The following is a 46031-nucleotide window of genomic DNA, read 5'->3' on the forward strand; positions in this document are numbered from 1 at the left end:
GCCCCACCCCGCCCCCCCAACCCCCCCCGCCCCCCCCGCGGCGGGGGCGGCCCCCCCCCCCCCCCCCCCCCCCGGCTCCTGCCGTTTGGCACCTGTTGGAGTGCGGGCCCAACCCTGCGATCATTGAAACGTAAAGCTTTAAACGAGAGGAATCCCGGGATGACTGAGAGCGCCCCCCGCTGGCTGAACGCCCAGGAGCGGCAGGCCTGGCTGGCGCTGTACGCCGTATCGGGCCTCCTCCCGGCCGCGCTCGACGCCGATCTGTTCCGCCGCGCGCGGATCACCCTCTTCGATTACCACGTCCTGGCCATGGTCTCCGAGGCCGAAGGCAGGGCCCTGCCGATGAGTGAGCTGGCGGCGCGCTCCAACGCATCGCTCTCCCGGCTCTCCCACGTGGTCAAGAAACTCGAGCAGCGCGGCTGGATGACTCGGACCCCCTCGCCTGCGGATGCCCGGGTGACGACGGCGGCCCTCACGGACGAAGGCATGGCCGCCCTTGAGGGACTCGCACCGGAACATGTGGAATCCGTCCGGAAGGCGGTTTTTGACGGCCTCTCCGACGAAGATGTTGCCGATCTGGAACGCGTTGGGAAGAAAATACTCGCCCGGCTGGACCCCGGCAATGGCATTCTCGGGCCCAGCCAGGCACCGTAGCGCCAAAGTCAACTTGTTGCCCGAGTGCCTGTCCTTGTTAGCGTGGTTAACACCGAGCTAACGCACGATATCCACGGCACGATGAGAGGCACCACAGCATGCGCGTACCCCGAATCCTGACCGTAATCCTCGCCGGCGGTGCCGGCGGACGGTTGGGCAGCTTGACGGACCACCGAGCGAAACCGGCCATTCCGGTGGCCGGGTCCTACAACCTCATCGACATCTCCCTTTCCAACCTGCATAACAGCGGCTTCGGCGATGTCTGGATTGTGGAGCAGTACAAGCCCCAGTCCCTCAATGACCAGCTGGTCAGCGGACGGCCCTGGGACCTTGACCGCACCCAGGGCGGGCTGCGGGTGCTTCCGCCCTTCCAAGGCGGCGACGGCGAAGGCTTCGCCCAGGGCAACGCGGACGCCCTGTACCGCCAGGTGGATTACATCCGCGAATTTGATCCGGACCTCGTGCTGGTGCTCAGCGCGGACCATCTCTACCGCCTGGACTACCGCGACGTTGTCGAGGCCCATCAGGAGAACGGGGCCGCCCTCACCCTGGTCACCACGAAAATCAACAACAACCCGGGTGACCACGGGGTGGTCGAGGTCACCAACGGGCTGGTGACCGGATTCGAGTACAAGCCCCGGAACCCGAAGACGGACCTGGTGGCGGCGGAGATCTTCCTCTACGACACAGATGTGCTCCTGAATGCACTGGAAACCCTGGTGCAGCGTGACGGCCAGCTCGAGGACTACGGGGACCAACTGATTCCCTACCTGGTGGAGCAGGAAAAAGTAGTGGAATACCGCCTGCCGGGATACTGGCGGGACATGGGCACCCCGCGCAGCTACCACCAGGCGCACCTGGACCTGATCGAAGGCAACGGCCTGGACTTCGATGATCCGCAGTGGCCCATCCTCTCCGCCAGCCCGCGGCGGCTGCCGGCCTATGTCGGGCCGAACGGTGTGGCCACGGACAGCCTGCTGTCTCCCGGCGCCCGGGTTGAAGGCAGCGTACGCCGCAGCGTTCTCAGCGCCGGTGCAGTGGTGGAGGCCGGTGCCGAAGTGGATTCCTGCGTGCTGCTGGACGGCGTGGTGGTCCGGTCCGGAGCGCGGATCGCAAACCTGATCGTGGACTCCACAACGGTGATCGGCGGTGGGCGGAAACTGGACGGCGCGGAGCTGGATCCCGAAAACGGCGTGGCAGTGGTGGGGCGCGATTCAAAGGCGGACGCGCCGTCGTCGTGATACCCGGCACGCAGGTACCTCCGAGTTTGAACGAAACGCCCGTTGGCCCTAGGATAGAGAGGCGTTAAGTCGTGTGTGTGTTAACCTGTTCCGCTTCGCGCGGGCAGGGGAGTATTTGCACGGCCACCCGTATAAACCTAGAATTGAAGGCTGTCGAGCCGGGTTCCCCGTTCGGCTGCCTGAACTTCACCGTCTTCCCCGCGGCGAGGCACTTCGGCTGGATCTCACCCCGCCAGGTTAACCTCCGGAAAGTCGCAGTAATAACGGTGTCAAAACTGGTGGCGGGACGCTCTTTATGGCAGGTGCTTAGGCGCTTCCGCCTTGTGTCTGTTTTTTGAGGACCGTCATATTTACTACAACTGGAGGAGAGATCATGGCAGCTTACTGCCAGGTAACCGGAGCCATCCCCGGCTTTGGTCACAGCATTTCGCACTCGCACCGCCGCAACAAGCGTCGGTTCGACCCGAATATTCAGAAGAAGCGCTACTGGGTTCCGTCCCTGCGTCGCAACGTGACGCTGCAGGTTTCTGCACGCGGCATCAAGACGATTGACATCCGCGGCATCGACGCTGTTGTTACCGACCTGATCGCGAAGGGTGTGAAGCTGTAGTGGCTAAGGACAAGGACGTACGTCCGATCATCAAGCTGAAGTCCACTGCGGGCACCGGCTACACCTACGTAACTCGCAAGAACCGTCGCAACGATCCGGATCGTATGGTTCTCAAGAAGTACGATCCCAAGATCCGCCAGCACGTCGATTTCCGTGAGGAGCGCTAAGAATGGCAAAGAAGTCCAAGATTGCCCGCAACGAGCAGCGCAAGGTTATTGTTGAGCGCTACGCTGCCAAGCGCCTCGAACTGAAGAAGACTCTGGTCGACGCTAACGCTACCGACGAAGCCCGCGAAGCTGCACGCCTCGGCCTGCAGAAGCTTCCGCGCAACGCTTCCCCGGTCCGCCTTCGCAACCGTGACCAGATTGACGGTCGCCCCCGCGGTACCCTCCAGAAGTTCGGTATCTCGCGTGTGCGTTTCCGCAACATGGCCCACGCAGGCGAACTGCCGGGTATCAAGAAGTCCAGCTGGTAAGCACTGCCTACCGCTTCAAGAAGGACGGTCCCTTGTGGGGCCGTCCTTCTTGCTGTTTGCGGCCTGGCCTGGCTTGCCTTGTCGGCGATGAAGCGGCTGCGGCTGCGGTCCGGTCTTTGGCCGGGGGCGAAGGGAAGGGCTCATGCGGAGTCAGCGCCTACTGCACAGCTCATGCGCTCCATGCCCCGCTCAGGCGGCATCTACTGCACTGTGAACATTTAGTGCAGCAAGGACCCCGAATCCGTCGCTGGAGGGACGTGCCGAGCAGGGACTCCACCGCTGGTGCTGCTGTTCCGGGAGCGATCACGTCCACGGTCCGGCCCCACCGGCCGGGATTCCGTGCCGAGATTCCGTGCTGAGGTACCTCTCAATCCCGTCCGAGCATGGGTGCGACTCGATCGAGTGTGCAGATAACGGGGTTATGGGCGCCGGTTAGGCCCGTTATCTGTACATCGGGTGCGGGGTCGGACCGGATAGGCCCGTTATCTGTACAACGCCGGTGCTCGGACACTGGTAGTACAGATAAAGGGGTTATGGGCGCCGGTTAGGCCCGTTATCTGTACTACGCCGGTGCTCGGCCACTGGTAGTGCAGATAAAGGGGTTATGGGTGCTGGTTAGGCCCGTTATCTGTACATCCGGGAAGGGGTGGGCGCCGGTTAGGCCCGTTATCTGTACAGCCGGTGCTCGGCCACGGGTAGTACAGATAAAGGGGTTACGGGCGCCGGATAAGCCCGTTATCTGTACAACGGATGCGGGGCCGGACCGGATAAGCCCGTTATCTGTACAACGCCGGTGCTCGGACACTGGTAGTACAGATAAAGGGGTTACGGGCGCCGGTTAGGCCCGTTATCTGTACATCCGGTGAGGGGTGGGACCGGATAGGCCCGTTATGTGTACATCGGCGGCCTGCTGACATCCCCACCAAGCCTTGCTAGCTGTGCCGCGCGGCCTGGTCCGGCGTCGACGGCGCCGGGAGCATCCGGGTTCAGAGGCCGCACAACAGACGCCCATTACGCCCAGGACATCCGGTGCCGTCCTCTGGCCTGCGGCGGGGGTCCGGGGCAGCAGCGGCGGAGAACCAAGACCAGCGGCGAGGCCCGTAGGAGGGCCAGCGGGTGACCATCCCCGCCGGGTGATTGAACCGGCGCCACGCGCCAGCAGATCGACTCCCGCCCCGGATTCAGGGGGTGCCGGGACCCAGTCCAACGTGCCAAAGGCAACCGCGTATCACGAGACCAGCTTCCAAGCGAGTTGACTGGTCTTTGAGGGCAAAAAGCCACTTTTCGGCCCGATTATCGGGAAAAATCCGCTAAATGCAGGGGTTTTTGCCGGAGTTGGGGGTCCAAGCTGGTAAGTTTTCGAACAGCGGCGGTTTCGCATCCGCGATCCGCTCGAGTTACCCACAGTCCAGGAGGACATAAATTGGCTATGAACCGCAGTGAACTTGTTGCCGCAGTTGCAGAAAAGTCCGGCAACAGCCAGACCGCAGTCAACGGCGTGCTGGATGCCGTCTTCGACATCTTCGTAGATTCCGTTGCCAAGGGCGAGAAGATCACCATCCCGGGTTGGCTGGCAGTTGAGCGCACCGACCGCGCTGCACGTACGGGCCGCAACCCGCAGACCGGCGAAACCATTCAGATCCCGGCAGGCCACAGCGTCAAGCTGACCGCCGGCTCCAAGCTGAAGGCTGCCGTTTCCACCAAGAAGTAGCAGAACGTAGCGGCCACCTGCCGCAGCATTTGAGAGGGCCGGCATCGCGGAGATGCCGGCCCTCCCGTGTTTTTAAGCGCAGACCCGGGAGCGCAGCCGAATATTGCTGCGGCACACCGGCTGTAAACCCGTGATAGCGGCAACAATGATTGGCCCTATTTTTACAGCGGGTAGAGAATGGGTACTGTGCCAAAATCCGTCAAAACCCAGACCGACCGCCCCACCGGCAGTTCGCGGCTTCCGCAGCACGGCAACGGGGGCGACCCTAGCTCAGCAGGGCAGAACGGCAGTGCTGTTCCCGCCGTGCGCACCGGCTGGCTTGCAGCTGCAGGCGCCCTCGTCTTCATCGCCCTGGCAGCGGCCATGCTTTTCACCGGTGCCGCCGGAGCGTCGCAGCTGGGAGACCCCGGATCGCTGACCCGCTGGGCACTCCCCGCAGCGAAGGCCGTGCAGAATATTTCCATGGCTGCCGTCATCGGCTCGCTGGTTTTTGCCGTGACGATCCTGCCCAAGAGCCTCAACTTTCGACGCGTACGAAAAAACGCGTCCGGCCGGCCGGCACCGGCTGAACCCGAGCATCCGGCGTTCACCCGTGCACTGACTCTGACCTCGGTCGCCGCGGTCGCGTGGACCCTCTCCGCACTGGCCGTCATGGTGTTCACCTACTCCGATGTATCCGGGCTGCCGCTCAGCGCAGACTCCACCTACACGGCGGGCCTGGCGTCCTTCCTGACCGACTTTTCCACCGGACGGGCCTGGCTGGCAGTGAGCATCATCGCCGCCGTCGTCACCGCGCTGTCCTTCGGGGTGCGGTCCCTCGGCATGCTGGCCTTCACGTTGGTCCTCGCCGTCGGCGCTCTGCTCCCCACTGCCCTGATCGGGCATTCCGCCGGCGGAGACGATCATGCCGCGGCGGTGAACTCGATTGGACTGCATCTGCTGGGCGTATGCCTGTGGATCGGCGGAATCATCGTCCTGGCCGTGGTATCCCGGCAGCTCGGCTCCATCACCGGCGTAGTACTGGCGCGGTTCTCCGCCCTCGCGGGCTTCGCCTTCGCGCTGGTGTTCCTCTCCGGCGTCGTCAATGCGTCCCTGCGGATCAATTCGCTGGACCAGCTGGGGACGCCGTGGGGCGGCCTCGTGCTCACCAAAGCCGGGCTCACGCTGCTTCTGGGCATCCTGGGGTTGATGCACCGCAACTGGATCATTCCGCGTCTCGCCGGTTCCCGCCCGTCCCGCACCCCGGTTCCGGCCGGAACCGCAGCCCCCAACGGCGGGCTGTCCGCCCAACGGGTGCTCTGGCAGCTCATTGCCGTGGAACTGGCCGTCATGGGCGCCGTGTCCGGCGTGGCTGTGGCCCTGGGCCGCACCGCGCCGCCGCGCTCCGAAGAGCTACCCCAGGATGCATCACCGGCCCGTATCCTCACCGGCTATGACCTGCCGCCGGAGCTGACCCCGGAACGCTACCTCACCGAGTGGCGGCCGGACTGGCTCTGGGTGGCTGTCATCCTGACCCTGGCCACGTCCTATCTCATCGGCGCGGTACGGCTCCGCCAGCGTGGAGACAAATGGCCGGTCCGGCGTACGGCCTGCTGGCTGGTTGGCCTGCTGGCCCTCGGCTACATCACCTGTGGCGCACCGCAGGTTTACGGCATGGTCCTGTTCAGCACGCACATGCTGGCGCACATGGCCCTGACCATGGTGGTGCCGCTGTTCCTCGTGCTCGGTGCACCCGTCACCCTTGCACTCAAGGCACTGACGCCCCGCACCGACGGTACCCGCGGGATCCGGGAATGGATCCTCATCGGGGTGCATTCACGCTTCTCGAAGATCATCACCAACCCGGTTGTGGCCGCTGTGAACTTTGCCGGCTCCATCGTGGTCTTCTACTATTCGGACCTCTTCGGCCTGGCCCTGCGGGAGCACGTGGGGCACGAGCTGATGGTGGTGCACTTCCTGCTGACCGGCTACATCTTCATCCTGACGATGATCGGGATTGATCCGCTGCCCGGCCGTGCGCCGTACCCGCTGCGCCTGGTGATCCTGCTCGCCACCATGGCCTTCCACGCCTTCTTCGGAGTGGCGGTGATGGGCGGTACGGCACTGATCCAGGCTTCCTACTTCGGGAACATGGGCCGGGAATGGGGACTGTCTGCCCTGGCGGACCAGCAGCTGGGCGGGTCATTGATGTGGGGCATCGGTGAAATCCCGACCCTGTTCGTGGCCATCGGGGTGGCTTATCAGTGGTCCAAGAGCGATGCCAGGGAAACCAAGCGGCTGGACCGCGCAGCAGAGCGGAATAATGACGCCGATTTGACTGCTTACAACAACATGTTTGCAAACCTGGCACAGCGTGATGCCGGGACCCCGGATCAAGGAGATCGTTAATGACTGAAACCGTGCGCGCCGGATACCGGGTGCGGGCCTCGGAGCTCGAGGGCCGCAACTGGCTGAACACCGGCGGCCGGCAGCTGAACCTGGAGGATCTCCGCGGCAAGATCGTGTTGCTGGATTTCTGGACTTTCTGCTGCATCAACTGCCTGCACGTGCTGGACGAGCTTCGGCCCCTCGAGGAAAAGTTCTCCGACGTGCTGGTCACGGTGGGAGTCCATTCCCCGAAGTTCGAGCACGAAGCGGACCCGGTGGCCCTGGCCGCAGCGGTGGAGCGCTACGAAATCCACCACCCCGTGCTGGATGACCCGGAGCTGCTCACCTGGCAGGCCTACACTGCCCGCGCCTGGCCCACCCTGGTGGTCCTGGACCCCGACGGGTACATCGTGGCGCACCTGTCCGGTGAAGGACACGCAGCGGGCTTGGAATCGCTTGTGGCGGAGCTCGTGGAGGAACACGAGGCCAAGGGGACGCTGCACCGCGGCGACGGCCCCTACGTCCCGGCAGAACCCACCGCCGGAGACCTGCGGTTCCCGGGAAAGGTGACCGCCCTGCCCGGCGGGACCTTCCTGGTCGCCGATACGGGCCACCACCGCCTCGTGGAGCTGGATGCGGACCTGGCGGGCGTCCGCCGGACCATCGGCGACGGCACCAAGGGCTGGCAGGACGGCGATGCCGGGACCGCCCGCTTCAACGAACCCCAGGGTGTGGCCCTGCTGCCTGCCGACGTGGCGGAAAAGGCAGGGTACGACGTCGTTGTGGCGGACACGGTCAACCACCGCCTGCGCTCGGTGAACCTCGCTACGGGTGCCGTTCAGACCATCGCCGGCAACGGAGTGCAGCGGCTGCTGGACGCCGGGAACCAGACGAAGGCGGGTGCCGCATCCGCCGGGTCCGGTGAAGCCGCCGGGGACAGCGCCCCCTCCGATTCCTCCGATCTGCTGGGCGCCGACCCGCTCAACATTTCGCTGTCCTCGCCGTGGGACCTGGTCTGGTCCTCGAAGCTGCAGCGGCTGGTCATCGCGATGGCCGGCACCCACCAGATCTTCAGTTTCGATCCGGTGACCGGGGCCGTAGCCGTCCTGGCCGGCACGGGACTGGAAGGCCTGCTCGACGGCGGAGCCTCCGCTGCCTGGTTTGCCCAGTCCTCCGGCCTTGCCGAAGACGGCGACGGCAACCTCTGGGTCGCCGATTCCGAAACATCCGCGCTGCGCAGGCTGAACCTGGACGGCACCGGCGGAAGCGTCCAAGTGGAAACCGCCGTCGGCACCGGCCTGTTCGACTTTGGCTTCCGCGACGGTGACGCCTCTGTGGCCCGGCTGCAGCACCCGCTGGGTGTAGCGGTGCTGCCGGATGGTTCCGTGGCGGTTGCGGACACCTACAACGGCGCGGTGCGGCGCTACGATCCGGTGACGGGCACCGTCTCCACCCTTGCCCGCGGACTCTCCGAGCCTTCGGACGTGCTGGTGGACAACAGTGCCGCCGAACCGCTGTTGATTGTGGTCGAGTCCAACCGGCACCAGCTGGTCCGCCTGCCCATTCCGAAGGAAGCCCAGTCCGTGGATGAAGGCGCCCGGCAGACGCAGCGCCCGAAGACCGCCGTGGAAGCCGGCCCAATGTCGCTGACGGTGCGCTTCGCCGCGCCCAAGGGCCAGAAGCTGGATGACCGCTGGGGTGATCCCACGCAGCTGAAGATCTCCGCCTCCCCGGAGGGGCTGCTTGTTTCCGGCGGCGGCACGGCTACGGGCCTGACCCGTGAACTCGTGCTTTCAGACACAGTGACGGAGGGAGTACTCCACATCACCGCCCGTGCTGCGGCCTGCGACGGCGAGCCGGGCGGGGAGATCCCTGACCACGCGGCCTGCCACATGTACCAGCAGGACTGGGGCATTCCGGTAGTGCTGCAGGCCGGAGGTGAGTCCGAGCTGGTCCTGGACCTGCGCGGACTGGACTGAGCACCGGTCTTCACGGACCGGGCTGCCCGGACTGGATCTGCTTAACGACGCAGGCGGCGGCATGGATTTCCATGCCGCCGCCTGCGCTTTGTTCAGGAGCTGCTAGTCGACCTGCGGGCTCAGCGTCACGTTTTCCCCGTCCACCCGGAGGGAGGCATTGAACGTGAAGGGCTCGTCGGCCACCAGCGGGCTCTTGTCGCCGCTGAAGAGATCCACCTGGGTGGCCGTGACCTGCGCTGTGCCGCTCAACGGGCTGAGCACCCAGGCGCCCTCAGCCTGCGTGAGTTCAACGTCCGGGTAGTCGGTGATGCTCCACCTGATCGGCTGGTCCACCCGGTTGTTGGTGAGATGGTAGAACGGGCAGCCCGGAGGCGCCAGACGGTCAGCGGCCGTGCAGCCGTCGAGGAACTCGCGGATACCGGCATCAATCTTGGAAACCAGTTCCTTGGTTGCCTCCGGCACGAGGGTGAGCTGCGGCTCGCCGTCGTCGGACACCAGGATCTCCCGCTCCGCTGCGGCCAGGTACTGGCTCTCATAGGAGGCCGCCACCCGCGAGGCAGGGAAGGCAGCGAACGTATTGGCACCGTCCGGGAGTGTTACCCGGACACCGTTGAGGGTCGCTTCCCGCAGTGCCGGGGCGGTGACCTGCACGGTCGGCAGCGTGGCCGGCACGAAGTCCCAGGTGTCAAAGAAGAGCCAGCGTTTGCCGGTGTTCTCCAGCACGAACCTGGTGGTTCCCTCGGCCTCGCCGTAGGCGTAGTCCACCGCAACCTCGACGCGGTTCCCGCCGATCTCCTCGGCGTCACCGATTTCGCGCACCTGCTGCCCCTTCACGGAGGCACGGAGCGCATCGCCGTCCAGCAGTGCGGCGTTTGCCTCGGGGACCTGCGCGTTGAGCATCCCCAGCGCCTGTTCGCCCTCGCCGTCGGCCAGCTTCTGCAGATAGCTATCGACTTGCTTCTCGGGGCCGTACGCCTTGGTGTTAACGAAGTAGATCACGACGACGGCGGCCGCGATGGTGAGCATGAGGGCAAGCAGCCAGGCGGCTACTGCCTTGATTACCGGTGATGTTCCCTGCACTGCTCTTACGTTACCTGCCCGGACGGACGAAGGCCGGATCGGTTTCCCGCTCCGGCCTTCGTGTCAGGTGCCCCGGCCGGGCACCTGTGTCCCTGACAGGGCGGCTAGGAAGCGGCCGCTGGGACCGACTCGTGGGCAGCGGCGATCTCCTCGGCACGGTGGGCGTTGGCTTCCTCCGTCAGCTCCGCACCGGCAGCCGCATCGCGGGTCAGGTTCTCGCCGGTCTCGGGGTCGAAGAGGTGCACCTTGCGGGTGTCCAGCCACAGTTCGGCGTCGCGGCCGCCGCGGATCCGGCTGGCGGCGTCGAGCGTAACCACCACCTGCGGGCGCAGTTCGTCGGCATCCATGTCCCGCGCGAGGTTGTTCAGCAGCTCACGGACCTCGGGAGTGGGATCGAAGTGGATGTAGCCGTACTGTTCGTTGCCCAGCCACTCCGTGTGCGTGATCGGTGCCGTGAACGTGGAGCCGTGCTGCAGCTTGTGTTCCTCCACCAGGGAAGCATCCTCGAAGAACTCGGGACGGATGCCCACCAGGACAACCTGCCTGCCGGCGGCCTTCGCTGCCTTTTCCTCGGGAATGCGGAGGTCGCCGACGGCGGTCTTCAGCACTCCGTTCTCCAGCGTTGCCGGCAGGAAGTTCATGGACGGGGAACCGATGAAGCCGGCCACGAAAAGGTTGATGGGCTGTTCGTAGAGCTCGCGCGGGGAAGCGACCTGCTGCAGGATGCCCTTCTTCAGCACTGCTACCCGGTCTCCCAGCGTCATGGCCTCGGTCTGGTCGTGGGTGACGTAAACGCTGGTGGTGCCTAGACGGCGCTGCATCTGCGCAATCTCGGCACGCATCTGGCCGCGCAGTTTGGCGTCCAGGTTGGAGAGCGGCTCATCAAAGAGGAAGGCATCGGCTTGCCGGACGATGGCACGGCCCATGGCCACCCGCTGCCGCTGGCCGCCGGAGAGGTTGGCCGGTTTCCGGTCCAGGTGGTCCGTCAGTTCAAGCGTGGTTGCTGCGTCGGTCACGAGCTTGCGGACCTGCTCGTCGTTGTACTTGCCCTTGTTCAGCCGCAGCGGGAACGCGATGTTCTCGTAGACCGTGAGGTGCGGGTAGAGCGCGTAGTTCTGGAACACCATGGCCAGGTTGCGGTCGCGGGGTGCCTTGTCATTGACGCGCTCTCCGTTGATCAGCAGATCACCGGAGGTAATGTCCTCGAGGCCCACGATCATGCGCAGCAGTGTCGACTTGCCGCAGCCGGAGGGGCCCACCAGGATGATGAACTCTCCGTCGGCAATATCCAGGCTGACATCGTTGACGGCCGGGAAACCGTCGCCGTATTTCTTGACGAGGTGGTTAAGGGTAATAGATGCCATGGTTAGGGATCCTTTTCTTCAGTCCGGGTGCCGAGGGGAACTAGCCCTTGACGGCGCCCTGGGTTAGGCCGGAGACGATTTGGCGCTGGAACGCGAGCACCAGGACAACTACGGGAATGGTGACGATGATCGCCGCGGCGGAAATGGCGCCGGTGGGCTCCTCGAACTGTGAAGCGCCGGTGAAGAACGCCAGGGCTGCCGGAACCGGCCGCGCCGCCTCGGTGGAGGTCAGCGAAATGCCGTACACGAAGTCATTCCAGGCGATGAAGAACGCAATGATCGCGGTCGTGAAGACGCCCGGTGCAGCGAGCGGAACAATGGCCTTGCGGAACGCCTGCCACGTGGTGGCCCCGTCCACCTGGGCTGCCTGCTCCAACTCCCACGGGATCTGCCGGAAGAAGGCTGCCAGGGTCCAGATGGAGATCGGCAGCGTCAGGGACAGGTAGGGGATGATGAGGCCGGGCCAGGTGTCATAAAGACCGATGTTGCGCCACAGGTTGAACAGCGGGGTCACGATGGAGATCACCGGGAAGATCGAGACACCCAGAGCCGTGGTCAGCACCAGTTTCTTGCCCGGGAAGTCCAGGCGGGCGATGGCATAGGCGCAGAGGGTGGCCAGGATGACCGCGATGAACGTGGCGATCAGGCAGATGCCGATGGAGTTGCGCAGGCTGCTCAGGAACAGGCCCTGCGCGTCGCCGACCAGGATCTGCTCGTAGTTGCTCCAAGACCAGTTGGTCGGGAGGAAGGTCCCGGACGTCAGGTCGCTGGGCAGCTTGAACGAAGTCGCCAGGATCGACGCCACCGGGAACAGTGCGTAGAGGACGACCAGTATCGAAACAATGGTCCAAACGGTCCGCCGTTTGGCAGGTGAGGACTTCACTTATTTACCCCCTCGAGCACCGGAAAGGTCCACTTTGAACAGCTTGATGGCAATGAAGCAGATGATGATGACGCAGATGAACAGCAGGACCGAAACGGCCGAGCCCATGCCGATTTCCAGGCGGGTAATCGAGGTTCGGTAGGCCAGCAGCGACAGCACCTCGGTGCCGTACGCGCCGTTGGTCATGATGTACACGTTGTCGAAGATGCGGAAGGCGTCCAGTGCCCGGAACAGGACGGCGACCATGATGGCGGCCTTCATGTTGGGGATGATCACCTTGGACATCCGCTGCCACCAGGAAGCGCCGTCCACCTCTGCCGCTTCCGTCAGCTCCCCGGGAACCTGGGCCAGGCCCGCGAGCAGCAGCAGGGAGATGAACGGGGTGGTCTTCCAGATTTCCGAGGCCATGATGACGGAGAGAGCCGTCCAGGTGTCGGCAAACCAGTTCAGGTCCGAATCGATCCCGGGCACCCAGTTGAACCAGCTGTTGATGTACCCGGAGTTGATGTCGAAGGCATAGAACCAGGCGAAGGCGGAAACCACGGTGATGATGCCGTACGGCACGAGGATCGCGGTGCGCAGCCACCCGCGGACGGCCTTCAGTGCGCTGTTCATCACCAGGGCCAGGGCAAAGCCGAGGATCAGCTCAATGACGACGGTGATGACCGTGATCAGCACCGTGACACCCAGGTCCCGCCAGAACAGTCCGTCCGAAAGGATGGTGGCGTAATTGCCCAGTCCCACGAACTCCCGGTCCGCCGGAGCGGTCAAACGGTACTTGAACAGCGATTCCCAGAGCGCCAGAAGGATCGGATAGGCGGTGACCGCCAGCATGATGATGAAGGCGGGCCCGGCGAGCCAGAAACCGAGCCGCCGCTCCGCTTTGGCGCGGTCACTGAGGGGTTGTTTGGACGGGGCGGGCTTGGCCGGGGCTTCCCGGACCGCTTCGACGGAAGTGCTCACAGCAGTTTCTCCCCTCTAAGGACTTCCAGAATGAATTCCTGGCTCTCGGCCGGGGTGGTGTCGGGGTTGACCTCGCTCGGCGGAGTCCAGGTCTGCTGGATGCCCGTGGAGATCTCGTTGTAGTACGGGGTCTGCGGCCGCGGCACGGCCAGTTCCAGCGAGTCCCGGATGACCGGGGCCATCGGGAATGTCTCTTCGATCCCCGGTGCGTTGTAGGCCTCTTCGTTCGACGGCGGGTTGCCGTTGGTGGTGAAGTACTGCGCCTGGTTCTCGGGCGAGACGATGCATTCGATGGCCTGGAACGCCAGATCAGGGTGCTGGCTGTTGGAGCCCACTCCGAGGTTGATGCCGCCCAGCGGGGGAGCAGTATCCTCGCCCTCGTTCATGGCCGGGTAAAGAGCCCAGCCGATGTCCTCGATGAGGGACTCAGGCAGGGCGCCTTCCTCGACCGACGCGTTGGTGGCCGGCCAGACGAAGGGATAGTTGACCATGAACGATCCCTGGTCACCCTGGAACTGGATCATGGAGGTGTTTTCCGTCTGTGTGGGCAGTCCGGGACCGCCCAGGCCTTCCTTGCCGATCGTGGAGACAACGTCCGCCGCCTGCTTTCCGGCGTCGGAGTCGAGTCCTAGCTTGAGTTCATCCGCCGATGCGTCAGGGTTCTGCACAATTTCACCGCCGGCCGACGCCACCAGTGCGTTCACCCACACCGTCATGGACTCGGCCCGGGCGCCCTGGACGCCGATGTATTTGTCCTGGCTCTCGGCCGCGGCAATTATGTCGTCCCAGGTTACCGGCTGGGTCATGTCAAGACCTGCGGCCTGCGCAACGGATTTGCGGTACCAGAGGATCTGCGTGTTGGCCCAGAAGGGAACGGCCACCACTTCGTCTTTCCACTTTGCTCCAGCGAGGGCGCCTTCCAGCACACCCTCGGTGGTCCGCTCCGCTACGTCGTCCGGTACAGGTGCCAGGTATCCCGGTTCCGCGTACTCGGGGACGTTGGGTGGATCCAGGCTCATGATGTCCATGCTTTTGTCCCCGGCCGCGAGGCGCCGGGCCAGCTGTTCGCGCTGGGAGGCGGCATCGTTTGGCAGCAGGGAGGTCTCGATGGTGTAGGCACCCCCCGAGGCGTCGCTGCACTGCTTCGCGAGTTCTGCCTGCCCGCCCGCATCCGGGTTGATGTACCAGGTCAATGTGGGTGCTGCGCCCTCATCGGTTCCGCAGCCGGTCAGGAGAGTCGCACCCAGGGCGAGAGCAACGCCGGCAGCAGCCCGTGCCCCTTTCCGGGTATGCCCCCAGTATCTTGCGTCCTTTGGCATCGGTACTGTGCCTCCACCTCGTCGTAAGCGTCCCCTGCGGCGTTGCATGGGACGTACCGCACACTAAGCGGCCTTCGCTTTGACCATATGCCTTGAACGTAATTTATGCCACATCCATACCGGCCAAACCGGGTGTTGCCTCAGGTCAGCAGGGCAGCGGCCAGGACCAGCACGGGAAGCGAGGCAATGGTGGTGAGCAGCACGGTGTCCTTGGCTACCAGCACACCTTCTTCGTAGCGGGCAGCGGCAACGAAAACATTCTGTGCAGTGGGAAGGGCCGCGGTGACCACGACGGCGAAAAGCAGGTGACCTTCCATCCCAAGGACGAAGCGGGCCAGTACGAAAGCCAGCAGCGGCTGGACCAGGAGCTTGAAGGCAGAGGCGAGGACGACGTCGGCCCGTCTGCCGCCGTCGGCGGTCAGGGGCCGCGACCCCACCAGTGAAAGCCCGAAGGCAAGGAGCATGGCGGGAACCGCTGCACCGCCGATCAGGGACACCGGTTCATGGATGATTTCGGGCAGCTGCGTGCCGGTGGCGGCCAGCAGCAGGCCGATCAGGGAGCCGACGATTATCGGATTGCGGACCACCTGCCCGGCAAAAACCCGAACCGAGGTACGCCGGCCGCTGGTGGCCGAATCCATCATCATCAGGAAGAACGGGGTGAAGAAAGCGAGCTGGAAAATCAGCACGGGTGCAATATAGGCAGCATCCCCGAGGACGTATACGCAGATGGGCAGCCCAAGATTGGCGGCATTTACCAAGGATGAGGACATGGCGGAAATAAGCATTTCCGGCAACGGGCGGCGCAGCCACCAGCGGGTAACGAGCACGTAGAGGAGCGCCGTGGCCAAGGCGCTGGCGGCGGCCACCAGCAGCGGAAACGAGAAGACCGTGGGCAGATCGGCATCACTGAGCGTAATGAGCAGCAGCGCCGGCGAAGCAACGAAGAACGCCAGGCGGCTCAGTACGGTCTGTGCGTTTTCCCCCAGTACGCCGAGCCTGCCGATGGCATACCCGGTGAGGATGATGATCCAGACAACGGCGAATCCGGTGAGTACCCCCAGCACCGGATGCTGCTATCTGGCTTCGGCTGCGGCGCCCGGGTTGCCGGCCATGACCTGGGTGTTGTCCAGGGCCAGCGGAGGACGCTCGGTGCCTTCCGTCACGGCCTCGGCCGGGTCGGTGCCCAGCTCCAGGATCCGGTTGGCGGAATCAACATGGACTACCGTCGGCACAAAGGAGCGGGCCTCTTCGGTGGTCATATCTGCGTAAGTGATGAGGATGACCGTGTCGCCCACGTGCACCAGGTGGGCCGCTGCACCGTTGATGCCCAGCACCCCCGAGCCGCGCTCGCCGGCGATGGTGTACGTCTCCAGCCGGGCGCCGTTGTCGACGTCGACGATCGAGACGAGCTCGCCGGGCAGGATGTCCGCGGCTTCGAGGAGGTCAAGGTCAACCGTCACGGACCCCACGTAGTGCAGGTCGGCATGGGTCACCGTGGCGCGGTGGATTTTGGACTTAAACATTTTCCGGTTCATCGCGGACAAGTCTACGCCGATTACCCCGGACTTTGAGCCGGGGGTTGACACGCTGACAGCGAAAGTGCATGCCGTGCGGTCCAGGGGGAGGGGGTGGAGCCTTGCTCCGAAATGGAGCGGGCGACGGGAATCGAACCCGCGTATCAAGCTTGGGAAGCTAGCGCTCTACCATTGAGCTACGCCCGCAGTGTCCGGAAGGAATCCGGCACAGCTCCTAACTTTACATGGAACCTGCCGGTTGCCTAATTCGTTTGCGGGTGCTGCCGAAGTGTTTCCGGACTGGTCGGCTAAACACCGCCGGACTAGTCTCCGGAGGAGCCCTCGCCGGGTTCAGAATCGGCGCCGGCCCGGGCCCGCTCCACGAGTTCGCGCCACCTGCCCTTGACTTGCCGTTCCGGGATGGTGACGGCGGTGGGGCCCACCGAAATCTCGTACATGAACCGGTCCGGTTCGCTGTCCGGGGCTTCGGGCGGATCGCTGAGGAGCGGCAGCCACCGCTCCTGTGCTTCTTCGGAGCTGACCTGCGTGCTCCAGGTGCGCTGCATGCCCGCAAAGCCGCCGCTGCGCACTACAACCAGTTTCATACCAAGACGTTAACCTCTTTCCACGCTGCCTGCACAGCAGTACTTTCCTCCGTCCCCGCTCCGTACCTTTTTTCCGCTGCGGTGAGCGTGGCGGCGGCAAAGACGGCGAAGGTGGCGTCGGCGGGGAAATTGCGTTCGGTGATGGTGTCGTACCAGACCTGGCCGGCGCGTTCCCAGGCATACCCGCCCAGGGCTTCAGCCACCAGGTAGAAAGCGCGGTTGGGGATTCCGGAGTTGATGTGCACACCGCCGTTGTCCGCCGCGGTCTTCACAAAGTCCGCCATGGACCCCGGCTGCGGATCCTTGCCAAGCACGTCGTCGTCGTACGCAGTGCCCGGCGCCTTCAAGGACCGCAGAGCCCGCCCCTGCACCAGATCCGTGAACAGGCCCTCACCAACCAGCCAGCTCGCCTGGTCCGCTGTTTGTCCCAGCAGTTTCTGCTCGACCAGTACGCCGAAAACATCGGCTATTGATTCGTTGAGCGCCCCGGCCTGGTCGCGGTAATCCAGCTGCGCGGTGTACTGGATGATGCCGTGGGTCAGCTCGTGGCCGATCACGGTGAGGGACTTGCTGAAGCGTTCAAACACCTCGCCGTCGCCGTCGCCGAGCACCATCCGGGAGCCGTCCCAGAAAGCGTTGTCATAGGCACGTCCATAGTGGACGGTGGCCTCCAACCCCCGCCCCGCGCCGTCGAGCGAGGAACGTCCGTAGGCATCGCTGAAGAGGCGGTAAGTGGCGCCGAGCCCGTCATAGGTTTCGTCCACGGCTGGGTCGCCCGTGTCCGGCTGGCCTTCGGACCGCACTACCGTGCCCGGCAGTTCCTCCAGGCCCAGGGCATCGGAGATCGTGCGGCGCAGGGACGGGGTGAACGCCGTGCCTGATCCGCGGGACGGCGCAGAGTGCGGCGCCGAGCGCGCGGATTCCACGCCGTCGATCCCGGTCAAGGCACGACGGGCCGACTTCGCCGCTGTTGCCTTTGCAGGGTCTTCGGCGGCGGCCAGGCGGGCAAGCAGATACGGCGGAACGATGGAACAGATCGAAGAAGCAACGCTTGAGTTTGTCACGGTACAGCCCTCCCTCTGTTGTGAGGTTCCCCAGCGTAGGCCCCGGCACTGACACTGCAAGCGCTAGGCCTGCAAAAACGGCATCAAATGGCCATAACGCAACCTAATCGGCTGTTTTCGACCCTTTCGCGGTCGGATCAGCCCTGTTCGGGAGCGGTCGGATCAGCCCTGTTCGGGAGCGGCCGGGTCCTGTGCCTGCGCTGCGGTCTTTTCGTACGCCTCGACAAGTGAAGCCACGACGTCCGGGCCGATCTCCAGCCCTACTTCGTGTCCCGGGTTCACGGACATGCCGTATCCCGGGGCGATGCTGCGGATCGTGGCTTCGCCGCTGGCCCTGACGACCACCGGTGCTGCTTCGCGCAGCTGCGCGGGGATGCGGTCCGGGGAGGTGAAGGTGGCGGCCACGGAGTAGTCGGCGTCCGGGGCTTTCAGGACCACTGCCTGGAAGGTGGAGGGATCGTCTTCCTTCGTCAGGCGCCCCACGCTGAGCAGTTCCGATGTCCAGATGACGGACATGACCTCGCGGTTGGTGATCCGGCCCTCGCGGCCTGCGGTGATGGCCTCTTCAAGCGCCGCGCCGGGTGCTTCGACGTCGTCGTTGGCCAGCGGCATTGTCGGGATCTCGGGGGTGTTGTCCGGTTCCATGGGGACTCCTTCTCAGGGCTCGGTGCCAAAACCCCAAGTCTGGCATATTGAGCGGATACCGTGGTGGGCATGAGTCCGAACGAGAACACCCGCAGCCTCGAAGCAGGCATTGAGCGGGACTTCAGCGACAAGATGAGCTACGGGTCCTACCTTGCCCTGGATGAACTGCTCTCCGCGCAGCATCCGGTGAGCAGCCCGGAGCACCACGACGAGATGCTCTTCATCATCCAGCACCAGACCTCGGAGCTGTGGTTGAAGCTCGTCCTGCACGAGCTGCTCGCCGTGCGGGCGCGGCTGGCGGCGGATGACCTGCGTTCGGCCATGAAGGGAATTGCCCGGATCAAGCACATCCAGCGCTCGCTGACCGAACAGTGGTCCGTGCTGGCGACACTGACCCCGTCCGAGTATTCCGAATTCCGCGATGACCTGGGCGCTTCGAGCGGCTTCCAGTCCTACCAGTACCGTGCCGTGGAGTTCCTGCTGGGCAACAAGAACGAGGCAATGATTGCCGTGTTCGCAGCAGACCCGGCCGCTCAGGAACTGTTGTCCGGACTGCTGTCCCGGACCAGCATCTACGACGAGTTCATCCGCTATCTTGCCCGGCGCGGCTACGCGGTGGCGCCGGAACTCCTGGACCGGGACGTGACGCAGGCACATGTGTATGACGAGTCACTGCTTGCGGTCTACAAGTACGTCTACGAAAACCCCGCCGGGAACTGGGACGTCTACGAGGCCTGCGAAGAACTGGTGGACCTCGAGGACAATTTCCAGCTGTGGCGTTTCCGACACCTGAAAACCGTGGAACGCACCATCGGAATGAAGCGGGGTACTGGCGGTTCCAGCGGCGCAGGCTTCCTGCGGCGTGCCCTCGAACTGACGTTTTTCCCCGAGCTCTATGCGGTGCGGACGGAAATCGGCCGCTAGGGGCATGCGCTATTTTTGAAGAGTGCTGATTTCTGACCGCGACATCCGAGCCGAGATTGCCGACAACCGGATTGCCCTGGACCCCTATGACCCCGCAATGGTCCAGCCTTCCAGCGTCGATGTGCGCATCGACCGCTTCTTCCGGCTATTCGACAACCACAAGTACGCCCACATCGATCCCTCGCAGGACCAACCCGAACTGACCCGCCTGGTGGAAGTGGCTCCGGACGAGCCGTTCATCCTCCACCCCGGAGAGTTCGTCCTGGGTTCCACCTACGAGCAGGTCACCCTGCCGGACGATATTGCCGCGCGGCTGGAGGGCAAGTCTTCGCTGGGCCGGCTTGGGCTGCTGACGCACTCCACGGCAGGCTTCATTGACCCCGGTTTCTCCGGCCACGTCACGCTCGAGCTTTCCAACATGGCAACGCTGCCCATCAAGCTGTGGCCCGGCTCCAAGATCGGCCAGCTGTGCTTCTTCCGGCTCAGCTCCCCGGCGGAGCACGCCTACGGCTCCGGCAGCTACGGCAACCGGTACCAGGGCCAGCGAGGCCCGACGGCGTCGCGCAGCCACCTGAACTTCCACCGCACGGATGTCACTGCTGCCTCGAATGACGAGGACACGGCGGGCGTCAGCGCCTCCTAGGGCCTGGCGGAGGCGGCGAGACCGTCGTGACCGTCCGGCCGGAGGGCCTGGCGGAGGCGGCTTTAATATTCCGAGCGAGCTCTGCGAGCGAAGGAATTTCGTTGCCGCCGGAGCCAGGCCCGCAGGCCGGACCCGTAGCCACGCCTGCGAGCCGAAACCCCTGCGCTTACTCCTTATCCGCGGCCGGAACGGTCCGTGCTGCGGGGGAGCGGACCGGGAGCAGGACCAGCAGGCCCGCCAGCAGCACGGCCATAATGCCGATAATGCCGTACCGCTGGCTGCCGAAGATCGCGATGCAGGCCGAGAACAGGGCGGGGGCCAGGAAGCTGACCGCCCGCCCGGTGGTGGCATACAGGCCGAACAGCTCGCCTTCCTTGCCCTCCGGGGCCAGCCTGGCCAGGAACGCCCGGGATGCGGACTGGGCCGGGCCAACGAACAGGCACAGCAGCAGGCCGAAGATCCAGAACGTGGTGTCGCCGGTCCACTGCAGCCCAAACAGGTCCTGGTCGCCCGGACCCAGCACCACGATGGCCGTGCCGGCAAGGATCAGTCCGATCAGCGATCCGACGATCACGGCCTTGGGGCCGGAACGGTCATCGAGGAAGCCGCCGACCACGGACCCGGCGGCGGCCACCACGTTGCCGAAGATGGCGAACATAATCACCTCTGACAGTTCCCAGTCGAACGTGCCGGCCGCGATAACGCCGCCGAAGGTGAATACTGCCGCCAGACCGTCCCGGAAGACGGCGCTGGCGAGAAGGAAGTAAATGGTGTGCGGGTCGGTCCGGAAGAGGGCCTTGATGCGCTGGAACAGGAGCTTGTAGGAGTCAAGGATCCCCAGCCGTGCCACTGCGTCCTGCCGGGGAACCTCGGGCACGGTGAACATCAGCGGCAGGGCGAACAGCAGGAACCAGACGGCGGAAAACAGCGCAACGGCCCGGATGTTCAGTCCGTCTTCGGAGGTGACGCCGAACCAGCCGACATCGGGCTGCACAAAGCCCACGAGCACCAGCGCCAGGGCGGCGATTCCGCCTATATAGCCCATCGCCCAGCCCAGGCCGCTGATTTTTCCGACCGAGGCCGGTGTGGAAATCTGGCTAAGCATGGCGTTGTAGTTCACGCCCGCGAACTCGAAGAACAGGTTCGCCACGGCGATCAGGGCCACGCCCAGGATCAGGAACTCGGGGGCGGGGAAAACAAACCAGCACGCCGCGACCAGGGCGCAGGTCAGCAGGGTGTTGACGGTGAGCCATGTGCGGCGGCGCCCACCCGCGTCCGACCGTTGGCCGGTGACCGGCGCGAGGACGGCCACTGCAACACCGGCAATGGCGAGGCCGGCGCCAAGGACGGCGGAGTTCTCGTCTTTGTCCCCGAACTGCTCCGAGGTCAAGTAGACAGTGAACACAAAGGTGGTCATCACCGCATTGAAGGAAGCGGACCCCCAGTCCCAGGCAGCCCAGGCCGCCACCTGCTTCCAGCGTGCAGGTGCGGCGGCGCCCGGCGCCGGGACACCCGGAGACGATTTTTGTGTGCTGAGACTCATGCCGCTGAGCCTAGCGGCTGCCGCGGCCGGTGACGGTATTCAACGCCCAAAACGCCGGTGGCCGGTTCCTTTGCCGAACGGCCCGAATAGGAGGGCGTACGTATGCCATGGGTAGAATGTACATACGACCTTGACCACCCCCCTTGATAACTGCAGCCAAAATCAGGCTGAAACATCGACAAAAGAGCCCGGGAGATCATAGTGCTGTTTGTGCTCACCGTTTTATTTGCGGTGGCATTGGTTGCGCCCTTGGTGTTCCGCAGGATCGGTCGGTCCGCGTTCTACATCCTCGCCGCCTTCCCGGCCGCTGCGTTCGTTTGGCTGATGGCCACCTTCCCCCGGTACACCGGCGCGGACCAGACGCTGGCCTCCGGCGCACCGAACGCGCCGCCGTCGGTCACCATTGCCTGGATTCCCGAGCTCCGGGTGGAACTGGCCTTCCGGATGGACACCCTTGCGGCTGTGCTTTCCATCCTGATCCTGGGCGTGGGTGCCCTGGTCCTCTTCTACTGCGCCCGGTACTTCCGGCCGAATGACCCGAAGATGGGCAGCTTCGGCGCCCAGCTGCTGGCGTTCGCCGCCGCCATGTTCGGTTTGGTTACGGCAGATGACCTCATCCTGCTGTTCATCTTCTGGGAACTGACCACCATCCTTTCCTACCTGCTGATCGGGTACTCGGCGCACCGGCTCTCGGCCCGCCGTGCGGCGCTGCAGGCATTGATCGTCACTACCTTCGGCGGCCTGGCGATGCTGGTCGGCATGATCATCCTCGGCACCGCCGCCGGGACGTACCGGATCTCGGAGATCCTGGCGCAGGCGCCGGAACTGGTGAACGCCGGGACGCTGGTCAACGTTGCCATCGCCCTGCTGCTGGTCGGTGCCGTCTCGAAATCCGCGCTCGTGCCCTTCCACTTCTGGCTGCCCGCCGCCATGGCCGCTCCCACCCCGGTCAGTGCCTACCTGCATGCCGCCGCCATGGTGAAGGCCGGCATCTACCTCATCGCCCGGCTGGCCCCCGGCTTCTCCGAGACGCTGCTGTGGCACCCCATCGTGCTGGTCCTGGGCCTGGCCACCATGCTGCTGGGCGGCTGGCGCGCACTGCGCCAGTACGACATCAAACTGATCCTCGCCTACGGCACGGTCAGCCAGCTCGGCTTCCTTACCCTGGTGGTGGGCCTGGGCAGCCGGGAGGCTGCAGTCGCCGGGATGGGCCTGCTCCTGGCGCACGGCTTCTTCAAGGCGACCCTGTTCCTGGTGGTCGGGATCATCGACCACCAGGCCGGTACCCGGGATATCCGCAAACTCTCGGGAATCTTCCGTGCCGCACCGAAACTGGCCGTCGTCGCGGTCATCGGTGCAGCCTCCATGGCTGGTGTGCCGCCGCTGCTGGGCTTCGTGGCCAAGGAATCGGTCTACGAGACCTTTGTGCATTACGGCGAGCAGCAGGGAACCATCGCCGCCTGGCTCCTGCTTGCCGGCGTGGTGACCGGTTCCATCCTCACCTTTGCCTACAGCGCCCGCTTCATCTGGGGCGCCTTCGCAGCCAAGGAAGGCTACACACCCACCCCGTTCAAGGCGGTGTCCTGGTCCTTCCTTGCAGCTCCGGCGATCCTGGCCGGTGTCACCGTAGTATTCGGGCTCTGGCCGGCACCGATTGATTCTGCGATTGCGTCCTACGCGGACCTCTTCCCGGCCGAAGGCAAGCCCACCCACCTGGCCCTCTGGCACGGCCTGACCCCGGCGCTGGGCCTGACCGTGCTCACCCTCGGCATCGGCGTCGTCCTGTTCCTGCTGGCCCGGCAGGTCGAGGACCTCCAGCGGGAAGTCGCCTTCCCGGTCGACGCCGAGCGGTCCTACCGCGGCGGCATCGGGGTACTCGACGACGTCGCCGTGTGGGTCACCGGCCGCACGCAGCGCGGTTCGCTGCTGTTCTACCTGTTCGTCATCCTGACCATGGCGATCCTGACGCCGCTGATGGCTCTGATCCTGCGGTCCGCGCCCCTGCCGCAGGACTTCCGCTGGTTCGATACCCCGCTGCAGGCCGTAATCGGCGCGGCGGTGGTCCTGGGCGCCGTTGCAGCGGCCCGCGCCACCAAGCGTTTCCTGGCCGTGCTGATGGTTTCCGTCAGCGGTTACGGCATTGCCCTGATCTTTGCGCTGCAGGGCGCCCCGGACCTCGCCCTGACCCAGATGCTCGTCGAAACCATAGTCCTGGTGGCGTTCGTGCTGGCCCTGCGGTCCCTGCCGGCCAGGTTGTGGAAGCGCGAACCCAAGCGCCACCGCTTCCTGCGCGCCATGCTGGGCATCGCCTTCGGCGCCAGCATGATGGTGTTCGCCATGACTGCCATGGCGTCCCGGGTCGCCACCCCGGTATCCCTCGATTTCCCGGAGCTGGCCTACAACGGCGGCGGCGGATCCAACATCGTCAACGTGACGCTGGTCGACATCCGCGCCTGGGACACGTTCGGCGAAATCACGGTGCTGGCCATCGCGGCCACCGGCCTTGCCTCCCTGATCTTCGTCCGCGGACGCGGCGACAAGCGGCGCCGGGCGGAGGGAGTGGCCAGCGGTTCAGTGGACCGGGGCCGCGAGCAGTTTGCTCCCACCGGGCGCCGTCAGGCTACCCTCGCGCTTGCCCGCAAATTCTCCAGCGTTGGCCGTGACGCCTGGCTGGTGGCAGGCCGGACGCTTGCGCCCGAGCGTCGGTCCATCATCTTCGAGGTCGTTACCCGGCTGCTTTTCCATTCCGTCATCCTGTTCTCGGTCTACCTGCTGATCGCCGGACACAACCTGCCCGGCGGCGGGTTCGCCGGCGGTCTGATGGCCGGACTCGCGCTGACCATCCGTTACCTTGCCGGCGGCCGCTTTGAGTTGGCCGAAGCCAGTCCGGTCAGCGCCGGCACCCTGCTGGGCGGCGGCTTGGGCGTGATTGCCCTGTCCGCAGCGGCACCGCTGTTCTTCGGCGGGCAGATCCTGCAGAGCGCAATTCTCAAATTCACCTGGCCGGTCTTCGGGGAGGTCAAGTTCGTCACCTCCACGATCTTCGACATCGGCGTCTACCTGGTGGTTGTGGGGCTGGTGCTGGATGTCCTGCGCAGCCTGGGCTCGGAGATCGACGAGCGCAGCGAGGCCGACGCCGATGATGACGACGACGAAAGCATTGTGGAGGAACCGGAAATCATTGACGTTGCCATCCGTTCCGACGCCGACGCCGATGCCGACGCCGGCTCCCGCCCCGAAGAGGAAGAGGTGGCACGGTGACTGTGAACCTCACCCTCCTGCTGGTGATGGGGTGCCTGTACGCGGCCGGCATCTACCTGCTGCTTGAGCGGAGCCTGACCCGGGTGGTGCTTGGCCTGGCCATGCTCAGCAATGCCACCAATATCCTGCTGCTCGCCACCGGCGGAGCCGCGGGGCTCGCCCCGATCTTCAACAAGGACATCGCGGCGGATGCGTATAACGATCCGCTGCCGCAGGCCTTCATCCTGACCTCGATCGTGATTTCCTTCTCGGTCACCGCCTTTATGCTCGGCATCATTTACCGGTCCTGGGTACTGGGCCGGCAGGACGAGGTCCAGGACGACATTGAGGACCGGCGCGTGGCCAGCCAGAGCAGCTTCGATGCCGAAGATGACGCAGACGTCCCGGAGGACACCACGGAATTCACTCCGCCGGAGGAAGCCGAAGAGGCTCCCGGCTCCCAGCGCGGCAACACACAAAACGAACCGGAGGTGAACCGATGAACACAGCCAGCCTTGCACCGCTGGCGGTGGTGCTCCCGGTTTTCGGTGCCGCCCTCGCGTTCATCCTGATCCGCCACCAGCGCTCCCAGCGCGTGGTGAGCATCAGCATCCTCAGCTTCACCCTGCTCCTTGAGGTCGTCCTGCTGTCCTCGGTGTGGGAAAACGGTGCGCAGGCGGTAAACCTGGGCGCCTGGCTTCCGCCGTTCGGCATCACCATGGTGGTGGACCAGTTCTCCGCGCTGATGCTGGTGGTCTCTTCGGCCATCAGCCTCTCCGTGCTGATCTATGCCGCCGGCCAGGGCATGGCCGACGGCGACGAAGACGGACCCATTTCGATCTTCCACCCGACCTACCTGATCCTGGTGGCAGGCGTTTCCAACGCCTTCCTCGCCGGGGACCTGTTCAACCTGTACGTCGGCTTCGAGATCCTGCTGACCGCCAGCTATGTCCTGATGACCCTCGGCGGGACTACGCCGCGCATCCGCGCCGGCGTGACCTACGTGGTGGTGAGCGTGGTGTCCTCGCTGCTGTTCCTGATTGCGATTGCCATGATCTACGCCGCCACCGGCACGGTGAACATGGCAGACCTGGCGCTGAAGCTCGGCGAGCTGGATCCCGCGACGCAGTTGATGCTGCACCTGATGCTGCTGGTGGCGTTCGGCATCAAGGCAGCCATCTTCCCGCTGTCCTTCTGGCTGCCTGACTCGTACCCCACCGCCCCGGCCCCGGTCACCGCCGTGTTCGCCGGCCTGCTGACCAAGGTGGGTGTTTACGCCATGGTCCGCACCGAGACCCTGCTTTTCCCCGGGGACCGGATCAACACGCTGCTGATGGTGGTGGCGGGGCTGACCATGCTGGTGGGCATCCTGGGTGCCCTGGCGCAGACCGACATTAAACGTATGCTCTCGTTCACCCTGGTCAGCCACATCGGCTACATGGTGTTCGGCCTGGCGATTGCCTCCGTGGTGGGCATCGGCTCCACCGTGTTCTACGTGGTGCACCACATTACGGTGCAGACTTCCCTGTTCCTGGTGACGGGCCTGATTGAACGCCGCGGCGGAACCGCTAACATGGACCGGCTCGGCGGGCTGGCGCGGCTGTCGCCGCTGCTGGCCGTGCTGTACTTCATTCCGGCCATCAACCTGGCCGGCATCCCGCCGTTCTCCGGTTTCCTGGGCAAGCTCGGCCTGATGCAGGCCGGTGTGGAACTGGGCACCCCGCTGGCGTATGTCCTGGTGGGTGCGGGCGCCGCCACCAGCCTGCTGACCCTGCTGGTGATGGCACGGGTATGGAACCGTGCCTTCTGGCGTACCCCCGAGGACGCCGTGCATCCGGACCCGATCCTGCTGGCCACCAGCACCGACGGGTCCAGCCTGCGCAGCTCCGAGCATGTCATCGAGCATGCCACGGGGCGGTTCTCCGGCAAGGAATCCGTCGATCTGCTGCCCCGGACCATGGTTTACCCGACGGTGGGCCTGGTCGCACTCGGCGTCGCCCTGACCGTGGCCGCCGGGCCGCTGTTTTCACTCAGTGATGGCGCCGCACGGGACCTGTTGGACCGCACGCCGTACATTGAAGCGGTTCTGGGCGAGGGAGCAGCCGAATGACCAAGGAAGCACGCATGCGCAGCCGGTCCCGGGTTCCGCTGCTGCAGGAACTGCCCCTGCTGATCTGGCTGGTGTTCCTTTGGGGGGCCCTGTGGCAGGACTTCAGCGCCGGGAACCTGATCTTCGGAACGGTGATCGCCTTCTTCGTGGCGAACATCTTCTACCTCCCGCCCGTGGAACTCAGCGGCAGGTTCAACCCGCTCTACGCGCTGCTCTTCGCCGGGCGCTTCCTCTACAAGCTGGTGCAGGCCAGCTTCCACGTGTTCTGGCTGGCGGTTGTCCGTGGACCGCGGATCCGCAACGGGGTGATCGGGGTGAAACTGCGCAGCCGCTCGGACCTGCTGGTCACGGCCACCGGCCACGTGCTTTCCCTGATCCCCGGCTCGTTGATTGTCGACGTCGACCGTTCCACCTCGACTCTGTACCTGCATGCGCTGAACGTGTCCACGGCGGAACAGGCCGAGAGAGTGCGGGCAGATGCCCTGGACGCCGAGGCCTGGCTGATCCGCACCCTGGGAACGAAAGAGGAGCTGGCCGCCCTGCGCGCCGAAACCGCTGAAACACGGAAACGAAAGATTGGAGGCCGGGCATGATGAGCGCAGCTGTGGTGGCCGTGTCCGTCATGCTGGCGGTGGCCGGCGCCGGTGCCATTTACCGGATTGCCCGCGGTCCCTCGATCCTGGACCGGGTACTGGCCTCGGACGTGCTGCTGGCCATCGTCGGCGCGGCCCTGATCACGGACATGATCGTTTACCGCAACCTGGACTACCTGGCCCTGGTGGTTGCTATCTCCCTGATCGGTTTCATCGGGTCCGTGACGGTTGCCCGCTTCGTAACGGACAGGCGGTAGCACCATGGAAGAGACCGTCTATGACGTGATCACGGCCGTGCTGATGCTCGGCGGCGCCCTGATGTCCCTGGCCGCCGCCATCGGCCTGATCCGTTTCCCCGACCTGCTCAGCCGCATGCACGCAGCCACCAAACCCCAGGTGCTTGGGCTGCTGCTGTTCCTGCTGGCGATGGCCGTGGAGTTCCGCAGCTGGAAACTGCTTCCTATCCTGTTCGTGGCCTGGATCTTCATGCTCCTGACCGCACCGGTCTCGGCGCACATGGTCGGCCGGGCCGGTTACCGGACCAAGCACCTGCGGCCCGAGCTGCTGGTCATCGACGAACTGGACGACGTCGTCGAACGCGCGCAGCGCCTGCTCCGGGAGGCGGAAGAGGACGCGCTCGAAGACGAGGAGGATGATCCGCGCGTGGATGACGACCCGGGGGAGAGCTACACCGGGGAGCTCGACGACGATGAGATGCTGCGCGCCCGCGGAACCGGAGCGGGGGAAGCGTTAAACAGCGACGCCCAGCGCCCGGGGAAAAACCCCGAGGGCTGAGCGCCCCTGCCTCCACCAACGGCGGAGTATTCAAAGGCTTAGACGATTTCCGGCGTCTTCTGATAGCGCTGGATGGCCCGCTGCGTGCCGCGGTTGGTCAGCACGCGGATGACCTGGCTGACGGCACCCGAGACCACGGCGAACGCCACGGCGGAGCGGAGGCTGTTTTCCAGGCTGCCTTCGGCATCCTTGGGCGGCTCGTTGCCGGTGGCCTTGGTCCAGGCGAAGTCCAGCACCTTGGCGGCGACGATTCCGGAGAGGATGCTCGCTCCGGTTCCGAGCAGTTTGAGGATCAGGTTCATGAATACTCCTAGCTTCGGGCGTTTTTCCTAACCCTACGGTACCCGTTTGCCCGTCGCCGGATCGGGAGCGCGTGTGTAGAGTGGAACCGCAAACATACGACAGGGGAGCGCCGTCCCGCAGCAGGTCTTCGGACCGCGAAGGAAAAGGCGCTGAGAGTGCGGATAGCCGCAGACCCTCGAACCTGATCCGGTTAGTACCGGCGAAGGGAGTCGAGAGCTCAGGGAAATTCCCCGTTGGCCGGCAACGGCCCGCGGGGAAGTGCGCCGGTTTACCGGCGCAGCATCACCCTCCCCTCCTGACTTCAGGAGGATATTCATGAAAGACCAATCCGCAGTACCCGACCGCACCCGATCTGCAGCCTCAGGGCGTTCCTGGCGGGTGGTGGACATTGTTGTTGCCTCCGTCCTCGCGGTGGCGGTGGGTGTGATCTTCTGGGCCTGGTCCCTGGGCTACGCCGGGATCAGCGCACTCACAGCGGCGTTTCCGCCGCTCGCCGGGCTCTACACCGGCGGCTGGCTGATTGCCGGAGTGCTGGGCGGGCTCATCATCCGCAAACCCGGCGCGGCGATCTACTGCGAAATGCTGGCCGCCGCTGTGTCGGGCGTACTGGGTACGCAGTTCGGTCTCTCCGTACTGCTTTCGGGCTTCCTGCAGGGCCTGGGTGCCGAACTGGTGTTGCTGCTGTTCCTGTACCGCCGGTTCTCCCTTCCCGTGGCGCTGCTGGCCGGGCTGGGATCCGGACTGTTCCTCGGCCTGAGCGAAAACGTCCTGTACAACGTGGAATGGGCAGCGCAGTGGCAGCTGCTGTACGTCCTGCTCACCTGTGTATCGGGAGCGGTTATCGCCGGCGGGCTGTCCTGGCTGGCGGTCCGCGCGCTGGCACGGACGGGTGCCCTTGCGCCGTTCGCGTCGGGTCGGACCGGAACGGCGTAGCGGTGCTCTTCGGTAAGAAGGGCGGCGGAAACCGTCCGCCCGCTGCAGCGCCTTCCATCCCACGCCCCGAAGCCGCCCCCGGCTCCCGACGCCGGCCCCGCCCGGCTGCCGTCGCTGCCCGTGGCTGGGGCTGGCAGCACGGCGGACGGGCCGGTTTGGCCGTTTCCGGTCTGGACCTGGCGATTTCCCCGGGTGAACGGGTGTTGCTGCTGGGTGCTTCCGGTGCCGGCAAATCCACGTTCCTGCATGCCCTTGCCGGTGTCCTCGGCCCGGACACCGGCGGAGAGGAACAGGGGGTCCTGACGCTCGACGGCGTCCATCCCGCGAACGCCCGCGGGCGGACCGGGTTGGTCCTGCAGGACCCCGACTCCCAGACAGTCCTGTCCCGGGTAGGGGACGAAGTGGCCTTCGGTGCAGAGAACCTGGCCGTTCCGGCGGCTGAAATCTGGCCGCGGGTGCGCTCGGCGCTGGCCGACGTCGGACTGGAAGTTCCGCTGGACCGCTCCACCTCCGCGCTCTCGGGCGGACAGAAGCAACGCCTGGCCCTCGCATCCGTGATGGCTATGGAACCGGGCCTGCTGCTGCTCGATGAACCCACAGCCAACCTGGACCCGGACGGGGTGGTGGAAATCCGCGACGCCGTGACGCGGGTGCTGGACCGCACGGGTGCCACGCTCATCGTGGTGGAGCACCGGGTCGATGTCTGGGCCGGTGTTGTGGACCGTGTAGTGGTCTTGGCCGCCGGCGGCGGCGTGCTGGCGGATGGTTCCCCGGAACAGGTACTGGGCAATCCCGCGCACCGCAGCACCCTGGCGGAGTCCGGTGTCTGGCTTCCCGGCATCAGGCCGGAAATTCCGGGCGGTCCCTGGATACCGGCTGCGGCCGGTCCCCGGCTGCTGGAGGCCCGTGGGCTGGCCGTTGCGCGTTCGCTCCGCGGCCCCGCCGTGCTGACCGGAGCGGACCTGAGCCTGGACGCCGGCACCGCCGTCGGTATCACCGGACCCAACGGTGCGGGTAAATCCACGCTTGCCCTGACTCTCGGCGGTCTGCTCCGGCCACGGGGAGGAACCCTCACCGCGGCCCCTGCCCTTGCCGGCACGGCCCGCCCGGAACCCGGCCGCTGGACCTCCGCGCAGCTGGTGGACCGCATAGGCACCGTCTTCCAGGAACCCGAACACCAGTTCCTGGCCAACACCGTGCTGGATGAACTGGCCTTCGGGCCGCGGCGGCTGGGCCGGGAGACGGACGGACAGGTGTTGGCCCGGGTGCATCAGCTGGCGGAACGGCTCCGGCTGGACGGGCTGCTTGAGGCCAACCCGTTCACGCTTTCAGGCGGGGAGAAACGCCGGCTGTCCGTGGCGACCATGCTTGCCACGGAGCCGTCCATCCTGCTGCTGGATGAACCGACCTTCGGACAGGACGCCCGCACCTGGGCGGAACTGGTGGCCCTGCTCCGCGGCCAGTTGTCGGAAGGACGCTGCGTGGTTTCCGTAACGCACGATGCCGAATTCATCGAGGCGCTCGCCTCCCGGAACCTCCGGGTGGCGGACGGGGTCCTCACCCCTGCAGCTGCCGCGCCCGGCGTTCCAGCCGGCGGCGCCGCAACAGGCGGCGCCGCAACGGCCGGCGATGTCGGAACGGCCCGGGACGTCCAGGTGCGGCGATGAGCGCTGTAGTTGCCGGGGCGCCGGCCCGGCCCGCCGGCACGTTCCTGGCCCGCGCCAACCCGCTCTCCAAGCTTGCCGCGGCAGTGCTGCTGACCCTGGCAGTACTGGTGACGGTGGACTGGGTGAGTGCCGCCGTCGTCCTCACCGCCGAACTGGCCCTGCTGCCGCTGCTGCACATCCGGATCGGAACATTGGTGCGGCGGATCTGGCCGCTGCTCGCCGCGGCGCTGATCGGCGCGTGGGGCACGGCGCTGCTGGCGGAAAAGACCGGGACGGTGCTGCTCGAGGCCGGGCCGCTGGTGTTCACCTCCGGTTCCGTTGCCGCGGGCATCGCCATCGGGCTGCGCGGCCTGGCCATAGCCCTGCCGGGAATCTATCTGCTGGCCACGACCGATCCCACCGACCTGGCCGATGCCCTGGCCCAGAAACTGAGGCTGCCGCACCGCTTTGTCCTGGGCGCGCTGGCGGCCATGCGGCTGGTGGGGCTGCTGGTGGAGGAATGGCGCACCATCGGACTGGCCCGGCATGCCCGCGGCGCGGGACCGGACGCCGGGGGAGCAGCCCGGATCCGAGGTTTCGCCGGGCAGTCCCTGGCGCTGCTGGTGCAGGCGATCCGCCGGGCCACCCGCCTGGCGACGGCAATGGAAGCGCGCGGCTTCGGCGCAGCGGAACGGACCTGGGCTCGAACGTCGACTTTCAGCGGGGTGGACGCGGTGGTGTTCGGGGTGGGGGTAGCCCTGTCCGTTGCTGCGGTGGCAGCTGCGGTGGCGGCCGGAACGTTCAACTTCATCCTGACCTGAGGCTTCCCGGCCCGGCCGGCTTAGAGGGCGGCGTCCGCCAGCTTGGTGAGTTCGGTGTTCAGCGCCTCGGAGAAGGGCAGTTCCCTGCCGTCGATGGAACGCACCGGCACCAACAGCCGGATGCTGGACGCCAGCCAGACACCGTCGGCCGCGAACAGGTCCTCGGGCACCAGCGGCCCGTACCCCAGCTCCCAGCCGGCAGCTTCAGCCGCCCTGAAAAGGGCATCCTGCGTGGTCCCGGCCAGGATGCCGCTCTTGCGCTCGGGGGTGAGCAGGGTACGCACGCCGTTGCGTTCGCGGGCCAGCACCACGGTGGACGTTGGCCCTTCGAGGACCTTGCCGTCGGAGGACGTGAAGATTGCATCATCGGCGCCGTTCGCGCGGACGTAGCGCAGGGCGGCCATGTTCACGGCATAGGAGAGCGTCTTGGCGCCGAGCAGCAGCCACGGAGCTCGGGCAGCCGCCAGGCTGTCATAACCGCGGTCCAGGAGCAGGACCTTGATGCCCTCGGTGCGCTGCCGTGAGGCATCGGGGGCAGCGGTCACCTGCACCCATGCCGTGGGTGTGCCGGCGCCCTCGACGCCGCGGGTCACCACGAGTTTCACCGCCGCCCGGGCGGCGGAACCGGTTCCGGCGGCGGAGGCCTCCGTGTGCAGGGCGAGCGCGGTGGCAATGGCCCGTTCCCAGGCATCGCGCGGCGGCAGCGCCAGGTCCAGCAGCTGCGCCGAGGATGCCATCCGGTCCAAATGGGCGCCCGGTTTACGGGGCACCCCGTCCACGGCCAGGAGCGATTCGAAGATCCCGTCCCCGCGGGTCACACCCAGATCATTGATCATCAGCTGGGGGACCCCGGCGTCCGCCGGACGGCCGTCGGGGAAAGCTGAATCCAGGAAAACCAGAACAGTCATGTCATCAGCGTAGCGGCGCAGGCCCGGATAGGTCCTTCCGGCCGATAGGCTGTCTAAAAGGCGGCTCGGGAGGAGCATAAGTGTGTGGTGGTCTCTGACCGGTATTGACCTGGCTGGGTGGACTACCGGCGTGTTGACGGCGGTGGATTACGCGATCCGGATCATTGCCCTGGGCATTGTGCCGGGCAACCGCCGGCCCACCACAGCAATGGCCTGGCTGTTGTGCATCTTCTTCCTGCCGATCCCGGGGATCATTCTCTTTTCACTCTTCGGCAACCACCGGCTCTCCGAACACCGGGTCAAACGGCAGGCTGAAATCAGCCGACTGGTCCGTGAAAACACCAAGGAACTGGAAACCGAGGGCACCAACTACGGCGGCCCCGAGTGGGTACTGAATGCCGCAGAACTCAACCGCCGGCTGGGCTCCTTTCCCACCCTGGACGGCAACAAGGTGGACGTGCAGCGCGACTACCTCGAGTCCATTGCGGACATGACCCGCGAAGTGGAATTGGCCAAGCGGTACGTCCATGTGGAGTTCTACATCATGGGCTATGACGCCGTGACCCGGGACTTCTTCCAGGCCCTGAAGGACGCTGCAGGGCGCGGAGTCACCGTCCGGCTGCTTTTCGACCACATCGGCACCCTGCGCATCCCCGGCTACCGGAAGCTGCTGCGGGAACTGCGCAGCAGCGGCGTCCAATGGCGGCGGATGCTTCCGGTGGAGCCGCTCCGCGGGCGCTGGCGCCGCCCCGACCTGCGCAACCACCGCAAAATCCTGGTGGTGGACGGGGCAGTGGGCTTCACCGGCTCCCAGAACATGGTGGAGCCGGCCTACAACAAACGCCGAAACCGCCGGTCCGGCCGCAAATGGGTAGAGCTGATGGCCCGAATGGAAGGGCCGGTGGTGGACGAACTCAACGTTGTCTTCGCCACCGACTGGAACGCCGAAACGGACGAAAACCTGGAACGCGAACTGGACCTGTACGAATCCTCGTTCAATCCCGGAGACGTCACCTGCCAGGTAGTACCCAGCGGCCCCGGGTTCAGCACCGAGAACAACCTGCGCCTTTTCGCGTCCCTTATTTACTCGGCCAGCGACCGCATTTCCATCACCAGCCCGTACTTCGTCCCCGATGACACGCTGCTTTACGCAGTGACGACGGCGGCGCAGCGCGGCGTGGACGTGGAATTGTTCGTCTCCGAAAAAGGCGACCAGTTCCTGGTGGACCACGCCCAGCGCTCCTACTATGAGGCGCTGCTGCGCGCCGGTGTCCGGATTTACCAGTACCCCAAACCGCTGGTGCTGCACGCAAAGCACTTCACCATCGACGAGGACGTGGCGGTGCTGGGGTCCAGCAACATGGACATGCGCTCTTTTTCGCTGAACCTCGAGGTGTCGGTGATGATGTTTGACGGCACCATTGTGAAGCAGATCCGCCGCATCGAGGACACCTACCGGGCCCTGTCCAAGGAGCTCATCCTGGAGAACTGGGTGGGCCGGCCGGTCTGGCAGCGGTACATCGACAACGTGGCCCGGCTGACCGCGACCTTGCAGTAATCCCTAGCCGGGAATGTGCTGCGGTTCAGGCTGCAGCCGGGACAGGACGGTCGCCAGCGCTGCCCCGGCGTTCCCCCGCGGACCCACCAGACGCACGGTGAGATCCGCGGCGGAGGCGGCGTCGTCGTCGGCAGCCCAGCGGCGTTCCTGTGCCGCCCAGCGTTCCCAGTGCGGAGCGTAGGTGCCGCCGTCGCGTTCCAGTGCGCAGCGGCGGCGGACCGTTTCCTCACCCGCCACCCAGACCGTGGTGTCCAGCAGGGCGCGGGCCTCGCGGTGCCCGGAGCCCACGCCTTCGAAGACCACGACGTCGGCCGGTTCGGTGGTCTGCCAGTCTTCGTAGCGGCCGGCATCCCAGTCCCAGGCCTGCCAGCGGGCGGAGCGTCCTTCGGCGAGCGGGCGCAGGATCTGCTCGCGGTAGTAGGTCATTCCCGATTCCAGGCCGTCCCAGCCCGGGTAGACATCCTCCAGATGGAACAGCCGCACGGAGCCGAATCGGGTCATGGCGGCGGCAATTTCGGTGGCCAGCGTCGTTTTGCCGGCACCGGAGAAGCCGTCCACGGCAATGAGCAGGGGCGCGCCGGGTTTAGCGGGCATCGGGGGTGTTGCCCGTGCACACGGTCAGGATTCGGAACATTCCTTAACCCTAGCCAGAAAAGGTCAGGCCCGAAGAAGCAGCTCCCCGCACGGGATGAGGAACCAGCCGTCCGGGGCATCGGCCCACTCCCGCCAGCCGGCGGCAAGCTGTTCCAGCTGGTGACGGTCCGCCAGTCCGCGTTCCCGGGCCTGCTCGGCGAAGGCGGAGTGCAGTACGCGTTCGGACCAGGATTCCGCGTGCCTGCGCCGCTCTTCCGGTGTCGCGTAGAGCCAGTTGGAGGATGAGGGCGTGATCTCGGTGAAGCCGGCCTCCAGTGCCCATGCCAGCAGGTGCCTGCCGGCATCGGGCTCAGCGGAGTTGCCGCGGGCAATCTCCCGGTAGATCCGCATCCACTGCGCCAGTTCCGGTGTGGGCGGATGCCAGACCATGCCGGCGAAATCGGCGTCGCGCACCGCCACCAGCCCGCCGGGCTTGGCGACCCGGCGCATTTCCCGCAGTGCGGCCACCGGGTCCATCAGGTGCTGGAGCACCTGATGGGCGTGGACAACGTCGAAGGTTTCATCCGGGAAATCGAGGTCATAGACGTTCCCGGCAACAAAGGAGGCATTAGCGAGCCCGCGCCCGGCTGCCCGTGCACGGGCGGAGACAAGGACGTCCTCGGAGGAATCCAGGCCCACCACGGGTCCCGGTGCCGCAAGCGCCGCGAAGTCGGCGGTGATGCTGCCCGGGCCGCAGCCGACGTCGAGAATGCTTACTCCCGGCTGCAGTTCCGGCAACAGATACGCTGCGCAGTCCTGCGCAGTGCGGGAGGCATGGACGTCCACCACGCTGCGGTGATGGCCGTGGGAATAGGTTTCGGAAGCCATGGCAGGACCCTACCGTCAGACCCGCCAGTGAGGGGGAGGGTCGGCTGCCGTGTTCCGCAACCTCCGGGCACAGAGTTGAGCCGGATGCGCTCAAGTTTGTTGACAAAGAAGTGCTGCTGAGTAAAGTTGAGTGTAGAACGCTCAATAGCTCTTGGTGGCGAACCGGGTGGCTGTCCTTCGGGGCAGGCCGCGCCGGTGTCGCGACGAGATGCGGGTTTCTCCAAGGAAAGAGGAAGCAAATATGTCACGTGCAGTAGGTATTGACCTCGGTACTACCAACTCGGTTGTCTCGGTTCTCGAAGGCGGCGAGCCCACGGTTATCGCCAACGCCGAAGGCGGCCGCACCACGCCGTCCGTCGTAGCCTTCGCCAAGTCCGGTGAAGTCCTGGTCGGCGAGATCGCCAAGCGCCAGGCCGTCAATAACATTGACCGGACCATCGCTTCCGTCAAGCGCCACATGGGCACCGACTGGAACGTTGACGTGGACGGCAAGAAGTACACCGCCCAGGAGATCTCCGCCCGCATCCTGATGAAGCTGAAGAACGACGCCGAGGCCTACCTCGGTGAGAAGGTCACGGACGCCGTGGTCACCGTTCCCGCCTACTTCAACGATGCCGAGCGTCAGGCAACCAAGGAAGCCGGCGAGATCGCAGGCCTCAACGTGCTGCGCATCGTCAACGAGCCCACCGCAGCTGCCCTGGCGTACGGCCTGGACAAGGGTAAGGAAGACGAACTCATCCTCGTCTTCGACCTCGGCGGCGGCACCTTCGACGTTTCCCTGCTGGAAGTCGGCAAGGACGAAGACGAATTCTCGACCATCCAGGTCCGTGCAACGGCCGGCGACAACCGCCTCGGCGGCGACGACTGGGACCAGCGCATTGTTGATTACCTGCTGAGCCAGGCCAAGGCCAAGGGTGCTGATCTGTCCAAGGACAAGATCGCCCTGCAGCGCCTGAAGGAAGCTGCGGAGCAGGCCAAGAAGGAACTCTCCTCGGCCACCTCCACCAACATCTCCCTGCAGTACCTCTCGGTCACCCCCGAAGGCCCGGTTCACCTGGATGAGCACCTGTCCCGTGCCAAGTTCCAGGACCTGACCAAGGATCTGCTGGACCGCACCAAGAAGCCGTTCAACGACGTCATTTCCGAGGCCGGCATCAAGGTCTCCGACATCGACCACATCATCCTTGTGGGCGGTTCCACCCGTATGCCGGCTGTCTCCGAACTGGTGAAGGAACTCGCCGGCGGCAAGGAGCCGAACAAGGGCGTAAACCCTGACGAGGTTGTAGCCGTGGGCGCTGCCCTGCAGGCCGGCGTGCTGAAGGGTGAGCGCAAGGACGTCCTGCTCATCGACGTCACCCCGCTGTCCCTGGGCATCGAAACCAAGGGCGGTGTGATGACCAAGCTGATCGAGCGCAACACGGCCATCCCCACCAAGCGCAGCGAAACCTTCACCACGGCGGATGACAACCAGCCGTCCGTGGCCATCCAGGTCTTCCAGGGCGAACGCGAATTCACCCGCGACAACAAGCCGCTGGGCACGTTCGAGCTGACCGGCATTGCGCCGGCTCCGCGCGGCGTTCCGCAGATCGAGGTCACCTTCGACATCGACGCCAACGGTATTGTGCACGTGTCCGCCAAGGACAAGGGCACCGGCGCCGAGCAGTCCATGACTATCACCGGCGGGTCCTCCCTCAACAAGGAAGACATCGACCGCATGGTCCGCGAGGCCGAAGAGCACGCCGCGGAAGACAAGAAGCGCCGCGAGGCCGCCGACATCCGCAACTCGGCCGAGCAGCTCGCCTACTCGGTGGACAAGCTCCTCACCGACAATGACGACAAGCTGCCCGAAGACGTCAAGACCGAGGTCAAGTCCGACGTCGACGCGCTGAAGAAGGCGCTTGAAGGCACGGACAACGACGACGAGGTCAAGACCGCGTTTGAGAAGCTGCAGGCTTCCCAGACCAAGCTGGGCGAAGCTATCTACGCCCAGGCCTCCGCAGCCGGCGCTGACAGCACCCCCGGTGCTGCTGACGGTGCTCCGGCCGGTGACGGCTTTGCCGCAGGCAGCGCCGCCGGTGACGAAGACATCGTTGACGCCGAAGTTGTCGACGACGAAGAAAAGAAGTAATCATGCCGGCGGAAAACGAGCACGGGAACACTCCCGAAGGTGAAGAGCCCGTAAACGGCCAGGACACGCCCGGCGCGGGCGAGACTGCGGATTCCGCCAACGGTGGCGCGGCAGGGGAGGAAGCTTCGGCTTCCGCCCCGGCCGCCGGGGCCGACGGAGATGCACTCTCCCAGGCGGAGCAGATCCTGAACAACGCCGACGTGCCGGCCCAGCCTGCCGCGTCCGGTTCGCCGGAAGCCGCGGAACTGCGCAACGACCTGCTGCGTCTGCAGGCCGAGTACGTGAACTACCGCAAGCGGGTGGAACGCGACCGCGACGTCGCCCGGGAAATGGCCGTCATCGGAGTGCTGAACTCCCTGATGCCCGTCCTGGACGACATCGACGCCGCCCGCCAGCACGGCGACCTGGCGGAGGGACCCTTCGCTGCGATCGCTACCAAGCTGGAGAACTCGCTGAAGACGTACGGGCTCAGCCGCATCGATGAGACCGGTGTGGAGTTCGATCCGAACATCCACGAGGCACTCATCCAGCAGCAGAGCGCGGACGTCACGTTCGATACCGTCACGCAGATCCTGAGGGCCGGCTACAAGTCCGGCGACCGGGTCCTGCGTGCCGCGCAGGTGATTGTTTCGGTTCCGGAACAGTAGTTGTACCGTGTCCGGGGCCGCCGTAAAGCGGCCCCGGACATTTTTCCATCGGCAGGTCCCGCAGCAGGGGCAGCAGGCCCGGCAGCCGTGTTTTCACGGCAATGCAGCGGGATTCGCAAATGAGGAAGGGACACCAATTGGCTAGTCAGGATTGGGTCGATAAGGACTTTTACAAGATTCTGGGTGTTCCCAAGGATGCGTCCGACGCCGACATCAAGAAGGCGTACCGCAAACTGGCGCGGAAGTACCATCCCGACCAGAACCAGGGCGACGCCAACTCCGAGCGGATGTTCAAGGACCTCTCCGAGGCGTATTCGGTCCTCTCCGATGCCGAGGAACGCCAGCAGTATGACGCCATCCGCGCCATGGGAAGCGGCGCCCGGTTCACTGCCGGCGGCCCCCAGGGCGGCGGCGGCGCCGGCGGGGCGGGCTTCGAGGATATCTTCGGAGACCTGTTCGGCCAGACCGCACGCGGCGGCGGCCGGAGGACCACCTTTAACGCGGGCGGCAGCAACATCCCGCCCGAATTCGCCGACCTTTTCGGCGGCGGCAGCGGCTTCGGCGGCGGCGGCTTCGGCGCCCCGCCGCCCACCAAGGGCGCGGACCGGACAGCCAGCACCACCATTTCCTTTGCCGGGTCCATTAACGGAACCGTGATCGGCCTGCGCGAACCCAGCGGCGAAGTAGTGGAGGTCCGGGTGCCGGCCGGCGTCAAGGACGGCCAGAAGATCCGGGTGCGCGGCAAGGGCCAGCCCGGCGCCGCAGGTGCCGGAGACCTGATGGTCACCGTCCACGTCACGCCGCACGACTTCTTCACCCGCGAGGGCAACAACATCCGGATCCACGTTCCGGTCTCGTTCCCCGAGGCAGCCCTGGGGGCGACCATCGAGGTGCCTACCCTCACCTCCGATACCGTCCGGCTCAAGGTACCCGCCGGAACACCGTCGGGACGCACCCTGCGGGTCAAGGGCCGCGGCGTGCACACCTCCAAGGGCAACGGGGACCTGCTGGTGACTATCGACGTCGCCGTGCCCACCCACTTGAATAAGGACGCCCGGGAAGCCGTAGAGGCATTTGCCGATGCGACCAAGGGCGAGGACCCCCGGGTCGGATTGGCAGCAAAAGCACGGCTTTAACAGGTGGTTTCATCCGCCGGAGGGCGAACTTCCCGCGCTACCATTTCAACAGCAGTGAAGGAGGAACAATGGGCATAGATGTCAATGCGCCTATTTTCGTGATCTCCGTTGCCGCTGAGCTCGCGGAAATGCATCCGCAGACCCTCCGGCAATACGACCGGCTCGGGATTGTCCGTCCCAGTCGGGCGCCCGGCCGCTCCCGCCGCTACTCGCAGCGCGACATCGAACTGCTGCGAGAGGTCCAGAAACTCTCCCAGGAGGGCGTTTCCCTCGAAGGCATCAAGCGGATCATGGAGCTGCAGAACCAAGTCACCGGCCTGCGCCAGCGGGTTGTGGAACTCTCCACCCAACTGGACGAGGCGCAGCGGCGCACCCCGGACCGCAGCCGCGTCTTCGCTGCCGGGCTCGCCGGGGACGTCGTCACCCTCAGCCGGGGGCAGCGCCCGCCGGCCGCCGCGACGGCCGTTCAGCAACTGGGCCTGGTCTCGCTGATGGAGCGCCGAAGCAGGCTGCGCGCCCTTCCCGCCGGCAAGTCCGCCGAGCGGAACTACGCCGACGACGACTACGTGCAGTCACTCTAAGCGCCGGCCGCTGGTGTCCTTGTGACACAATGCCGGGATGCCATACGAGGAAACGCCGGTAGGCCAGGTCCAGGCGCTGTACCGCTATCCGGTCAAGTCCACCGCGGGCCAGGCGGTGCGAGCGTCCGCCGTGACCGGCACGGGATTGCAGCATGACCGTCGGTGGGCGGTCTACACCGAGGACGGCGGCATCGCCAGCGGCAAGCGGACCCGGCGGTTCCGCCCGGTGCCCGGGCTGATGCAGTGGTCCTCCGTGGTAGAGGACAACAACATCCTTGAGGGGAACAACTTCCTTGATGACAACAGCGGCGTACCGCTGTTGCTGAGCCCCGAGGGCCATCGGTATCGAGTCGATGATCTAGCCGCCGCCCAGGCACTGAGCACAGCTTTCGGCCGGGAACTGACCCTGCGGCCGGAAACCGGTGTCGGACACCACGACGAGACGCCCCTGCACCTGGTGACAACATCCTCACTGACTGCTCTCGAGGGCCTGGCCGGTGGGGCGGTGGATGACCGCCGCTTCCGCGCCAACATCGTCATCGACACCGGTTCCCGGCCGGCGTTCTGCGAGGACGACTGGGTCGGCGCCGAGCTGGTCCTCGGAGGCGAGGTTGTGCTGCGGCTGGGGGAGGGGATGCCGCGCTGCGTAATGATCGACCAGGCGCAGGCCGGTGTCCCGGCAGGAACCAAAGCCCTCAAGCTGCTCGGCAGTTCCCACTCCGCGGAGTTCGGTCTGCAGGCGCACGTAGTGCGGACCGGAATGCTGCGGGTGGGAGATGCCGTTGTCCTCCGCCGCAGCAGGACCGCATAACGTCGCGTGCAGCCCCGGTCAGGACCCCATGACTCCGGTTGCGGGGGCCGGTCCCGCCCAGCCGTAGCGCAGGAGCACGGCTCCATTTTCCGAAGCGGCTGAAGCTTCGAGCAGTTTCAGTTCTGCGGGCGGCCCGTCCGGAGGAAACAGGCGCTTCCCGGGGCCGAGAACTACGGGATACACCCACAGGTTCAGGGAGTCGAACATACCGCCCGCCACCAGAGTGCGGGCGAAATCGATGCTCCCGATGACGTGGACGTCCTGGTGTCGCGCCCGTAAGCCTGCCACCGCGTCCGCCAGGTCCCCCTCGAGGTGGTGCGAGTCCCGCCATCGGCCCAGATCCGGGGTTCCCCGGGACACGACGTATTTGGGGATGGAGTCAAACTTGCGTGCAATGTCGGAGTTGCCACCGTCCAGCTGGTGAGGCCAGTAGTCGGCGAAGATGTCGTAGGTCTTCCGGCCCAGCAGCAGTGCGTCCATGGAGGAGATGCCCTCGTCCACCTGCGCTCCCACGGTTTCGTCGAACAGGGGAGCCTGCCAGCCACCGTAGGCGAAGCCGGCCTCCGGGTCTTCCTCCGGGCCGCCCGGAGCCTGGGCGACGCCGTCGAGGGTCATAAAAAGATCGATGGAAACGCGGCCGGCCATGGTGCCCTCCCGTTGGTTGCGGCACTTGGTGACGGTGACAGGCACCAGGCTCGCGACGCGGCGTTGTACCTGTCAACAGAAGCGGCGGCATCCTCCGCCCGGCGCACTGATCCGCCGTCGCAGCACGGCGTCCCACCCGGTGGGGTCTCTGTTGCCCTCCGGGACCTCAGCTGTAACAGCAGCACCACTTAGTGGGACCCTGTGCACGCAGACCGGCCGACGGCATCCACCGGCCCCGCGGGTTCCTGCTGCTGCTCAGCGCCGGGCGTCGGCACCCGGGCGAAGACGGATGAGGCGCTGCGGCCCGTCGTCGTCCAGCTCCACCAGGTCGCCGTGCGAGGACAGGAAGTCGGTGAAGGACCGGAAGCCCAGCGGCTTCTCGTTGAAGGCCGGGTCCATCCGGCGCATCTGGTTCTTGACCGTGCCCGTGTTGAGCCACTCGTCGGCGTCGCCCTTCGCATGGCCGATCTGCAGGGCCCGTACGAGGAGTTCCGTTGCGAGGACACCCGGGTCGACGTCGTCGGCGGGTTCCGGCTCCTCAAACCCGGCCTGTCCCGTGTGCGAGAACATGGGAACGGTGGTGAGCCTGCGGGCAGGGGCCGGATCGGGCTGCGAATCCGTCGGTGCATCAGTCTTTTTGGCGGCAGTATCCGCCGCGGCCGGAGCGGCGGCTGCTGCTTCAATCCCGGGAAGCGAGTCGTAATCCTCGAATTCGTCGCAGGCCGCAGCGAGGGAAGTGCTGGTTGACCCGGCAACGCCGATGCCGACGACGAAGCGCCCGAGCCGCTTGGACTTCTGCGCGAGGGCAATGTAGTCGCTGTCGCCGGCGACGATGATGACGTGGGTCAGGTCTGGCAGGCGGAAGAGGTCTTCGACTACGTCCACGGCGAGGCGGATGTCCGCCCCGTTCTTGGTTCCGCGCGTGGTGGTGGTGAACAGCTGCGTGAGGTCCACTGCCCGGGACATCAGCTGGCGCTGGTAACTCGCGTTCACCGGTACCGACCAGTCGGCATAGGCGCGGTTGACCACCAGGGTGCCGAAGGAAGCGGCGAAATCGATAATGGCGTTGAAGTCCACCGTCGCTGCAGTGAGCTTGGCGGCAACTTCGGGATCGGCCTCGCGGTTCGTCCGGTCGAAATTCCGGATCCCGTCACGCTGGAACGCGTTGCGGCCATGCAACTGCTGATAGCGCGAGATGACAATGTTGTCGAAGTCGATGTAGAGGCCGACACGTGCGTCGTTCGGTTCAGTCATGGTTCTTAGATCCTTCGGTAAGCAAGGTCAAAAATCAGTCGGCCGGCCTCGTGGGCCTTGTTCTCGAAGCTGGTCAGGGTCCGGCCCTCGAAGCGGGGGGCCCAGCCGCCGCGGGTATCGACGTCGTCTTCCGGGGCCTTGTTCTCCAGACCCTCCCGGTGCACGCGGGTCAGCGGGCTTTCGTCACCGGCACGTTCGCCGGCGTGCAGATTCTCGAACCGGGCCGAAGCATCCAGCACTTCGCGCATCTGTACGGCGTAGTCGGACCAGTCCGTTGCCAGGCGCCAGGTGCCTCCGGGCACCAGCACCCGGGCCACCAGCTCGGCGAAGGATTCCTTGACCAGGCGGCGCTTGTGGTGCCGGGTCTTGTGCCAGGGGTCGGGGAAGAACACCCAAACCTCCGCCACGGACCCGGCCGGGAGCATGCTGGTCAGCACTTCCGGGGCGTTCGCCTGGACCACGCGGATATTGGTCAGGCCCTTCTGCCCAATCCGCTGCAGGGTCTGCGCCAGGCCCGGGAGATAGACCTCCACGGCGAGGAAGTCCTTATCCGGATTCTGCTCCGCGGCATGCGCAACGGCTTCGCCCAGGCCCGAGCCGATTTCGACGACGAGGGGAGCGGTGCGCCCGAACTCGGCGGCGGCGTCGAACACGTATCCGGGGTGCACCGAGGTGTCTGCTTCGTCACGCGGGACATCCACCACGAAGCGTTCGGAGAGTTCGTCCCAGGCCTGCTGGCGGCGGCCCTGCAGGCGCGAGCCGCGCCGGACAAAGGACACCGGAGAGCGGAAATGCTGCTCCTCGTCGGTGCCGGCAGCGGGATCCGCCGGCCCGGTTTCGGCGGCGTCGGGCAGGGCTGGTTCAGTAGTCATCACTGTTAATGCTATCGGCTGGCACGGCCCCGGATTTCACCGCCGTTGCAGCCCCCGATTAGGAAAGATTCCGCATTACGGTAAACTGGAGGCAGATGTTGGTCCTGCCACTGTTGAACCATGCTTAAAATCCAAGGTTTCAACAGTGTGTGTAAGCAGTCCAGCCTGCGTCGATGAACGCTTTCTTTTGTCCCGCTTCAGTGCGGTAGACACTGTCTGACTTTTCTTCGGCGAACCCCCGGCCCAAACGGCGTTGGGGGCCTCTTACCGAAAGTTGCCTGTCTTTAATGACCACTTTTGCTGCCCTTGGTGTGCCCAAGGCACTTGTTTCCTCCCTCGCCGCCGCCGGAATTGACGAGGCCTTCCCCATTCAGGTGGAAACCCTTCCGGACACTCTTAAGGGCCGCGACGTCCTGGGCCGCGGCCGCACCGGTTCCGGCAAGACGCTGGCGTTCTCCCTTCCGCTGGTTGCACGTCTGGCCGAGAATGAAGCCGCCTACCGCCGCCGCCCGAACCGCCCGCTGGGCCTGGTCCTGGCGCCGACCCGCGAGCTGGCCACGCAGATCAACAACGTGATTGAGCCCCTGGCCAAGGAGCTTGGCCTGAACACCACTGTGATCTACGGCGGCGTGTCGCAGCAGCGTCAGGAAAAGGCACTCAAGGCCGGCGTCGACATCGTCATCGCCTGCCCCGGCCGCCTCGAAGACCTGATGAAGCAGAAGGTCATCAGCCTCGAGTCCGTCGAGATCACCGTGCTGGACGAGGCCGACCACATGGCCGACCTCGGCTTCCTGCCGGTTGTCCAGCGCCTGCTGGACCGCACTCCGGAAAAGGGCCAGCGGATGCTGTTCTCCGCCACCCTGGACAACGGCGTCGACAAGCTGGTCCGCCGCTACCTGTCCAACCCGCTGACGCACTCCGTGGATGAGCCGCAGGCAGCGGTGTCCACCATGGAGCACCACGTGCTGCTGGTCCAGGACCAGACGGCCAAGAAGCTGCTGGTCAAGGAACTGGCCGGTGGCCAGGGCCGCCGCATCATGTTCATGCGGACCAAGCACCACGCCCGCAAGATGGCCCAGTTCCTCACGGACAACGGCATCCCCACGGTAGACCTGCACGGCAACCTGTCCCAGAATGCCCGTGACCGCAACCTGGCGGAGTTCGCTTCGGGCGACGTCCGCGTCCTGGTAGCCACCGACGTCGCCGCCCGCGGCGTGCACGTGGACGACGTCGAGCTGGTCGTCCACATCGACCCGCCGACGGAACACAAGGCATACCTGCACCGCTCAGGCCGTACGGCCCGCGCCGGTTCCAGCGGAACCGTCGTGACGCTGACCCTTCCGGAGCAGAAGAGCGAGGTGTCGAAGCTGATGAAGGCTGCCGGCGTCGACGTTTCCATCGAGAAGGTCAGCCACAACTCGCCGTCGATCGCCAAGCTCATCGGCGAACGCGCGGCCATCGTGGAACCGCATGTCCGTGCAGCGCAGCTTGCCGCCAAGTCCCCGCAGCAGGGCGGCGGGCGCTCCACCGGCGCCAACGCCCAGCGCAAGCGTGCTGCCCGCAGCACGGGTGCTCCCCGCGCCGGCGGACGCGGCGGTACAGGCGGACGCGGACGCGTTTCGGCTGAACGCCCCGACCGCATGGAACGCAGCGAACGCAGCGAACGCAATGACCGTGCCGTCGACGACGTGCGTACGCAGCGTCCGGCCCGGTCCTCTGACGGCCGCCGCAACAGCGCCTCAGCGGCCACCGCATCCGGCCGCAACCGCCGCCCGGCAACCGGCCAGCGCGCCGAGGGCGCCGGCAGCGGCCAGCGTGCAGGCGGAGCCTCCCGCGGCGCCGCCGGTGCAGCCTCCGGCCGTCCGGCACGTGCCGCCGGTCCCCGCCGCGCAACGGCACCGGCGTCGAACGAACGCCGTTCCCGCTAAGGCATAGCCACAACTGAGAGAGGCGGCGCCCCCCCCACCTGCGGCGCCGCAGAAGGGTTAGCCGGGTGGGCAGC

At 65.7% G+C, this 46031-nt stretch carries 43 protein-coding genes, 1 tRNA gene, 1 pseudogene and 1 riboswitch; of the genes and pseudogenes, 26 read left to right on the forward strand and 19 right to left on the reverse strand.

Translation table 11 applies throughout. The features are described from left to right. The first annotated feature begins 159 nt into the window (after nucleotides 1–159). From NNX38_RS03450 to NNX38_RS03485, 8 genes are all read left to right on the forward strand, one after another. Nucleotides 160–654, forward strand: a complete 495-nt coding sequence (locus NNX38_RS03450; protein WP_255796770.1) for a MarR family winged helix-turn-helix transcriptional regulator — start codon at nucleotides 160–162, stop codon at nucleotides 652–654. Nucleotides 655–752: 98 nt separating this feature from the next. Next, the gene (locus NNX38_RS03455) at nucleotides 753–1895 is read left to right on the forward strand and encodes a glucose-1-phosphate adenylyltransferase family protein (RefSeq protein WP_255796771.1); all 1143 of its coding nucleotides are present in this window, start codon (nucleotides 753–755) and stop codon (nucleotides 1893–1895) included. A gap of 373 nt (nucleotides 1896–2268) precedes the next feature. After that, entirely contained in the window at nucleotides 2269–2505 is a 237-nt protein-coding gene (gene rpmB, locus NNX38_RS03460; RefSeq protein WP_146360594.1) for a 50S ribosomal protein L28, read from the forward strand. Beyond that, nucleotides 2505–2672: a 50S ribosomal protein L33 gene (rpmG, locus tag NNX38_RS03465; protein ID WP_227919278.1), complete on the forward strand. Its 168-nt coding sequence runs from the start codon at nucleotides 2505–2507 to the stop codon at nucleotides 2670–2672. Before rpmB ends, rpmG begins: the two co-directional genes overlap by 1 nt. 2 nt (nucleotides 2673–2674) lie before the next feature. Next, nucleotides 2675–2980, forward strand: coding sequence for a 30S ribosomal protein S14 (rpsN, locus tag NNX38_RS03470; protein ID WP_227919276.1), 306 nt, complete (start codon nucleotides 2675–2677; stop codon nucleotides 2978–2980). Between the two features lie 1423 nt (nucleotides 2981–4403). Continuing rightward, nucleotides 4404–4691, forward strand: coding sequence for an HU family DNA-binding protein (locus NNX38_RS03475; protein ID WP_269440137.1), 288 nt, complete (start codon nucleotides 4404–4406; stop codon nucleotides 4689–4691). A gap of 186 nt (nucleotides 4692–4877) precedes the next feature. Beyond that, nucleotides 4878–7079 carry a cytochrome c oxidase assembly protein gene (locus NNX38_RS03480; protein ID WP_370646358.1) on the forward strand — a complete coding sequence of 734 codons (2202 nt, stop codon included), beginning with the start codon at nucleotides 4878–4880 and terminating at the stop codon, nucleotides 7077–7079. After that, nucleotides 7079–9037 (forward strand): NHL domain-containing thioredoxin family protein, encoded by a 1959-nt coding sequence (locus NNX38_RS03485; RefSeq protein WP_255796773.1) that lies wholly within the window; start codon nucleotides 7079–7081, stop codon nucleotides 9035–9037. Before NNX38_RS03480 ends, NNX38_RS03485 begins: the two co-directional genes overlap by 1 nt. A gap of 102 nt (nucleotides 9038–9139) precedes the next feature. Here the strand turns inward: NNX38_RS03485 and NNX38_RS03490 are convergent, their stop codons facing one another. From NNX38_RS03490 to NNX38_RS03540, 11 genes are all read right to left on the reverse strand, one after another. Next, a complete protein-coding gene (locus NNX38_RS03490) occupies nucleotides 9140–10117 on the reverse strand; it encodes a hypothetical protein (protein ID WP_255796774.1) in 978 nt (325 codons plus the stop codon). A gap of 104 nt (nucleotides 10118–10221) precedes the next feature. After that, nucleotides 10222–11481: an ABC transporter ATP-binding protein gene (locus NNX38_RS03495; protein ID WP_255796775.1), complete on the reverse strand. Its 1260-nt coding sequence runs from the start codon at nucleotides 11479–11481 to the stop codon at nucleotides 10222–10224. A 40-nt stretch (nucleotides 11482–11521) separates the two neighbouring features. After that, nucleotides 11522–12364 (reverse strand): carbohydrate ABC transporter permease, encoded by an 843-nt coding sequence (locus tag NNX38_RS03500; RefSeq protein WP_255796776.1) that lies wholly within the window; start codon nucleotides 12362–12364, stop codon nucleotides 11522–11524. After that, nucleotides 12365–13327 carry a carbohydrate ABC transporter permease gene (locus NNX38_RS03505; RefSeq protein WP_255796777.1) on the reverse strand — a complete coding sequence of 321 codons (963 nt, stop codon included), beginning with the start codon at nucleotides 13325–13327 and terminating at the stop codon, nucleotides 12365–12367. After that, entirely contained in the window at nucleotides 13324–14646 is a 1323-nt protein-coding gene (locus NNX38_RS03510) for an extracellular solute-binding protein (protein WP_255796778.1), read from the reverse strand. Before NNX38_RS03510 ends, NNX38_RS03505 begins: the two co-directional genes overlap by 4 nt. 140 nt (nucleotides 14647–14786) lie before the next feature. After that, complete coding sequence (locus tag NNX38_RS03515) at nucleotides 14787–15713, reverse strand: AEC family transporter (protein ID WP_255796779.1); 927 nt, start codon at nucleotides 15711–15713, stop codon at nucleotides 14787–14789. Between the two features lie 9 nt (nucleotides 15714–15722). Next, a complete protein-coding gene (panD, locus tag NNX38_RS03520) occupies nucleotides 15723–16184 on the reverse strand; it encodes an aspartate 1-decarboxylase (protein ID WP_255796780.1) in 462 nt (153 codons plus the stop codon). A 112-nt stretch (nucleotides 16185–16296) separates the two neighbouring features. Beyond that, a tRNA-Gly gene (locus NNX38_RS03525) sits at nucleotides 16297–16370 on the reverse strand. A 116-nt stretch (nucleotides 16371–16486) separates the two neighbouring features. Beyond that, a complete protein-coding gene (locus NNX38_RS03530; RefSeq protein ID WP_255796781.1) occupies nucleotides 16487–16768 on the reverse strand; it encodes a protealysin inhibitor emfourin in 282 nt (93 codons plus the stop codon). Further along, nucleotides 16765–17832, reverse strand: a complete 1068-nt coding sequence (locus tag NNX38_RS03535) for a M4 family metallopeptidase (RefSeq protein WP_255796782.1) — start codon at nucleotides 17830–17832, stop codon at nucleotides 16765–16767. The genes NNX38_RS03530 and NNX38_RS03535 overlap by 4 nt, the downstream gene beginning before the upstream one ends. Before the next feature lie 162 nt (nucleotides 17833–17994). Beyond that, entirely contained in the window at nucleotides 17995–18477 is a 483-nt protein-coding gene (locus NNX38_RS03540; RefSeq protein WP_255796783.1) for an SseB family protein, read from the reverse strand. A gap of 69 nt (nucleotides 18478–18546) precedes the next feature. Between NNX38_RS03540 and NNX38_RS03545 the strand changes: the two genes are divergently transcribed. Next, nucleotides 18547–19401 carry a tryptophan 2,3-dioxygenase gene (locus NNX38_RS03545; protein ID WP_255796784.1) on the forward strand — a complete coding sequence of 285 codons (855 nt, stop codon included), beginning with the start codon at nucleotides 18547–18549 and terminating at the stop codon, nucleotides 19399–19401. A gap of 22 nt (nucleotides 19402–19423) precedes the next feature. After that, a complete protein-coding gene (gene dcd, locus NNX38_RS03550; protein WP_255796785.1) occupies nucleotides 19424–20044 on the forward strand; it encodes a dCTP deaminase in 621 nt (206 codons plus the stop codon). Between the two features lie 166 nt (nucleotides 20045–20210). Here the strand turns inward: dcd and NNX38_RS03555 are convergent, their stop codons facing one another. Then, complete coding sequence (locus NNX38_RS03555) at nucleotides 20211–21587, reverse strand: MFS transporter (protein ID WP_255796786.1); 1377 nt, start codon at nucleotides 21585–21587, stop codon at nucleotides 20211–20213. 201 nt (nucleotides 21588–21788) lie between these two features. Between NNX38_RS03555 and NNX38_RS03560 the strand changes: the two genes are divergently transcribed. From NNX38_RS03560 to mnhG, 6 genes and pseudogenes are all read left to right on the forward strand, one after another. Next, nucleotides 21789–24848 (forward strand): Na+/H+ antiporter subunit A, encoded by a 3060-nt coding sequence (locus NNX38_RS03560; protein ID WP_255796787.1) that lies wholly within the window; start codon nucleotides 21789–21791, stop codon nucleotides 24846–24848. Then, nucleotides 24845–25330: a Na(+)/H(+) antiporter subunit C gene (locus NNX38_RS03565; protein ID WP_229950460.1), complete on the forward strand. Its 486-nt coding sequence runs from the start codon at nucleotides 24845–24847 to the stop codon at nucleotides 25328–25330. Before NNX38_RS03560 ends, NNX38_RS03565 begins: the two co-directional genes overlap by 4 nt. Next, a complete protein-coding gene (locus NNX38_RS03570) occupies nucleotides 25327–26937 on the forward strand; it encodes a Na+/H+ antiporter subunit D (protein ID WP_255796788.1) in 1611 nt (536 codons plus the stop codon). Before NNX38_RS03565 ends, NNX38_RS03570 begins: the two co-directional genes overlap by 4 nt. Further along, nucleotides 26934–27530 carry a Na+/H+ antiporter subunit E gene (locus tag NNX38_RS03575; RefSeq protein WP_255796789.1) on the forward strand — a complete coding sequence of 199 codons (597 nt, stop codon included), beginning with the start codon at nucleotides 26934–26936 and terminating at the stop codon, nucleotides 27528–27530. The genes NNX38_RS03570 and NNX38_RS03575 overlap by 4 nt, the downstream gene beginning before the upstream one ends. Then, nucleotides 27527–27787, forward strand: a complete 261-nt coding sequence (locus NNX38_RS03580) for a monovalent cation/H+ antiporter complex subunit F (protein ID WP_227919225.1) — start codon at nucleotides 27527–27529, stop codon at nucleotides 27785–27787. The genes NNX38_RS03575 and NNX38_RS03580 overlap by 4 nt, the downstream gene beginning before the upstream one ends. A 4-nt stretch (nucleotides 27788–27791) precedes the next feature. Further along, a pseudogene (mnhG, locus tag NNX38_RS03585) lies at nucleotides 27792–28175 on the forward strand (monovalent cation/H(+) antiporter subunit G); the annotation flags it as partial. A gap of 188 nt (nucleotides 28176–28363) precedes the next feature. Here mnhG and NNX38_RS03590 read toward each other — a convergent pair. Beyond that, the gene (locus NNX38_RS03590; protein WP_227919224.1) at nucleotides 28364–28627 is read right to left on the reverse strand and encodes a DUF4235 domain-containing protein; all 264 of its coding nucleotides are present in this window, start codon (nucleotides 28625–28627) and stop codon (nucleotides 28364–28366) included. Nucleotides 28628–28718: 91 nt separating this feature from the next. After that, nucleotides 28719–28853: riboswitch (TPP riboswitch) on the forward strand. Between the two features lie 90 nt (nucleotides 28854–28943). On the opposite strand from NNX38_RS03590, the gene NNX38_RS03595 reads away from it, so the two are divergent. From NNX38_RS03595 to NNX38_RS03605, 3 genes are read left to right on the forward strand one after another with little or no spacing between them, the layout of a single operon-like run. Next, entirely contained in the window at nucleotides 28944–29561 is a 618-nt protein-coding gene (locus NNX38_RS03595) for an ECF transporter S component (RefSeq protein ID WP_255796790.1), read from the forward strand. A gap of 56 nt (nucleotides 29562–29617) precedes the next feature. Further along, nucleotides 29618–31228, forward strand: coding sequence for an ABC transporter ATP-binding protein (locus NNX38_RS03600; RefSeq protein WP_255796803.1), 1611 nt, complete (start codon nucleotides 29618–29620; stop codon nucleotides 31226–31228). Then, entirely contained in the window at nucleotides 31225–32028 is an 804-nt protein-coding gene (locus tag NNX38_RS03605; RefSeq protein WP_255796791.1) for an energy-coupling factor transporter transmembrane protein EcfT, read from the forward strand. Before NNX38_RS03600 ends, NNX38_RS03605 begins: the two co-directional genes overlap by 4 nt. Before the next feature lie 20 nt (nucleotides 32029–32048). On the opposite strand, the gene NNX38_RS03610 is transcribed toward NNX38_RS03605, so the two are convergent. After that, nucleotides 32049–32936 (reverse strand): aminodeoxychorismate lyase, encoded by an 888-nt coding sequence (locus NNX38_RS03610; protein WP_255796792.1) that lies wholly within the window; start codon nucleotides 32934–32936, stop codon nucleotides 32049–32051. Nucleotides 32937–33018: 82 nt separating this feature from the next. Between NNX38_RS03610 and cls the strand changes: the two genes are divergently transcribed. Next, the gene (gene cls / locus NNX38_RS03615) at nucleotides 33019–34494 is read left to right on the forward strand and encodes a cardiolipin synthase (protein WP_370646359.1); all 1476 of its coding nucleotides are present in this window, start codon (nucleotides 33019–33021) and stop codon (nucleotides 34492–34494) included. A 3-nt stretch (nucleotides 34495–34497) separates the two neighbouring features. On the opposite strand, the gene NNX38_RS03620 is transcribed toward cls, so the two are convergent. Beyond that, a complete protein-coding gene (locus NNX38_RS03620) occupies nucleotides 34498–35088 on the reverse strand; it encodes a hypothetical protein (protein ID WP_255796793.1) in 591 nt (196 codons plus the stop codon). Nucleotides 35089–35151: 63 nt separating this feature from the next. Next, nucleotides 35152–35955 (reverse strand): methyltransferase domain-containing protein, encoded by an 804-nt coding sequence (locus NNX38_RS03625; protein WP_255796794.1) that lies wholly within the window; start codon nucleotides 35953–35955, stop codon nucleotides 35152–35154. 241 nt (nucleotides 35956–36196) lie between these two features. Between NNX38_RS03625 and dnaK the strand changes: the two genes are divergently transcribed. The 5 genes from dnaK (at nucleotide 36197) to NNX38_RS03650 (ending at nucleotide 41258) form a co-directional block, all read left to right on the forward strand. Beyond that, nucleotides 36197–38083 carry a molecular chaperone DnaK gene (dnaK, locus tag NNX38_RS03630; RefSeq protein ID WP_255796795.1) on the forward strand — a complete coding sequence of 629 codons (1887 nt, stop codon included), beginning with the start codon at nucleotides 36197–36199 and terminating at the stop codon, nucleotides 38081–38083. 2 nt (nucleotides 38084–38085) lie between these two features. Continuing rightward, complete coding sequence (locus NNX38_RS03635) at nucleotides 38086–38730, forward strand: nucleotide exchange factor GrpE (RefSeq protein WP_255796796.1); 645 nt, start codon at nucleotides 38086–38088, stop codon at nucleotides 38728–38730. 137 nt (nucleotides 38731–38867) lie between these two features. Next, nucleotides 38868–39866, forward strand: a complete 999-nt coding sequence (locus NNX38_RS03640; RefSeq protein ID WP_255796797.1) for a DnaJ C-terminal domain-containing protein — start codon at nucleotides 38868–38870, stop codon at nucleotides 39864–39866. A gap of 68 nt (nucleotides 39867–39934) precedes the next feature. Further along, nucleotides 39935–40447, forward strand: a complete 513-nt coding sequence (locus tag NNX38_RS03645) for a heat shock protein transcriptional repressor HspR (protein WP_229950441.1) — start codon at nucleotides 39935–39937, stop codon at nucleotides 40445–40447. Nucleotides 40448–40484: 37 nt separating this feature from the next. Further along, entirely contained in the window at nucleotides 40485–41258 is a 774-nt protein-coding gene (locus NNX38_RS03650; protein WP_255796798.1) for an MOSC domain-containing protein, read from the forward strand. Nucleotides 41259–41276: 18 nt separating this feature from the next. Here the strand turns inward: NNX38_RS03650 and NNX38_RS03655 are convergent, their stop codons facing one another. The 3 genes from NNX38_RS03655 to trmB form a co-directional block, all read right to left on the reverse strand. Next, nucleotides 41277–41903 (reverse strand): dihydrofolate reductase family protein, encoded by a 627-nt coding sequence (locus tag NNX38_RS03655; protein WP_255796799.1) that lies wholly within the window; start codon nucleotides 41901–41903, stop codon nucleotides 41277–41279. A 255-nt stretch (nucleotides 41904–42158) separates the two neighbouring features. Beyond that, entirely contained in the window at nucleotides 42159–43157 is a 999-nt protein-coding gene (locus tag NNX38_RS03660) for an NYN domain-containing protein (protein ID WP_255796800.1), read from the reverse strand. A 5-nt stretch (nucleotides 43158–43162) separates the two neighbouring features. Then, entirely contained in the window at nucleotides 43163–44029 is an 867-nt protein-coding gene (gene trmB / locus NNX38_RS03665) for a tRNA (guanosine(46)-N7)-methyltransferase TrmB (RefSeq protein ID WP_255796801.1), read from the reverse strand. Between the two features lie 287 nt (nucleotides 44030–44316). Between trmB and NNX38_RS03670 the strand changes: the two genes are divergently transcribed. Beyond that, the gene (locus NNX38_RS03670) at nucleotides 44317–45957 is read left to right on the forward strand and encodes a DEAD/DEAH box helicase (RefSeq protein ID WP_255796802.1); all 1641 of its coding nucleotides are present in this window, start codon (nucleotides 44317–44319) and stop codon (nucleotides 45955–45957) included. The last annotated feature ends 74 nt before the right edge of the window (nucleotides 45958–46031 follow it).

The sequence above is a fragment of the Arthrobacter sp. zg-Y238 genome, from assembly GCF_024385525.1.
Classification (GTDB): domain Bacteria; phylum Actinomycetota; class Actinomycetes; order Actinomycetales; family Micrococcaceae; genus Arthrobacter_B; species Arthrobacter_B jinronghuae.

Coding starts and splice junctions, on each gene's coding strand:
- NNX38_RS03450 (WP_255796770.1), top strand. CDS start 160: ATGACTGAGAGCGCCCCCCGCTGGCTGAACGCCCAGGAGCGGCAGGCC.
- NNX38_RS03455 (WP_255796771.1), top strand. CDS start 753: ATGCGCGTACCCCGAATCCTGACCGTAATCCTCGCCGGCGGTGCCGGC.
- rpmB (WP_146360594.1), top strand. CDS start 2,269: ATGGCAGCTTACTGCCAGGTAACCGGAGCCATCCCCGGCTTTGGTCAC.
- rpsN (WP_227919276.1), top strand. CDS start 2,675: ATGGCAAAGAAGTCCAAGATTGCCCGCAACGAGCAGCGCAAGGTTATT.
- NNX38_RS03485 (WP_255796773.1), top strand. CDS start 7,079: ATGACTGAAACCGTGCGCGCCGGATACCGGGTGCGGGCCTCGGAGCTC.
- NNX38_RS03495 (WP_255796775.1), bottom strand. CDS start 11,481: ATGGCATCTATTACCCTTAACCACCTCGTCAAGAAATACGGCGACGGT.
- NNX38_RS03510 (WP_255796778.1), bottom strand. CDS start 14,646: ATGCCAAAGGACGCAAGATACTGGGGGCATACCCGGAAAGGGGCACGG.
- panD (WP_255796780.1), bottom strand. CDS start 16,184: ATGAACCGGAAAATGTTTAAGTCCAAAATCCACCGCGCCACGGTGACC.
- NNX38_RS03530 (WP_255796781.1), bottom strand. CDS start 16,768: ATGAAACTGGTTGTAGTGCGCAGCGGCGGCTTTGCGGGCATGCAGCGC.
- NNX38_RS03540 (WP_255796783.1), bottom strand. CDS start 18,477: ATGGAACCGGACAACACCCCCGAGATCCCGACAATGCCGCTGGCCAAC.
- NNX38_RS03545 (WP_255796784.1), top strand. CDS start 18,547: ATGAGTCCGAACGAGAACACCCGCAGCCTCGAAGCAGGCATTGAGCGG.
- NNX38_RS03555 (WP_255796786.1), bottom strand. CDS start 21,587: ATGAGTCTCAGCACACAAAAATCGTCTCCGGGTGTCCCGGCGCCGGGC.
- NNX38_RS03570 (WP_255796788.1), top strand. CDS start 25,327: ATGAACACAGCCAGCCTTGCACCGCTGGCGGTGGTGCTCCCGGTTTTC.
- NNX38_RS03575 (WP_255796789.1), top strand. CDS start 26,934: ATGACCAAGGAAGCACGCATGCGCAGCCGGTCCCGGGTTCCGCTGCTG.
- NNX38_RS03580 (WP_227919225.1), top strand. CDS start 27,527: ATGATGAGCGCAGCTGTGGTGGCCGTGTCCGTCATGCTGGCGGTGGCC.
- NNX38_RS03590 (WP_227919224.1), bottom strand. CDS start 28,627: ATGAACCTGATCCTCAAACTGCTCGGAACCGGAGCGAGCATCCTCTCC.
- NNX38_RS03595 (WP_255796790.1), top strand. CDS start 28,944: ATGAAAGACCAATCCGCAGTACCCGACCGCACCCGATCTGCAGCCTCA.
- NNX38_RS03605 (WP_255796791.1), top strand. CDS start 31,225: ATGAGCGCTGTAGTTGCCGGGGCGCCGGCCCGGCCCGCCGGCACGTTC.
- NNX38_RS03610 (WP_255796792.1), bottom strand. CDS start 32,936: ATGACTGTTCTGGTTTTCCTGGATTCAGCTTTCCCCGACGGCCGTCCG.
- NNX38_RS03620 (WP_255796793.1), bottom strand. CDS start 35,088: ATGCCCGCTAAACCCGGCGCGCCCCTGCTCATTGCCGTGGACGGCTTC.
- NNX38_RS03625 (WP_255796794.1), bottom strand. CDS start 35,955: ATGGCTTCCGAAACCTATTCCCACGGCCATCACCGCAGCGTGGTGGAC.
- dnaK (WP_255796795.1), top strand. CDS start 36,197: ATGTCACGTGCAGTAGGTATTGACCTCGGTACTACCAACTCGGTTGTC.
- NNX38_RS03635 (WP_255796796.1), top strand. CDS start 38,086: ATGCCGGCGGAAAACGAGCACGGGAACACTCCCGAAGGTGAAGAGCCC.
- NNX38_RS03645 (WP_229950441.1), top strand. CDS start 39,935: ATGGGCATAGATGTCAATGCGCCTATTTTCGTGATCTCCGTTGCCGCT.
- NNX38_RS03650 (WP_255796798.1), top strand. CDS start 40,485: ATGCCATACGAGGAAACGCCGGTAGGCCAGGTCCAGGCGCTGTACCGC.
- NNX38_RS03655 (WP_255796799.1), bottom strand. CDS start 41,903: ATGGCCGGCCGCGTTTCCATCGATCTTTTTATGACCCTCGACGGCGTC.
- NNX38_RS03660 (WP_255796800.1), bottom strand. CDS start 43,157: ATGACTGAACCGAACGACGCACGTGTCGGCCTCTACATCGACTTCGAC.
- trmB (WP_255796801.1), bottom strand. CDS start 44,029: ATGACTACTGAACCAGCCCTGCCCGACGCCGCCGAAACCGGGCCGGCG.
- NNX38_RS03670 (WP_255796802.1), top strand. CDS start 44,317: ATGACCACTTTTGCTGCCCTTGGTGTGCCCAAGGCACTTGTTTCCTCC.